The organism is Muribaculum intestinale (genome assembly GCF_002201515.1).
GTDB lineage: Bacteria > Bacteroidota > Bacteroidia > Bacteroidales > Muribaculaceae > Muribaculum > Muribaculum intestinale.
This window is the reverse complement of record NZ_CP021421.1, coordinates 458,755-516,425: the sequence shown is the minus strand read 5'-3', so window position 1 is coordinate 516,425 and position 57,671 is coordinate 458,755. Positions and strand designations below refer to the sequence as shown.

51 protein-coding genes, 3 tRNA genes and 1 pseudogene (2 of these 55 only partly in view) are annotated in these 57,671 nt (G+C 47.2%); 25 read left to right on the top strand and 30 right to left on the bottom strand.

The window, feature by feature from the left end; translation table 11 throughout:
• The 9 genes from ADH68_RS02270 to ADH68_RS02230 form a co-directional block, all read right to left on the bottom strand.
• Window positions 1-83 carry the 5' end (the start) of a glycoside hydrolase family 31 protein gene (locus ADH68_RS02270; RefSeq protein ID WP_084273919.1) on the bottom strand. 2,584 nt of this gene lie to the left of the window's left edge, so the window shows 83 of its 2,667 coding nt (coding positions 1-83); its start codon is at window positions 81-83; the stop codon falls past the left edge of the window.
• 57 nt (window positions 84-140) lie between these two features.
• Window positions 141-2,777 carry an endonuclease/exonuclease/phosphatase family protein gene (locus ADH68_RS02265; RefSeq protein WP_068959980.1) on the bottom strand — a complete coding sequence of 879 codons (2,637 nt, stop codon included), beginning with the start codon at window positions 2,775-2,777 and terminating at the stop codon, window positions 141-143.
• Between the two features lie 101 nt (window positions 2,778-2,878).
• Window positions 2,879-4,507: a T9SS type A sorting domain-containing protein gene (locus ADH68_RS02260; RefSeq protein WP_099421466.1), complete on the bottom strand. Its 1,629-nt coding sequence runs from the start codon at window positions 4,505-4,507 to the stop codon at window positions 2,879-2,881.
• Window positions 4,508-5,003: 496 nt separating this feature from the next.
• Entirely contained in the window at window positions 5,004-6,794 is a 1,791-nt protein-coding gene (locus ADH68_RS02255; RefSeq protein WP_068959982.1) for a RagB/SusD family nutrient uptake outer membrane protein, read from the bottom strand.
• Between the two features lie 10 nt (window positions 6,795-6,804).
• Window positions 6,805-7,077, bottom strand: a complete 273-nt coding sequence (locus ADH68_RS02250; RefSeq protein ID WP_084273921.1) for a TonB-dependent receptor — start codon at window positions 7,075-7,077, stop codon at window positions 6,805-6,807.
• Between the two features lie 9 nt (window positions 7,078-7,086).
• Window positions 7,087-10,356, bottom strand: a complete 3,270-nt coding sequence (locus tag ADH68_RS02245; protein ID WP_084273922.1) for a TonB-dependent receptor — start codon at window positions 10,354-10,356, stop codon at window positions 7,087-7,089.
• Window positions 10,357-10,392: 36 nt separating this feature from the next.
• Window positions 10,393-10,809, bottom strand: coding sequence for a hypothetical protein (locus ADH68_RS02240; RefSeq protein ID WP_068959983.1), 417 nt, complete (start codon window positions 10,807-10,809; stop codon window positions 10,393-10,395).
• A gap of 47 nt (window positions 10,810-10,856) precedes the next feature.
• Window positions 10,857-11,867, bottom strand: coding sequence for a FecR family protein (locus ADH68_RS02235; RefSeq protein ID WP_068959984.1), 1,011 nt, complete (start codon window positions 11,865-11,867; stop codon window positions 10,857-10,859).
• A gap of 27 nt (window positions 11,868-11,894) precedes the next feature.
• Window positions 11,895-12,473: an RNA polymerase sigma-70 factor gene (locus ADH68_RS02230; protein WP_068959985.1), complete on the bottom strand. Its 579-nt coding sequence runs from the start codon at window positions 12,471-12,473 to the stop codon at window positions 11,895-11,897.
• A gap of 269 nt (window positions 12,474-12,742) precedes the next feature.
• Here ADH68_RS02230 and ADH68_RS02225 point away from each other — a divergent pair, with 269 nt between their 5' ends.
• The gene (locus ADH68_RS02225; RefSeq protein WP_068961975.1) at window positions 12,743-13,303 is read left to right on the top strand and encodes a beta-class carbonic anhydrase; all 561 of its coding nucleotides are present in this window, start codon (window positions 12,743-12,745) and stop codon (window positions 13,301-13,303) included.
• 1,336 nt (window positions 13,304-14,639) lie between these two features.
• Here ADH68_RS02225 and ADH68_RS02220 read toward each other — a convergent pair.
• Window positions 14,640-14,712 (bottom strand) — tRNA-Thr (locus tag ADH68_RS02220).
• 594 nt (window positions 14,713-15,306) lie between these two features.
• Between ADH68_RS02220 and ADH68_RS02210 the strand changes: the two genes are divergently transcribed.
• The 7 genes from ADH68_RS02210 to ADH68_RS02180 all read left to right on the top strand — a co-directional run bounded on the left by ADH68_RS02210 (window position 15,307) and on the right by ADH68_RS02180 (window position 21,811).
• Entirely contained in the window at window positions 15,307-16,191 is an 885-nt protein-coding gene (locus ADH68_RS02210) for a prephenate dehydratase (protein ID WP_068959986.1), read from the top strand.
• A 12-nt stretch (window positions 16,192-16,203) separates the two neighbouring features.
• Window positions 16,204-17,394, top strand: a complete 1,191-nt coding sequence (locus ADH68_RS02205; RefSeq protein ID WP_394364978.1) for a pyridoxal phosphate-dependent aminotransferase — start codon at window positions 16,204-16,206, stop codon at window positions 17,392-17,394.
• A 1-nt stretch (window position 17,395) separates the two neighbouring features.
• Entirely contained in the window at window positions 17,396-18,475 is a 1,080-nt protein-coding gene (locus ADH68_RS02200; protein WP_068959988.1) for a bifunctional 3-deoxy-7-phosphoheptulonate synthase/chorismate mutase type II, read from the top strand.
• 31 nt (window positions 18,476-18,506) lie between these two features.
• Window positions 18,507-19,280 (top strand): prephenate dehydrogenase, encoded by a 774-nt coding sequence (locus ADH68_RS02195; RefSeq protein ID WP_068959989.1) that lies wholly within the window; start codon window positions 18,507-18,509, stop codon window positions 19,278-19,280.
• 18 nt (window positions 19,281-19,298) lie between these two features.
• Window positions 19,299-19,985: a DUF2461 domain-containing protein gene (locus ADH68_RS02190; protein ID WP_068959990.1), complete on the top strand. Its 687-nt coding sequence runs from the start codon at window positions 19,299-19,301 to the stop codon at window positions 19,983-19,985.
• A 232-nt stretch (window positions 19,986-20,217) separates the two neighbouring features.
• Window positions 20,218-20,304: transfer RNA gene (locus tag ADH68_RS02185), tRNA-Ser, on the top strand.
• Window positions 20,305-20,710: 406 nt separating this feature from the next.
• Entirely contained in the window at window positions 20,711-21,811 is a 1,101-nt protein-coding gene (locus ADH68_RS02180; RefSeq protein ID WP_068959991.1) for a site-specific integrase, read from the top strand.
• A 142-nt stretch (window positions 21,812-21,953) separates the two neighbouring features.
• Here ADH68_RS02180 and ADH68_RS02175 read toward each other — a convergent pair whose 3' ends face one another.
• The 6 genes from ADH68_RS02175 to ADH68_RS02155 all read right to left on the bottom strand — a co-directional run bounded on the left by ADH68_RS02175 (window position 21,954) and on the right by ADH68_RS02155 (window position 29,728).
• Complete coding sequence (locus tag ADH68_RS02175) at window positions 21,954-23,276, bottom strand: sigma-54-dependent transcriptional regulator (RefSeq protein WP_027201744.1); 1,323 nt, start codon at window positions 23,274-23,276, stop codon at window positions 21,954-21,956.
• Window positions 23,269-25,578, bottom strand: coding sequence for a hybrid sensor histidine kinase/response regulator (locus tag ADH68_RS02170; protein ID WP_027201743.1), 2,310 nt, complete (start codon window positions 25,576-25,578; stop codon window positions 23,269-23,271). Before ADH68_RS02170 ends, ADH68_RS02175 begins: the two co-directional genes overlap by 8 nt.
• 39 nt (window positions 25,579-25,617) lie before the next feature.
• Entirely contained in the window at window positions 25,618-25,764 is a 147-nt protein-coding gene (locus tag ADH68_RS13865; RefSeq protein ID WP_157517392.1) for a hypothetical protein, read from the bottom strand.
• Between the two features lie 120 nt (window positions 25,765-25,884).
• A complete protein-coding gene (locus ADH68_RS02165; RefSeq protein WP_034502598.1) occupies window positions 25,885-28,176 on the bottom strand; it encodes a TonB-dependent receptor domain-containing protein in 2,292 nt (763 codons plus the stop codon).
• 28 nt (window positions 28,177-28,204) lie between these two features.
• Entirely contained in the window at window positions 28,205-29,053 is an 849-nt protein-coding gene (locus tag ADH68_RS02160) for a hypothetical protein (protein WP_068959992.1), read from the bottom strand.
• A 105-nt stretch (window positions 29,054-29,158) separates the two neighbouring features.
• Entirely contained in the window at window positions 29,159-29,728 is a 570-nt protein-coding gene (locus tag ADH68_RS02155; protein WP_027201740.1) for a Crp/Fnr family transcriptional regulator, read from the bottom strand.
• A 299-nt stretch (window positions 29,729-30,027) separates the two neighbouring features.
• On the opposite strand from ADH68_RS02155, the gene istA (ADH68_RS02150) reads away from it, so the two are divergent.
• Window positions 30,028-31,629: an IS21 family transposase gene (istA, locus tag ADH68_RS02150; protein WP_068959738.1), complete on the top strand. Its 1,602-nt coding sequence runs from the start codon at window positions 30,028-30,030 to the stop codon at window positions 31,627-31,629.
• A 37-nt stretch (window positions 31,630-31,666) separates the two neighbouring features.
• Window positions 31,667-32,449: an IS21-like element helper ATPase IstB gene (istB, locus tag ADH68_RS02145; RefSeq protein ID WP_068961956.1), complete on the top strand. Its 783-nt coding sequence runs from the start codon at window positions 31,667-31,669 to the stop codon at window positions 32,447-32,449.
• A gap of 65 nt (window positions 32,450-32,514) precedes the next feature.
• Here istB (ADH68_RS02145) and ADH68_RS02140 read toward each other — a convergent pair whose 3' ends face one another.
• Window positions 32,515-33,081, bottom strand: a complete 567-nt coding sequence (locus tag ADH68_RS02140; RefSeq protein ID WP_084273923.1) for a HipA N-terminal domain-containing protein — start codon at window positions 33,079-33,081, stop codon at window positions 32,515-32,517.
• A complete protein-coding gene (locus ADH68_RS02135) occupies window positions 33,068-33,412 on the bottom strand; it encodes a helix-turn-helix domain-containing protein (RefSeq protein ID WP_068959993.1) in 345 nt (114 codons plus the stop codon). Before ADH68_RS02135 ends, ADH68_RS02140 begins: the two co-directional genes overlap by 14 nt.
• A 147-nt stretch (window positions 33,413-33,559) precedes the next feature.
• On the opposite strand from ADH68_RS02135, the gene ADH68_RS02130 reads away from it, so the two are divergent.
• On the top strand, window positions 33,560-34,069 hold the full coding sequence (locus tag ADH68_RS02130; protein ID WP_084273924.1) for a hypothetical protein: 510 nt from the start codon (window positions 33,560-33,562) through the stop codon (window positions 34,067-34,069).
• Between the two features lie 121 nt (window positions 34,070-34,190).
• Here the strand turns inward: ADH68_RS02130 and ADH68_RS02125 are convergent, their stop codons facing one another.
• Genes ADH68_RS02125 through ADH68_RS13860 form a run of 3 tightly spaced genes read right to left on the bottom strand, consistent with a single transcriptional unit; the run spans window position 34,191 to window position 36,155 of the window.
• Window positions 34,191-35,459: a PcfJ domain-containing protein gene (locus tag ADH68_RS02125; RefSeq protein ID WP_068959994.1), complete on the bottom strand. Its 1,269-nt coding sequence runs from the start codon at window positions 35,457-35,459 to the stop codon at window positions 34,191-34,193.
• 12 nt (window positions 35,460-35,471) lie between these two features.
• Entirely contained in the window at window positions 35,472-35,930 is a 459-nt protein-coding gene (locus tag ADH68_RS02120) for a Cas9 inhibitor AcrIIA9 family protein (protein ID WP_084273925.1), read from the bottom strand.
• A 12-nt stretch (window positions 35,931-35,942) separates the two neighbouring features.
• The gene (locus ADH68_RS13860; RefSeq protein ID WP_133165748.1) at window positions 35,943-36,155 is read right to left on the bottom strand and encodes a hypothetical protein; all 213 of its coding nucleotides are present in this window, start codon (window positions 36,153-36,155) and stop codon (window positions 35,943-35,945) included.
• Window positions 36,156-36,450: 295 nt separating this feature from the next.
• Here ADH68_RS13860 and ADH68_RS02110 point away from each other — a divergent pair, with 295 nt between their 5' ends.
• The 4 genes from ADH68_RS02110 (at window position 36,451) to ADH68_RS02095 (ending at window position 39,052) form a co-directional block, all read left to right on the top strand.
• Window positions 36,451-36,645: a hypothetical protein gene (locus tag ADH68_RS02110; RefSeq protein ID WP_068959997.1), complete on the top strand. Its 195-nt coding sequence runs from the start codon at window positions 36,451-36,453 to the stop codon at window positions 36,643-36,645.
• Between the two features lie 445 nt (window positions 36,646-37,090).
• Window positions 37,091-37,624, top strand: a complete 534-nt coding sequence (locus ADH68_RS02105) for a hypothetical protein (RefSeq protein WP_198161556.1) — start codon at window positions 37,091-37,093, stop codon at window positions 37,622-37,624.
• Window positions 37,584-38,291 carry a hypothetical protein gene (locus tag ADH68_RS02100; protein ID WP_068959998.1) on the top strand — a complete coding sequence of 236 codons (708 nt, stop codon included), beginning with the start codon at window positions 37,584-37,586 and terminating at the stop codon, window positions 38,289-38,291. The genes ADH68_RS02105 and ADH68_RS02100 overlap by 41 nt, the downstream gene beginning before the upstream one ends.
• Window positions 38,288-39,052: a metallophosphoesterase gene (locus tag ADH68_RS02095; protein ID WP_068959999.1), complete on the top strand. Its 765-nt coding sequence runs from the start codon at window positions 38,288-38,290 to the stop codon at window positions 39,050-39,052. The genes ADH68_RS02100 and ADH68_RS02095 overlap by 4 nt, the downstream gene beginning before the upstream one ends.
• Window positions 39,053-39,529: 477 nt before the next feature.
• Here the strand turns inward: ADH68_RS02095 and istB (ADH68_RS02090) are convergent, their stop codons facing one another.
• Window positions 39,530-40,312 (bottom strand): IS21-like element helper ATPase IstB, encoded by a 783-nt coding sequence (gene istB / locus ADH68_RS02090; RefSeq protein WP_068961956.1) that lies wholly within the window; start codon window positions 40,310-40,312, stop codon window positions 39,530-39,532.
• A 37-nt stretch (window positions 40,313-40,349) separates the two neighbouring features.
• Window positions 40,350-41,951, bottom strand: coding sequence for an IS21 family transposase (gene istA / locus ADH68_RS02085; protein ID WP_068959738.1), 1,602 nt, complete (start codon window positions 41,949-41,951; stop codon window positions 40,350-40,352).
• A gap of 237 nt (window positions 41,952-42,188) precedes the next feature.
• Here istA (ADH68_RS02085) and ADH68_RS02080 point away from each other — a divergent pair, with 237 nt between their 5' ends.
• The 9 genes and pseudogenes from ADH68_RS02080 (at window position 42,189) to ADH68_RS02035 (ending at window position 48,947) form a co-directional block, all read left to right on the top strand.
• The gene (locus ADH68_RS02080) at window positions 42,189-43,163 is read left to right on the top strand and encodes a tyrosine-type recombinase/integrase (protein ID WP_068960000.1); all 975 of its coding nucleotides are present in this window, start codon (window positions 42,189-42,191) and stop codon (window positions 43,161-43,163) included.
• A complete protein-coding gene (locus ADH68_RS02075) occupies window positions 43,147-44,193 on the top strand; it encodes a tyrosine-type recombinase/integrase (protein WP_068960001.1) in 1,047 nt (348 codons plus the stop codon). The genes ADH68_RS02080 and ADH68_RS02075 overlap by 17 nt, the downstream gene beginning before the upstream one ends.
• A 111-nt stretch (window positions 44,194-44,304) precedes the next feature.
• Window positions 44,305-44,772: pseudogene (locus ADH68_RS02070) on the top strand (toprim domain-containing protein); the annotation flags it as partial.
• Between the two features lie 206 nt (window positions 44,773-44,978).
• Window positions 44,979-46,382 carry a coiled-coil domain-containing protein gene (locus ADH68_RS02065; protein ID WP_068960002.1) on the top strand — a complete coding sequence of 468 codons (1,404 nt, stop codon included), beginning with the start codon at window positions 44,979-44,981 and terminating at the stop codon, window positions 46,380-46,382.
• Window positions 46,383-46,684: 302 nt separating this feature from the next.
• Window positions 46,685-46,954: a zinc ribbon domain-containing protein gene (locus ADH68_RS02055; protein WP_068961978.1), complete on the top strand. Its 270-nt coding sequence runs from the start codon at window positions 46,685-46,687 to the stop codon at window positions 46,952-46,954.
• 7 nt (window positions 46,955-46,961) lie between these two features.
• The gene (locus ADH68_RS02050) at window positions 46,962-47,252 is read left to right on the top strand and encodes a YciI family protein (protein ID WP_068960003.1); all 291 of its coding nucleotides are present in this window, start codon (window positions 46,962-46,964) and stop codon (window positions 47,250-47,252) included.
• The gene (locus ADH68_RS02045) at window positions 47,249-47,800 is read left to right on the top strand and encodes a GNAT family N-acetyltransferase (RefSeq protein ID WP_008774220.1); all 552 of its coding nucleotides are present in this window, start codon (window positions 47,249-47,251) and stop codon (window positions 47,798-47,800) included. The genes ADH68_RS02050 and ADH68_RS02045 overlap by 4 nt, the downstream gene beginning before the upstream one ends.
• Window positions 47,767-47,967 (top strand): 4-oxalocrotonate tautomerase DmpI, encoded by a 201-nt coding sequence (gene dmpI / locus ADH68_RS02040; RefSeq protein WP_068960004.1) that lies wholly within the window; start codon window positions 47,767-47,769, stop codon window positions 47,965-47,967. Before ADH68_RS02045 ends, dmpI begins: the two co-directional genes overlap by 34 nt.
• Window positions 47,964-48,947: a GNAT family N-acetyltransferase gene (locus ADH68_RS02035; protein ID WP_084273927.1), complete on the top strand. Its 984-nt coding sequence runs from the start codon at window positions 47,964-47,966 to the stop codon at window positions 48,945-48,947. Before dmpI ends, ADH68_RS02035 begins: the two co-directional genes overlap by 4 nt.
• A gap of 102 nt (window positions 48,948-49,049) precedes the next feature.
• Here ADH68_RS02035 and ADH68_RS02030 read toward each other — a convergent pair whose 3' ends face one another.
• The 5 genes from ADH68_RS02030 to ADH68_RS02010 all read right to left on the bottom strand — a co-directional run bounded on the left by ADH68_RS02030 (window position 49,050) and on the right by ADH68_RS02010 (window position 53,319).
• Window positions 49,050-49,952, bottom strand: coding sequence for an IS982 family transposase (locus tag ADH68_RS02030; RefSeq protein WP_068960005.1), 903 nt, complete (start codon window positions 49,950-49,952; stop codon window positions 49,050-49,052).
• Window positions 49,953-50,029: 77 nt separating this feature from the next.
• The gene (gene tnpC, locus ADH68_RS02025; RefSeq protein WP_068960006.1) at window positions 50,030-51,481 is read right to left on the bottom strand and encodes an IS66 family transposase; all 1,452 of its coding nucleotides are present in this window, start codon (window positions 51,479-51,481) and stop codon (window positions 50,030-50,032) included.
• Between the two features lie 186 nt (window positions 51,482-51,667).
• Window positions 51,668-52,639, bottom strand: coding sequence for an ISAon1 family transposase (locus ADH68_RS02020; RefSeq protein WP_232321436.1), 972 nt, complete (start codon window positions 52,637-52,639; stop codon window positions 51,668-51,670).
• On the bottom strand, window positions 52,608-52,979 hold the full coding sequence (locus ADH68_RS02015; RefSeq protein ID WP_068960007.1) for an ISAon1 family transposase N-terminal region protein: 372 nt from the start codon (window positions 52,977-52,979) through the stop codon (window positions 52,608-52,610). Before ADH68_RS02015 ends, ADH68_RS02020 begins: the two co-directional genes overlap by 32 nt.
• 255 nt (window positions 52,980-53,234) lie before the next feature.
• Window positions 53,235-53,319, bottom strand: a tRNA-Ser gene (locus ADH68_RS02010).
• A 271-nt stretch (window positions 53,320-53,590) separates the two neighbouring features.
• Here ADH68_RS02010 and ADH68_RS02005 point away from each other — a divergent pair.
• The gene (locus ADH68_RS02005) at window positions 53,591-54,139 is read left to right on the top strand and encodes an outer membrane beta-barrel protein (RefSeq protein WP_068960008.1); all 549 of its coding nucleotides are present in this window, start codon (window positions 53,591-53,593) and stop codon (window positions 54,137-54,139) included.
• Window positions 54,140-54,502: 363 nt separating this feature from the next.
• On the opposite strand, the gene ADH68_RS02000 is transcribed toward ADH68_RS02005, so the two are convergent.
• Window positions 54,503-55,006, bottom strand: coding sequence for an RNA polymerase sigma factor (locus ADH68_RS02000; RefSeq protein ID WP_068961980.1), 504 nt, complete (start codon window positions 55,004-55,006; stop codon window positions 54,503-54,505).
• A 567-nt stretch (window positions 55,007-55,573) separates the two neighbouring features.
• On the bottom strand, window positions 55,574-57,671 hold the 3' portion of the coding sequence (locus ADH68_RS01995; protein ID WP_068960009.1) for a S41 family peptidase. The gene runs 1,184 nt beyond the window's last position; the window shows 2,098 of its 3,282 coding nt (coding positions 1,185-3,282); the start codon falls outside the window, past its right edge; the stop codon is at window positions 55,574-55,576.

The following is a 57,671-nucleotide window of genomic DNA, read 5'->3' as shown; positions in this document are numbered from 1 at the left end:
ACGTCGGTGGCCGACGCAGTCTGCGTATATACCGGCGAAAGCGCGATTGCCGCAGAGATAATGAATGATTTAGGATTAAGCATAAATTCTATGGTTAGACTTGTTGGTTTCGTCTTGTTGGTTTCGTTATGAAAGTTGACCTATTTCATTATTTTAAACGAGTGGCCAAGACACATTATTATATACAGCCCATCGTTTACTGACGATAAATCGAGAGTTAAGTCAGTATTTTCAGTATCGGTTGACGTAACGAGTCGTCCCGATAGGTCGACAGTCTTTACCTGTCCGAGCGGGCGGTCTGCGCTTATCCGCACTATCCCGTCGCGCATCACCAGCATCTCGGGCTTGTTGACGGTATGCCCGGCTTCGATATCATCAATTGCGGAATATTTTTCTCTGAATTCCACTGCTCCGGGCATGGACTTGCTGTTACGGTCGAGTCTGAGCTGGTCGGTTTTCAGCTGTGAGCCGATGCTGCCGTCAAAATCGATATCTACTGAGAATTCTTTTTCAAGATTTCGCATCAGTATCGATAATGTAGCCATGTCTTCGCCTCCGAATTTTGTTGAGATTAGTGGAACAAACGGGGTGGGGTATGAGTCGTCGCAAAGTATATCGGGTATGAATTTGTTGTCATCAATTTTTCCTGCCATCATTGCCTCGATTGCTTTGATGCCTTCATAGGCGTTTGGTGCCGTGTGAGACTTTGTGTCCGCAGCAAAACTTATTGTTGACGGGGCTGTAAATATATTGAGTGTTTCCTTTGTAAGACGTTCGGCATCGACTGTCACGTCGGCCTTCGCATTGGTGCCGTTGGTGGTATTGGCTGCTACAATACTATTGACAATCTTCGTCATACCTCCGTCGACAGTCAAAGCTGAGGCCAGAAAGTTGGCCGGAGAGGTACATGTGGCGTGATTGCCAGTGATTGTCACATGACCGAGATTGATTTTGGAGTCACTGACTTTTGTGAGTTTTGAGTCGGATGGACGGTTGGCGAGTTTTGCGTGCAGTCCTGTGCCTCCATATGTCTTGAGCACGTTTGGAAGACCACCCTTGGCATTGATGGTATTGCCGGCAAAGGTTGTGTTGACCGTGGTTATGGTCACATTGGGCATTTCGTCGTTAATGTATAAGGCTCCAGAGCATGCCGAATTGTTATTGGTAAATGATGAATTGACAATAAGAGCCTCGGCCTCGGTAAACCATATGCGTGATGCCTCGGGGCTACCGAATGTCACGTACATGGCACCTCCTGATTTTGTTGCGGTATTGCCGTCGAATGTGCATCCGTCAATATGCAGCAGGCTGTATACTCCTACGGCAGCCGCGCCACCGTATATTGCGCTGTTGCCACGAAAGATACAGTTGGAAAGGGTGATATTATTGGATGCGCAGTATTTTGGATTGGATGTGTCGTATATTGTAAGAGCACCACCGTATTCCTGTGCGCTGTTGTCCTCAAGCACAACGTTCTCCATTTTCAGGTCAGCGCCTCTGAAATGTACGGCGCCGTCAAGCGATGTGCTGGATGATTTGTAGCCAATGATATTGAAATTTCTAATGGTCAGCGATATCTGTCCGGGCACATATACCGGCGGGTGTTCAAGTCCGTTTCCATCGATTATCGACATGCCGTCGGTATTTGAGAATCCGTTTGTGTATCCTCCGATTATTGTTACTGTGTGATTGGGCTGTACTGATTCACGGTATGTGCCCTCGGCAACATATATTGTATCGTCAAGATCAGCTATTGCAGTCGCTTCCGAAATGGTACAGAATGGAGCGGTTATAGAGCCGTCGCCTCCAGCGCCGGCATTGCAGTCGACAAATATCGATTTTGCATGAGTAGGCGATAGCTCAGCATCGACATAGATTGGGAAATGGTCGCTTGAGGGATAATTTATGCCGTTGTGTGAGAATTCCTCGGTCACGATGTGGCGCTCGAGAATGTTCATGCCGCGGTAGAATTGGAAGTCAATCTCGCTCCCGGAATATGTCACGTCGGATACCGGATGATAGGCATTATATGTCCAGGTGCATTGGCGGTTGGTCACCGGCAGGGAGTAGTTTTTGTCGGCAGGAACGTCGACTGCAGCGTCATGGAATGTGGCGTTGTAGGCTTTCAGACCTTTCTGTGCATGGGCAGCATTGCGTGCGGAGTTATAGTCGGCAACAACCATTACGGGCAAATCTCCGGCCAGTTCCTTGATTCTTGACGAGATTAGCTGGGAACCGTATGGACCGTCGAGACTCCAGCCATTATTTGTGTGGGTTGTGGCATAGATGAATTCCTCTCCGGTAGACTTGACCTTCAGACGTATCCAGCCGATGACACGAGGATGACTCTCGATAGCGGTATCCCATCCATATGAGAATTTGTCGGGTGTGGGGCTAATGAAAAAAGAGCCTTGTGCGATAGCCTCGTATTTTGATTTTTTATATGCGGTTGCCACATATTCACGACGTGCAGTGCCGTCGCGATCCCAGGCAACGAGTTCATAATCAGTAAGCCATGCCCTAAGGTCGTCAAGTTGAGTTCGTCCGGTAAGAGGATTGCGATAGGAGCGTCCGCTCCCTGTCACTTCCTGGAATCCTACGACATCGAAATCGTAGTTGAGTATAATGTCGCGGCATATCGGTCCACGCAGGCCCCAGTCTTTACCTTCTGTATCGGAATCGGAGTTGAATCGTATATTGTATGTTGCGAGCCGATGGGTAGCCCCAGTTGATGTAATTGCAAAAGAGGCAAGTAGGATTGGGATGAATCGCTTCATGGGTGTGAGATTTTGTGTCATAAATCGCAGGAGAGCCGGTATGAATCGTATATTACTCTCCTGCGATTGTGAAAATATGGGATAATTGTTACGATAAATGCTTATCTGGCAATCTTGACGGAAGCATCGCCAAGGCGTACTATATATATTCCGGAAGCAACGTCTGTAATTGACAGGATACTGTCGTCGATACGTTGTGTTTTGACGATACGTCCTGACATGTCGTACACTGTAGCCATACCTTCAGCACCTTTGACGGTGAAGTTCCCGTTGCCTTTTGACGTAATGATAATTTGCGAGCCTCCGGTTGTGTAGACCGATGTAATGCCGGATGATGCGGGATTGGCATTTGGATCATAGGCTCCGCGATAGGTGGTAGTGGCGCGCTTGTTGCCGAAGAGATCGACCGACAGGTCTACATTGGCCCATCTGAAGTTTTCAGGCATTTCATAGCTCTGATAGTTTTCGAGGGCGTCAGCAAGATTCACGTCACCATAGGCGGCTACCGGTTCGAGGAAATAGCGTCCGTCTTTTTCTGTGATTTTATTCGAACCGAATACTTCCGACATTGCCGGTGCCAGCCAGTTGTCGGTAGACTGCTGTGTGCGCACTGTACAATTATTGGCGGCATAGGTGCTGAATATACTTCCTGTAATTGAGTTGTCGCCTCCCGAGAGTATGTCGGACATGTCCTTGGAGTTCCATCCTTGAACGAAAATCGCATTGTTGGCTTTGTCATCGTTGGATGTTGCCTTTGTGTCGGTAATCATCAGATTTCCCTGAATATAGAAAGGAGCATAACCGTTGAATGATATAAGATTGCCTTTGCATTCAGATGCTGTGGTCTTGAAATTACATAGTGTATTGAATGCGAAGAAATTAGTGATATAATTGTTTGAAGCGGTTGCGTTGGCGCATCTCAGGAAACCACCGTTCTGCTTGATTGTCAGGCCTCCGCCATCGACAAAGCAGTTAACCATTGCAAGTGTCGCGCCTTTGTCCTGCATTGACATTCCACCTCCATAGCATGCCGCTGCTTTGGCTTCGGGACTCTCGATTGTGTTGTTGACCATTACACATCCCTCAAGCACTATGTCTGTGACTTCGGTCTCTGATCCGCGGCCATTGAGTATACACTGAAACCAATTGTTCTTTGAAACATCGGTATTGATATTCTTATTATTAGTCCATACACAGTGTTTTGCATGGAACTTTGAGCCTGATGCCGGCACTACAACGCCGCCACACCACGAGGTGTTGCTGTCGAATACGACATCTTCCATAAGTACTTTTGCACGTGTGCAATTGAAGGCGGTGCCGCTATATGTAGTGGTCTGCTGTCCGACGGCACCTGTGATAGTGATACCTTTGAATGTTGTAGGCTCATATGAGGGATTGTCGCCTCCCGATACTTTTATAAAGGGCCCGGTCCCGTTTTTCCCTTGAGCATTGAATATTGTTTTGTTGACCCATGGATTGTATCCGGAAGTATCGGTATCTGTGGCTGTGGCAGGAAAGCCGCCGATTACTGATATGCCAACTACAGGGCGAATCTGAGTGCCGGTATATGTGCCTTCAAGAAGATACACAATATCTCCGGGCTCGACATTCTCGATTACGTCGGCAATACTTTCGGCCGGGAAGGCGTTGGTCCAGGAGTCGCCGCTCTCATCACCGGCGCCGGCGGGTGAGCAGAACCATTCGGTAGCATTGGCATTCAGTGTTGCCATGAGGCATGCTGATGCGAATAAAGTAAATTTTTTCATGATGTCGGTAAAAAATAATGATGATTGGTTTGGTGTATGATTGATGAATGCGGGTCGCCAATTCCATTTTGGCAAAAGATGTCGGCGACCCTTTCTGATAGTCGTGACAGTTAGAGCTTGTTTAATAATAAATGTTGCCGCCAGGGTCGTATAGCTTGAGTCGATTTTCGACATGTGACGAAGGAGTGTACTTTATGTACATGACTGAGGAACAAGGCGAAAAGCGGCCAAGATATACGAGACAAAAGGTAGCTTTATAACCATTCAATCTCTTGCCTGCTTTAAAGCAAATGTAAAAATATATCAACAATATGGAACAAATTACATCACTTCGGTCATTCGCCGGCATATTTCCGCCCGTTCTTCGGTCGTTATGGAGCCCCATAACTCCCTCATCACAAGCGGAAATCTGCTCGCCGACTGACCGCCCTGACGGTAACATTTATTATTAAACAAGCTCTTAGAATGAGAGTCCGTCGTTCCATCCTGGATTCTGCGAGAGGGCACCGTTGGATAGTGAGCGCTCATTGGTTGGGATGCCGTAGAGATAGTCGCGATTCTCATTCCATGTGCGTTTGAATGCATCGCTGCCAAACCTCACGGCATATCCCTTGTCGCCTTCTGACAGAAAGATGTCTTTGTCAATTTCCAGGAATTTAAGTCCTATGCCTGATGGCTTTTTCCCGGTGTATATACATACATTGGCCTTTCCGTCGCCTGTCATGTCATATTTTCCGGGGCCAGGGAAGTACATGCCATAGAATGGCTTTTCGTATACTTTGCCTTCACGCCAGCGCAGAATATCATTGTAGTGTACAAGTTCGAGTGAAAGTTCGATAAGACGTTCACGTCGTATCTCAAGTATGACTCCGGTATTGGCCGAACGAGTAACGTTGGGGTAGCCCCATTCTTCGCTCATCATGTAAGGGTCGGGTGTGGAGTTGGCGTCGGCAACGCTCAGATGTGGCATACCCACGCGATCGCGCAGTCGGTTGACAGATATGTCAATGTCATCCTGTGTAATTGTGCCGAGTTCGGCAAGAGCTTCGGCATAGTTAAGATAGACTTCTGCGAGGCGGAATATCGGCATTGAAGCACGGCTTTGGCGGAATGCGTCATAATCATCGCTCATGACATATTTGATAAACTGATAGCAGCCTTCGGTATAGTTAAGTGCGATGGCCTGTACTTTGTCCTGTCCCATCTGCTTGTAGCCGGGACATAGAATTGACTGGGCCATGCGTGGATCGCGGTTCTTGCATTCGTCGATATACCCCATAGTCTGCCATCCGTTCTTGTCAGTGAAACGGCTTCCGTCGGTCATGAGGAACAGATTGGCAAATCGCTTTGTCATTGATGCGAACCGAGTCTTTGACTCGTCGTTGGCATTGTGGCGTCCGCCTACCTGATCACCATATATTCTTGCCCATATTACCTCTTCGGCACGGGGTTCGATAGTGGCGAAGAGATTGCGGTAAGGCTCACCGGTGTCTGTATAGAGTCTGTAGCCACCTTCGTCTATCAGTTTCCTTGATGCGTCTGCACAGATTTCAAGCAGGCGGTCGCCTGACAGGGATGTGGCATTGAAGGTTGTGCCTGCATGGTATTTGCGGAAAGTACCTTCAAATAGTGTGGCTCGGGACTTCAGTGCAAGAGCTGTCCATGCGCATATTTCAGTAGTCTTTTTGCCATATGGGAGGAGAAGGTCGAAAGCCCGGTCGCAGTCATCTATGATATGGCCAATGATTACATCGCGGCTGTCGCGCGGCTTACATAGCAACTCGGTATCCGCGCTGCCGATAGGTTGATCATACCATGGTACTTCGCCGAATTTGGTGAGCATATTGTAGTAGAAAAACGCACGGAAGAAGTAGGCTACACCGTCGTAACGGTTGCGTACATATGTGTCGGTACATTTTGAAGAGTTCTGCAGGTAGTAGTTTATATTACGGAGTGTGCCCCAGTTCCAACCTACATCACCGGCGGCAGATGGGAGCGGTCGTGTACCTGCTATTTCGCGTGGCAGGGTCTCATGCTGTATGAGTTCGCCGGATTCCATAAACCATCTGAAGTCACCTACGTTTGGTTCAAGAGTGTAGAATGAATTGGTATATTGGGCAAGTTCGGCCTCTGATCGGAAGTATGTCTCCGGTGACATTCGGTCCTCCGGAATCTGATTCATATCCGTACATGAGGATAAGGCGATAGCAATCGCCGGGATAATGCATAGATACTTATATATAGATTTCATAATTGCATGTTTAAAATACTATGTTTACACCTAATGTAAGTGACTTGGAAAATCCGTAGGTAAGGGCGTCGTTGCTCTTTTTACCGGAGTTGGTGGCCGTCTCCGGATCAATGGTCTTGCAATACTTCTTGAAAGGCGACCAGTAAAAGAGATTTTCGCCGGAGAAGTATACACGTAGTTCGCGGAATGTATGCCTGAGTACCGGAAGAGTATACCCTATGGTGAGATTTTTCAGACGCAGATAGCTCACATCCTGTAGGTAGCGGGTGTTTGCATTGCCCATCGGATTTTTTTAGCCATAGGCTGCGTAAGCGCATGGACGGGGGAAGTAGGCATCACGGTTGTCCTCGCTCCATACGTTTTCAAGAAATCCCTCTGGTATGTATGCGTTGTATGGACGGCAGTATGGTCCCCAAAAGCTACGGGCCTCGTTGCCCGGATACCAGTCACACTTGCCTACACCTTGGAAGAATACAGAGATGTCGATACCTTTCCATTCCACTGACCCGCGGATGTTGTAGTTGTAGCGAGGGGTGGTGTTGCCTATAATCTTTCGGTCGCCGGGATTGTCGACAGTGTTGTCGCCCGGGGTAATCTGGCCGTCGCCGTTGCGGTCTACGACACGCGGGTCGCCGGCACGTACACCTCGCCATGAGTCGGGGCCGAAGCTGTAGTAGTCGGAATATACATATGTAGAGCCGTCGACTTTCGACATATATTCCAAAGCCTCTTCGTTTGTCTGGAACAGGCCGTCTATTTCATATCCCCAGATTTCTCCTATCTCTTCTCCGGCGTAATGTTTTGACAAAAGGCGTCCGGGATTGTCGAATTTTGTTATCTTGGAGCGGGCGTCGCCAATTCCGGCACCGATGCTGTAGTGGAAGTTGGAGCCGAGCAGATGGAAATCATCATTCCATGCAAGCCCGATTTCAAATCCTCGTGTGCGCAGGTCGGCGCAATTGGCCTTAGGCACTGAGGCTCCGTACACGGCGGGTAGCTGGGAGCCAGAGGTAAGCATGTCCTTTGTGTCGCGGATAAATATATCGCCTGTAAGGTTGAGTCGTGAGTTAAGGAAGCTGAGGTCAATGCCGGCGTTGTATGTGGTGACTTTCTCCCAGGTGAGATCGGATGCCGGCGGAGCTGATACCGAGGCATAGTTTACGTATGTCGTGCCGTCGAATGTGATGTCGTCCATCAGTTGATTTGTGGTCAGTTTCTGGATATAATCATAGTATCCTACCTGCTGGTTGCCGAGTGTGCCTACTGACAGTCGTATTTTACCGCTGTTCCACCAGTTAGACATGTCTTTCATGAACTTCTCTTCGGTGAAGCGCCATCCGAGCGATGCGGATGGGAAGAAACCCCAGCGGTGATTGCTTGAGAATCGCGATGACCCGTCGTAACGGCCGGAAAGTTCGAGAAGATAGCGTCCGGCATAGTCGTAGTTTATGCGGGCGAAATATCCGTAGGTGACAGAGTTCTGGATTTCGTCCTTGAAGTCCTTTACCTCACCTGTGGCGATATTCAGGGTGTTCAGGTCAGGGCTCATGAGATCCTGGCGCTCGCCCTTGAAATAGAGATGTCGGTATATTTCGCCATTGAACCCTCCGGTAACGGTTATGTGGTTTTCGCCAAAGGTGGGATTATAGGTGGCATAGGCGTTGATTGTCTGGGTTATATTTTGGGTCATGCCTCGTGTAAACATGTCCCAGCACATTGAGTCGTCGGAGCCTGTAATCCAGTTTATGGTTCCGATTGTATTGCTGTAGGGTACATTTACGCGGCGCATCTCACGGTTGAGCGACCTGAAAAGGTAGGAGTAATCGGCTACGATTGACAAATCCTTTATTGGAGTGACTGTGAGCTGGTTCTTTACAAGATATTCCCGGTTCTGGTCTTTGTTTTTGTGTTTGCCGTAATTCATCAGAGCGTTGTATCCGTCGCCTACCTTGGCTGTACCTCTGGTGATGATTCCGGATATATCCCACAGCGATGTGCCGTCGGGATTTGTTGAGGGGAATGAAGAAAGAGCATGGTTGCCCGAGCGGTAGAAGAAATCGTTAAGGTCGCTCGACCCTGAACGTTCGTAGGTGGATTCGAAAAAAGAAGTATTGAAACTGTATTTTAGCCAGTCGGTAATCTTGATGTCGAGTTTGGCACGCATGGAGTATGATTTAAACTCGTCGTTCTGTACCTTGAGATTGCCGTCATGTATATAGGCGCGTCCACTTATGTAGTAGTTTATGCGTTTGCTGCCGCCGGTAATCGATATGTTGTAGTCCTGCATCGGACGGCTTTTGCGGTAATAGTGGTCATACCAGTCGTTGTTGGCGTAATAACGGTAGTGGTTGTCGGCTGTAGGTATTGCCCATGGACGCTCGGCCGACTCTGTCTTTTGGTCAAGTCTCATCCATAGTTCGGCATAGTCATACTCATCGTATGTGGTGTAGTCGACACCCTTCTGTTGATTCATGAAAAGGTCGTTGATATATGTTGACCAATATCCCGATGATATGAAATCGGTAGATACAGTCGACTGCATCCATCCCGCTTTCAGGTCGAACGATATTTTGGGAGCTGCGTCCTCTTGTCCGCTCTTGGTTGTTACGAGTATCACTCCGGCCGATGCTTTGGCTCCGTATACCGCCGCTGCCGATGCATCTTTGAGAATAGATACGCTTTCGATATCATTTGCATTGATACGGGCGAGATTCATCTCTACTCCGTCGACAAGTATGAGGGGCGAGCCTCCGTTGATTGATGTTACACCACGAATGTTGATTGATGCGCTTGCATCGGGACCTCCCGATCCCATCTTGAGGTTGAGCGAGGGATCAGCACCTTGCAGCGCTGTGGCGGCATTGCCAGTGGGTCGTCCATTGATATCCTTGGCCTTCACTACAGTGACAGCTCCTGTCAGATTGACTTTTTTCTGCTGTCCGTAGCCTACCACTACTACCTCGTCGAGTGCTGTGGCACCCTCGTGCAGTATAATGTCATATTGTCCGGCATGGGATACGGTAAGTTCTTTAGGCTCGTAGCCGATATACGACACCTCAATGTCCGCGTCTTTTCTTACTCCTTTGATAGAGAATCGACCGTTGATGTCGGTTGCCACTGCTATGGAGGAGCCTTTGACCTTGACGGTAGCCCCGATTAGGGGTTCGTCGGATGCGTCGCTGACCACGCCGGTTATCTCAATGGTCTGTGCGGACGAGTCGGTCATCAGCTCCTCGAGACTGACCGGCTGTGACTCATGGTATACAACCACGGCATTGTTATGTTCGATTTTATATCGCAGGTTGCTCCCCTCAAACAGCTTGTCGAGAGTAGCTTTGTTGCTTGCGTCTTTTACCGAGAGGGTTACGTGTCTGTTGAGTCCGGGAAGATCTGATTTGTATAGGAAGTGAAGGTCAGACACCTTCTCGATTTCTTTCATGGCTCTCTTCAGCGGTATGGCCGAAATGGATACTGTAATATCTGCCCAAAGCGACGCGCATGACATCATGGCAGTAACGGCAATAGCCGCACGCCTTAAGTTATGATTGTTGTGTAAGTGCATGGCTGGTGTGGATTTTGTTGATGATTAGTGAGAAAATTATTCCACTACGGTGATTGTGCGGCCTATTTCTATTTTGCGCCAGTCCCAATGTGGGTATTCGAGACGTCCGAAGAAATACAGTGTCACCCGTCCGGGAGTTGTTAGGGTAATAGGGGAGGAGGTGTTGACGTTGTCGTCGGAGAACTCCTGGAAGTCGGCTTTCATCTCAGAGTCGGTAAACCACCATGATGTGTACCACCAATAGGATGTGTCGCGCAGGTCGCCGATGCCGGGTGATGTACGGTTGATTGAGCATGTGACAATGTCGCCAACATGGTATATTTCCTTTTCCGGAGTGATTGTGATATGACTGAATGTTGGTTCGGATATCTTGTCGTCATCGTCGCTGCATGCTGTCAGGCATACGGTCATAAGCATGATGACCAGCAAGTTGAGATACTTGTTTTTTGACATGGGGATTGGTTTATGAGGTTAGTAAGATTATGTTGGTATTCTCTTTATCAAGGCTGTCTGTAGAAGCATATTGTCGAATCTGACTCCAGTATGTATTTGGCATCTGCCGCAGTGGCGATTATTCCAAGGGTTTCTTCAAGAGATTTTCGACCGAGGCTGCCTGACAGACGCACGTCGCGCAACGATGGTGTTATGATGTTGATGGTCACGCCGTAGTAGCGCGACACTGAGCGCAGTATGTCATCAAGGCGGTCGTCGTTGAATCGGCTGCATCCGGAAATCCATTCGGTATAGTCGTCAGCGTAGACCATGGTCGATTGCAGATTACGGGTATGTTTGTCGTAGCTTACCTTGTTCCCGGGTTTCATTTTTATCGACTGGTTGGGTGTGCTTGCGGTAATTACTCCGTCGCTTAATACCACAGTTATATTGTCTTCATCTGGATAGCCTTTGACATTGAACGACGTGCCGCGGCACTCTATTCGCAAACCGTCGCATGTCACTACGAATGGATGCTCAGGGTCGGTAGCAATGTCAAAGGCGGCTTCTCCTGATAGGGTGAGAGAGCGTTCCTTCAGTGTGTCGTCGTAGTGGTACTTTACTTCGGTTTTGTTGTTAAGAGTGAGCGACGAGCCGTCAGGCAGGATTATATGGGAGCGTTCGCCGGCATTGGTGCTTACGGTAAGTGGTATGGAATATCTTGGAGCATCGTTCCGTAGCAGAAGTATTCCGGTAATGGCAGCAATTATGATTATTGATGCGGCTACGGCAAGAGGCCAGATATTATGTCTCTTGTCGGAATGAGAGTCTTCCATTAGGCTATTTGACTCGATATCATTGGTGTGGTCAGCATCATATAGACTGTATATGCCTGCATTAAGGCGTTCTCTAAGCTGTGGCTCGATTGTGGAATCGCTGTTTTCAATGCGTGCTGCCAGCCAGTGGTTAAGCTCTTCGTTTTCCTCAATCCACGAGTCGATTCTTGCCCGCTCTGACAGAGTGGCTCTGTTGTCGAGATACTTCTCTACAAGCGTCTGTATGTCATCTTTATCTTCCATTGTCGGTATTGTGTTGGACGGTGATATTTAGATATGGCATGATAGCATTGTCGCGATTATTATGAAATCACATATTATGCCGTAACGTCGTTTGAGCTCCTGGCGCATGAATTTCAGTGCAAGTGTGAGGTGTGTCTCGACTGTGCTTACCGAGATGCCGAGGGCTTGGGAAATCTGTCGGTTGGTAAGATATTGTATTCGGCTCATCTTGAATACTTTCTGCCTTACCGGCGGCAGCTCGTCAATAAGTGTTGACACATATTGGTTGAGAAAAGCTGAATCGATTGCATCTTGTGTCGTGTGGTCTTCGTGAGATACATCTCTGAGATAGTTGTAGTAGATGTATTCGATGGTCTCGTGTTTCAGATAGTTAAGCAAAGTGTTGCGCGCAATCGAAAACATGTAGCTTTTCAGACTTTCGCTGTCGGAGACGGTATCGAATTTTTCCCAGAGTTTCATGAATACAATCTGAGTAATCTCTTCAGCCATGTATGCGTTACCGTGGGTTATTTTCAACACAAAGTTGTAAATACGTCCGCAGTACATGGTGTGCATGCGCTCGAATCGGGCATGTCTGTTGCTTTTATCTTTATTACGGTGTCCCATGGCTGGTATCAGGGGATGTAGAAAAGAAAGGAATAAGGTTTGTAAAACAAATTGATTGGTTGGTTGCAAACCGCGGCTGTGTTTCGCGTTGCTGTCAGGTTTTACAACCAAAGGTATGCCGGGCCACTAATCATTCGCCGTATTTTAGCGAAAATTAACAAAAGGAATATGAAAAAATGTTATACAAATTGGGGTGCGGGAGGGTAGGCCGGAAACAAAAAATATAGTAATTTTGGGGCACTGAATTACACAAAACTCATTTATCCATGATAATAGAAGAAATGCTGCGCCATAATGCGCAGTTTATACAGGAGGATGGCGCGCGCCGATTTGCCACATCCAAATATCCTGACAAGGGAATTGCCATTGTCACATGTATGGATACTCGCCTGGTCGAACTGCTCCCGGCGGCTCTCGGCATCCGTGGCGGCGATGTCAAGATGATAAAGAATGCAGGCGGCACAATCACCAACCCGTTTGACTCGACCATGCGCTCGCTGCTGGTGGCCGTATATGAGCTTGGTGTTACAGAGATAATGGTCATAGCCCATACCGACTGCGGTGTGCAGGGTATGAATCCCCATCATATGCTCGATGCTATGCGCTCACGCGGGGTCGATGACGAACATATCTCGCTGATGAAACATTGCGGTATTGACCTGGAGGCATGGCTACACGGCTTTGACGATACCGAGCTCGCCGTGCGCGAGACCGTCGATCTTATCCGCAATCATCCCCTGATGGCTGCGGACGTGACCGTAGGCGGCTACATCATCAATACCGACACCGGCGCGCTCACCCCTATCTGCCGTGCCTCCTCCGCCCGCTGACCCTACTGTCAGTGGCCGATGATGTAGAGCCTACGCTGTCTTCTGTCGGGTGTTTGCAACCACTTGTCTGCTTAATGGCTTTCGTACATCTGCTATTGACAGTTGATGTGTTAACCTCAAATTCTTGAACATTAAAAAGAGCTTACCTCAGACCTTGGTCTGAAATAAGCTCTTTTTTAGCCGATAGACTTTGTGTTTTATCAATCAGTAATGTAGTTATTTTACGAAAAAATGAAGTTGCTGCTTCATCGTGATAGGTTTATTGGTCGCAATAACTGAATTTCAAAATATTTCAATAACTTAGCGAATACTTAAAAATTACAATCATGCTTGGAATAATTATTTGGGCGATACTCATTATTTTCATAGTTATTTGCGTATGCCCGGGTTTCATAACCGCTTTTATAGTATGCTCTGCGATAGTTCTATGTGGATATTGTCTGATGTGTTGGATAATAGGTGGTTGTAAACTACCAAGCAAAAGCCGAAGAAACGACGAAAAAACTTATATTGATGCTATTGCGAAACAAGAACGAGAGAACGCAATTGACGAATGGGAACGCAAATGGAGACGCAAACACCAATGCAGAAAATAGCTGTTAAATATTTTATTAGCAGAATATCCGGTAGCAGAAAGAACTAAGAGCCGGAGTCAGTTGAACCCGAGCATTGCCTGCAAATATCTAACATATATTGAACATCCGAATATGTTTGAAGTTGTGAATCTATGAATCTATGAATCTATGTGAAGCAACATCATATAATATGACAGACGTGTGGTTGCAGATTTTTATTTCTTAAAAAGACCCCCGAACCGTAGTAGCGGGCAACGGTTAAGGTTGTGAAGTAATGCAGCTGCTTTCCAGCTTATTTAACCAGTTGCGGCGAGCCGTTCAACTATGAGAATTGAAATAGTTTAAAGGTGGGCAAATGGGCGGTTAAATTTACTCCGTCGCTAATGCCTAGGGTACAAAAGCATTAATGCGGTTTAACAACCGTGTCCCCGAATCGGCTTAACACCCGCAAAAGATAGCACAAATTTTGCAAACTTGTAAAAGGTAAACGAAAAGCCCCGACTCTTTAACCGTCACGGTCTTACATCGGGGTAAAAGTTTAATCATGTATGTTCAAAATTGTTTTAACGGCTGCTATTATCGCCACCGCAATTACCTCGGTATGCGTAGCAGTTTAGGATATGGCAAATCTCAACAACATTGAGTACGTATTAAAATTAATGGCTTTTTGTGTTGAGATAGTTTTATTTTTGAAAAATTTGGCTATGTTATATAATAAAAAAGCCAAATTAACCGGTTGTTTTTTTAGTTTCTTACGTTTGAGCCACAACGGGGGTTCGAACCCCGGACCTTTTCGTTACGAATGAAATGCTCTACCGACTGAGCTATTGTGGCAATGTAGGTTGTCTATTTTGTGTGTGCAAAGGTACGTAAAATCTTTTAGAGTATTGCAACTCCGAGGTTAACTTTTTTGTAACGCACAAAAAGGTTGCGCAAAGATATGTTCATATGCATGCAATGTGATATGCTGATGCAAGTAAGTGTGCCCAATGAGTTGCACACAGGTATATATGCAATGAAGTTGTGTCCTTGGGCTGAGCGTATGGCGATGTCACGGGGAGATACGCAGTGAGCAGTCTCCAATCGTAGAGATATACGTCTGTCGTGCGCAAGGGCGCTGTGAGTGGGGAATTGGGATATTTTAGTAATATTTGAGGATTTTTGAGCATTTTGTTTGGAGAAATGAAAGTTTTATCGCAAAAATATTGCGTGATTGAAAAGTTTGCTATAAATTTGTCGAGTCAAAGCAAACTAATTATGATGACTCGATTTTACGCATACTATTTTTCTTACTTCTATTTCAACGGAAATTGAAGCGGGTAGTGGCATGCGCAAAATCTTAATGATAAGCAAATAATAAAACATCACCATAGAAATTCCCGCTCCTCAACGACGAGGCGAGCGGGAATTTTGTTATATAACCGACATATGATTACCTCCGACAGACTACATATTGCGGGCCGCCGCCCCAAGCGTATCACAATACAGGGGGTGGCGGGGTGTTACCACGACGCTGCCGCCCGCGGCTATTTCGCCGGCGAGGAGATCGACACCATCCAGTGCGACAGTTTTCAGGAGATGTTCGACACTCTCGCCGCCGATGCTTCGCTGCTTGGCATAATGGCTATCGAGAACACCATAGCAGGCTCTCTACTCCAGAACCACGAGTTGCTCAGGGCGTCCAACATGCAGATTGTCGGTGAATACAAGATGCGCATATCCCACACTCTTGCCGCTCTCCCCGGACAGACCATCGACGAGCTCACCGAGGTCAACTCCCATCCGATGGCATTGCTGCAGTGCGAGCAGTTTCTGTTGCGTCATCCCAACATGAAGATGATCGAGACATTCGACACTGCCGGCAGCGCCAAGGAGATTGCCGAAAAAGGCCTTACCGGACATGCAGCCGTGTGTGGCGAGTATGCCGCCAATCTTTATGGACTTAACATACTTGAGCGGAGCATTGAGACAAACAAGCGCAATTTCACCCGCTTTCTCATACTGGCCGATCCGCTGATTGCCGGAGAGGAGCGCCCGTCCGAGAGGTTTATCGACAAATCGTCGGTTGTGTTCACCCTTCCCCACGACAAGGGCGCTCTGTCCAAGGTGCTGACCATCCTGTCGTTCTACGATATCAATCTCACCAAAATCCAGTCGATGCCCATACTCGGACGCGAGTGGGAATACCGTTTCTATATCGACCTTGAGTTTGACAGTTATTCGCGCTATCGCCAGGCCGTCGACGCCGTGCGTCCGCTTACCAACGACCTGCGTATCCTCGGCGAATACAACGCTTGCAAAAACGAGGTGTGAATCCAACAAATACTGCATAAAACCGAAACAATGAAAGATATACAACCCGCCGGCCGTGTGTCGGAAATACAGGAATACTACTTCTCGCGCAAGCTGCGCGAAGTGGCTCGCCTCAATGCCGAGGGACGCGACATAATATCGCTTGGCATAGGGGGCCCCGACCGTATGCCGTCGGCCGAGGTAATCGACACCCTTTGCGAAGAGGCCCGCAAGCCTGGCGCACACAGCTACCAGCCTTATGTCGGCATTCCCGAGCTGCGGCGTGCGATGAGCCGTTTCTACTCGCGTCATTATGGTGTGGAGCTGAATCCAGACACTGAGATTCAGCCGCTTATTGGCTCGAAAGAGGGCATACTGCATGTGTCGCTCGCTTTTCTCAATCCAGGCGACGGAGTGCTTGTGCCCAACCCCGGCTATCCTACCTATACCTCGGTGAGCCGCCTTGTCGGCGCCGAGATTTTCAACTACGACCTCACGGAAGATGGTGGCTGGATGCCCGACTTCGAGGCTCTGGAGCGCTTGCCGCTCGACCGCATTAAACTCATGTGGATCAATTACCCACATATGCCTACCGGCACTCCCGCGTCAGTTGGCCTCTTTGAGAAGATTGTCGACTTCGGCCGCCGCCATGGCATAGTGATTGCCCACGACAACCCCTACAGCTTTATCCTCAACGACAATCCACTGAGCCTGTTGCAGGTGGATGGAGCCAGGGATGTGGCCATCGAGATGAACTCGATGAGCAAGAGCCACAACATGGCCGGATGGCGCGTAGGCATGCTCGCTTCCAATCCACAGTTTATCCAGTGGGTGCTCAAGGTCAAGAGCAATATCGACTCCGGACAGTTCCGCCCGCTTATGCTTGCCGCGGTCAAGGGACTTGATGCCCCTGATGAGTGGTATGCCGGACTCAACGAGACCTACGCTCGCCGGCGGCTCATTGCCGAACGGATTATGAAGGCGCTCGGTTGCGAGTTTGACCCGCATCAGCGCGGACTATTCCTCTGGGGGCGTATCCCTCAAGGTGAGGCGTCGTCGGAAACGCTTGCCGACCGTGTGCTCTACGGCTCAAGGGTATTCATCACTCCGGGATTCATATTCGGCTCAAACGGCGACCGCTATGTGCGCATTTCCCTATGCGCTACCGAGGAGAAGCTCGCCGAGGCCCTGAAACGTATCGAAGAAACATATAAAACAGCATAAAATGACTGACTTACAATCTATTCTGCCTGAAGAAAAAGGGGGCATGCACCCCATTATTATCGCCGGCCCATGCAGCGCCGAGACTGAAGAACAGGTGCTTTCGACAGCACGCGAACTTGCCCGCAACGGGGTGAAGATATTCCGCGCCGGCATATGGAAACCGCGCACCAAGCCCGGTGGTTTCGAGGGAGTGGGCCGTGAAGGCCTCCCGTGGCTCGCCAAAGTGAAGGAGGAGACCGGAATGCTGACGGCTACCGAGGTGGCCACACGTCAGCATGTAGAGGACGCGCTCGCCGCCGGAGTCGACATATTGTGGATAGGCGCCCGCACCTCGGCAAATCCTTTTGCCATGCAGGAGATTGCCGATGCTCTGCAGGAGGCCGGCAAGGATGTTCCCGTACTGGTGAAGAATCCTGTAAATCCCGACCTTGAGCTATGGATAGGCGCGCTCCAGCGCCTGTACAATGCCGGTATACACCGTCTGGGCGCCATCCACCGCGGATTCAGCGCATATGGCAAACATCTCTACCGCAACATGCCGCAATGGCACATCCCCATCGAGTTGCGCCGCCGATTCCCAAATCTTACCCTCGTGTGCGACCCGAGCCATATAGGCGGAAAACGCGAACTGGTGGCACCTCTCTCGCAACAGGCCCTCGACATGGGATTCGACGGACTCATAATCGAGAGCCACTGCGACCCCGACTGCGCCTGGAGCGACAAGGCCCAGCAGGTCACTCCCGAAGTACTCAATTTCATACTTAACACACTCGTGCTACGCGACGCTACCGTGACTACCGAAAGCCTGACCCTGCTCCGACAGCAGATTGACGAGCTTGACAACGAGCTCCTTGAAGTGCTCAACAAGCGCATGCGCGTGTCGCGCGAAATTGGTCAGTATAAGAAGGAACACCGCATGCCTGTGCTTCAGATTGGCCGCCACGACGAAATCATGCAGAGCCGCGCACGTCTGGCCGAGGAGATGGGCATGTCGGGCGAATTCATGCGCAACGTCCTGTCTGCTATTCACGAGGAATCCGTGCGCCAGCAGATTGAAATATTCAACGACCGTACACGTTGACAGTGTATATCGGCCGCATAAATTTAATGAAATGAAGATACTGATAATAGGTGCTGGAAAGATGGGGTCGTTCTTTTGCGACATCCTTTCCGGCAAACATGAGGTGGCAATTATCGACACCGACCCACGACGGCTGTTATTTACATTCAACTGCCGGCGTTTCAGCAGTTTTGACGAGGTCGACGAGTTCGCTCCCGACATGGTGATTAATGCCGCTACGGTGAAATATACTATAGATGCCTTCAAGGCCGTGCTCCCTCACGTGCCCAAAGGATGTATTCTCAGCGATATAGCCTCGGTAAAGACCGGCCTGCCTGAGTTCTACGCCGCATGTGGCCATCCGTTCGTGTCGACTCATCCGATGTTTGGACCAACATTTGCCTCGCTAAGCAATCTCGGCAATGAGAACGCAATTATCATAAGCGAGAGCGACCACCTCGGAAAAGTGTTTTTCAAAGATTTGTACAACGAGCTGCATCTCCACATCGAGGAGTACACATTCAGCGAACATGACGAGACGATTGCCTATTCACTGTCAATCCCCTTTGCCTCTACACTGGTGTTTGCCGGATGCATGAAGCATCAGTCGGCTCCCGGCACTACTTTCAAGCGCCACAAATCGATTGCCGACGGACTCATGAGCGAGGATGATTACCTGCTGAGTGAGATCCTTTTCAATCCCAACACCCCGCGCCAGCTTGAGAAGATACGCGAGCAGCTGTCTGAACTACAGTCGATTGTCGAACGTCGCGATTCAACTGCAATGGCCGAGTATCTTGCCCGCGTGCGCCGCAATCTCGCATGATAATATAAAGGAAATGGCATGGAAGATATACTAAACTTCTTGCGCTCATTGAGGGCGCATAACGACAGAGACTGGTTCAACGCCAACAAGGATTGGTATCAGCGGGTCAAGAAGCATGTTGAGTCTCTCGCTTATGATTTGATTGCCGTTGTGGCCGAGGGCGACCCGTCGGCCTCGGGTCTCACAGCCGCCGACTGCACCTACCGCATATACCGCGACACGCGTTTTTCATCCGACAAGACGCCATATAAGACTCATATCGGGATATTCATCAATCCGCCTGCCGGAAAGAAGTCGATGCGCTGCGGCTATTACCTCCATATCGAACCCGACAACTGTTTTGTGGCAGCTGGCACAGTATGCCTACCATCGCCACTTGTGAGGGAGATACGCCGCAGCATATATGACGAAATCGATGAATACCGCTCGATTGTCGAGTCGGATGAATTCCGTGCTCAGTATCATACCATTGGTGAAAATATGCTAAAGACAGCTCCAAAAGGCTTTCCGAAGGATTGGGAGTACATCAATTATGTGCGTCCTAAGGATTTCTGTTGCTCTTCCAAGCAGCTTTCTGAGGAGTTTATGCTCCGTCCCGATTTGCCCGAGGCCCTGCGTCCTGCCATCCGTCAGGCCCGACGCTTCAACGATTTCATCAACTATACGATAGATGAATATATAGAGCATAACCGGGCGGCAAGGTAATGCCTTGGTTTAAAGTGCGGTACGTTATAGATGTGCTATGAACGACCGTAAAATTTTATGGTTTCAGCAAATAATTCGTTCGTAACATTTGGTTGGCAAAAAAAAAAACAGTAATTTTGTGGCGCTTTTGAGGAATACATCTTGTCGGGAGCGACATAAGGATAGTCTGCATTGTTACCCAATCCGGTGCTCGCAGAGATATCCATCAGAAGCATCTACAATTATCGACTAAGGAAAGATGCCGGAGTGGTCGATCGGGACGGTCTCGAAAACCGTTGTACCCTTACGGGTACCCAGGGTTCGAATCCCTGTCTTTCCGCGAATGTACCCACGTACATCACCAGAAAAAGCCTGTAACTATCAAAGTTACAGGCTTTTATCTTACCAACCCCATTGTTAAGAATTGTTAATTGCGACAGTAAAACGACTCGAAAACGACCCTTTCAGACCCTATGACGTTGCATATCCGTTGCAAAAATCGTTGCAGAAACCGAAAATGCAACAGTAAAACTGCCAATTGCAACAGTGCCCCTCATAAGTATCTGAAAAGTCGCAATTTAGTCGGACACAAGTCTTCGCCAACCTGATTTTTAACCCGTAATTTTGCACATGGTACTATGTACCCGGAACCCGGGGACATTATCAAAGAGCAGAGACAATGAACCCTCTTCCGTTGCACTTTGAACTGTACCCAGCAAGTTGCACAATTCTCAAATCCAAAAGGTATGGTAAGAACCAATTACAAGACCTCCTTTTTCCTCAGGAAGAACGTGGTCAACAAGAACGGAGAGTCGGGAATTTTCCTCCGTCTCACCGTCAACAAGGAAGCAGCACAGATTTCTACCAAGGCGACCTGTGCAGTCGGCGACTGGGACACTGAGGCCGGCAAGATGAGAGGAAAGACAAAGAAGGCGAATCAGCTCAACGATTTCCTCGCAGAGATAAGAGCCGCCATCCTTTTCCATATTCAGGAAATGGAGCGACGTGACGAGATAGTGACCCTCGAAAAGGTCAAGAACGCCTATCTCGGTATCTCGGCCCGCGCCGAGACTCTGATGGAGATTTTCAAGAAATGGCTGGACAACGCTGAAAAACTCGTAGATGTAAGTAAGAGCCGAGAGACCTACCGCAAATACGAGCGCGGCTACCGTCGCCTTCAGGAATTCATGAAGGAGACCTACAACATCACCGACATTGCCCTGCGTGAACTCTCCTACGAATTTATCGTGGACTACGAGAGTTATCTCCGCCGGGTGTCAAAGTGCGGTGTGAACACTACCGCCAAGTTCATTCAGACTCTCCGCATGATTGTTCTTTACGCCAAGAACAACGGCATGATATTCAAGGATCCGTTTCTCAACTACAAGGTCAAGAAGGAGGAAGTGGACCGTGGCTACCTGACCACTGACGAGCTTGACCGTATCGCCTCAAAGGTGATTCCCATTCCTCGTCTCGACCATGTGAGAGACATGTTTCTGTTCGCTTGCTTCACCGGGCTGGCATACATTGATGTGGCCAATCTCATGGAGAGCGACATCAAGGAGGCTTTTGACGGGTCAAAATGGATTATGACCCATCGCCAGAAAACCGGCGTTGCCGTCAACGTGCCACTTCTTGATTATCCCCTCGCGATAATCGAGAAGTACAAGGGCCAATGCACAGACGGGCATGTCCTTCCTGTCATATCGAATCAGCGCACCAACAGTTATCTGAAAGAACTCGCCACCGTGTGCGGCATCGACAAGAACATTACGTTTCACCTTGCAAGACATATCAAATTTTCTTTCTTGCTAAAATTCAAGCACTTGCAAATTTTTGCAGCTTGACAGGTAACGATTTAGAAAACAGCGAAATTCTGTGTTTCACTTCGTTTTGCAGTAATTCAAAAGAACGCTTTTCCTAAATGCAAAGGTAATATTATTTTTTGAATAATAAACCTTTGCAGATAGTCAAATTCAATAAAATCGGCTATGGTTGCTTGAATTTATATTTAAGTCCATACTCTTCAAGTTTACTGTATAGTGCCGACCTGCTTATTCCCAACAGTTCGGCGGCAAGGCTCCGATTGCCGTTCGCTTGTTTCAACGCACGCATTATCCGTTCCTTATCCTCTGCATCATTGCGCAGGGCGAAACTGACGGGTGAGGTCGGTTTCGTCACGGCAAGTTCCAGATGCTCTTTCGTTACAACACCTTCTTGCGCCTGCAATACCGCACCCATGATTTTCTGCCGAAGTTCCCGCACGTTGCCCGGCCATGTGTGGATCAGCAATGCTTTACGGGCTTCGGGACTGAATCCGCCCACATTACACTCCAGTTCCTTGTTGGCAATCTCACGGAAGAACTCTGCCAACGGCATAATGTCTTCCTGACAGTCACGCAACGACGGCACGCTTATCACGAAGTCGTGCAGACGGTAGAGTAAATCCTGCCGGAAACGCTTTTCACTCACTGCCGCCTCCAGATCCTCGTTGGTGGCGGCGATGATGCGGACATTGAAACTTCTGTCCGAATTGTCACCGACCGGGCGATAACGTCTCTCTTGTATGGCACGGAGCAACATCTGTTGGGTTTCCAACGCGAGGTTGCCCACCTCGTCCAGAAACAACGTGCCACCTTCCGCTTCATGGAAATACCCTTTCTTGGTGCTGTCTGCACCTGTAAACGCTCCCTTGACGTGTCCGAAGAATGCCGACGGCGCAAGTTCTTTTGAGAGTGAACCGCAGTCAACCGCCACGAAGGGTTTGCCCGCACGTTTGCTCTTGTCGTGTAGGTAATGGGCGATATGCTCCTTGCCCGTGCCGTTCTCTCCGAATATCATCACACTCATATCGGTAGCGGCTACCAACCTTATGCGATGCATGATTTTCTGAAAGGCGGAACCTTCACGGACGAACACGGGCATACGGCGGTGTCCCATCTGACGCTCCTTCTGTATGGAACGGAGAAGTGGAATGAGTTTGTCCTCTATCAGTTTTTTAGGTATATAGTCTATCGAACCGAGTTTCATGCTCTCCACGGCAGTATGTACTTCGGCATAGTCGGTCATGATGATGAACGGCTGCATCTTTCCTTCCTTGCGCATCCAACGCAGCATGTCTATACCGTTGCCGTCAGGCAGGCGCAGGTCGGCAACTACTATGTCATTATCCGTTGCCTGTTGCAGATGTTTCTTCGCTGTCGATAGGTGGTAAGCTTTCACGGTATGGTAGCCCTCCCGTGCCAGCAGGTTGCAGACATATTCGCAATACACGATGTTGTCCTCCACCACGATTATTCTGGTCTTATCCATTTTCGTATTTTCTCCTTTCCTCTTTTGCCAGCCGGATTATTTCCGCGCCCTTATTCAATACTGCGGTAACAGCATGGCTTAACTCACTTTCTTCCGGTATAGCCTTTCCATGAAGCAATCCGTAAAGTTCCCTCAGCGGTTGGTCGGCACGGAGTACCTCCCACGAGCTACGCAAGTGGTGTGTCAAGGCATCAAGTTCTTGCAGGTCGTTTCGCGTTGCCGCATCCTGCATCAAGCGCATTTCCTTTTCAGTTTCCGTTATCAGTTTCTCCAGCATGACGGCCTCATTGCCGTATGACAGCAAGGTGGATAAGTCCGGCTTTCCGTCCAGAGTTTCTTTTATGCCGCACTTGTCCGAGACCTCCATCAGCTCCGATATGGAGAACGGCTTGAACAGGCATCCGGCAAAGCCTTTTGCCAAAAGTTCCTCCGCATCGCAACTGCCCGAAGCGGTTGCCACGACCACGGGGATTATCTGTGAATTGCCCACGTTGGACGAACGCAGAAGTTCCAGCAACTCGAAACCGTTTATACCGGGCATATTCAAATCTGTCAGCAGCAGATTATATTCTTTCCGGCGTAGCATCTCCATCAGTTCCGCCGCATCGGTGCAAGTATCGCAGTGTATTCCCTCTTGGGCGTACATCTCTTTCTGCATCAGGAGCAACACCTCGTCATTGTCGATGGCGATGACATTGAGGTTTCTGTCTTTTCTGTGAATATACGTCTGTATTACTTGCTCCGGCACATCATCAGCTTTTTGCATCGGTATTTCCACCATGAAACGGCTTCCTTTCCCTTTTTCACTGTTCAGTCTGATTTTTCCATGAAGCATCGTCACGATATTATGAACGATGGCAAGTCCAAGTCCGAAACCGTCCTTTGCGGCGGCATTTGAGAGGCGTTCAAATGCGTCGAACACATGGTGCTGTTCCTCTTCGGTCATGCCCGTACCGGTGTCCTCGACGGTCAGTGTCAACACTCCGTTGGTATAGTCGGAAGTCAGTGACACACCACCTTTCTCTGTGAACTTGATGGCGTTTGACAGCAGGTTGTTACCGATTTGAACTATTCGCTCTTTGTCGGTCAATACAACAGCATCATTCCCGTTCTTCATGGTCAAGGACAGTCCCTTGTTCATGGCAACGGACATGAACTCCGTTTCAAGGATGTGCGTGATTGCTGAAATTCTGCAAGGTTGCATTTTGGGCTGTTCCTTGCCGTTATCCAAGCGGAAGAAGTCCAGCAGAGTGTTGAGCATAGCCCGCATACGGTCGGAGGATTGTTGTATGCTTTGAAGGAAATGCACATTGTTCCCATTGCTGCACTCTTTTTGCAACAGTTCGGCATAGCCTGTTATTGCCGTCAGCGGTGTACGCAACTCGTGGGTAATAGTATATACCGCTTTCTTTCGGGAGGTTATGAGTACCTCATTTTGTTGCACGGACTGTTCCAATTGCCCTATCAAATCCGTTGTCTGGCGTTTGTATCGTTTGATGCTCTTTGCATCATGGTGTATGATGATATAAGAAATGACCAACAGCAAAAGGACAAATCCCATCAAGCCGCCTATCTGCATAAATGATTTTTCACGCATGGCGGTTATCTCGGCTTCCCTGCTTTGTAAATCAGATTGTACCTTCTTTTCGATTTGGCAAATCAATCCTCGCAGTTGTCTGTTAAGTTCGGCATTACGAGCCGCAAGACTGTCGGCTTGTTCCGACAACCGACGGCTTTGTGCTTTCTGTTCGCTGACCATGTTTCTATCGGGAGAACGAAGCGTAGTCGTTGTTGTCAATGGCTTCGTTTTCTCTTTTTTACCGAATATGCCCAAGAATCCTTTGCGCTTCGGTTTCTTGGGCTGTTCCTGCACAATCTTCTGCACAATCACCGGTTCTTGGCTGGCTATCTTCCTGTTGATGGATTGTTGCTCATCCATTAACCGGACAATCTGGAATATCTGCCGTTCCTTATACTCCAAAAGACTGCGCACGCTGTCAACACGCTCAATTTTGTGAGTTACATTGAAACTGCATAATATACTGTCCAATGCAATACGTTGGGCATGGTAATTCTCCAAATCTGTTTCGTCCCAATCCAATATAGTTTCTCCCAACAAAGAGAACTCTATCAGTCGGATATGAATACGGTTTACATCCTTCCTGAATTCATTTATACGTCGATTGCCAACCTCCAATGCTTCCACTTCCTGCCATTCATGATGCCAAGTGTAGGCAATACATCCGATTAACAATGCAATAAGTGTATAGCCGAAAGCGACCGCTTTCTGAAGATGTTTCACTGTATGTTTACATCTATGATATTGACAGAAAAAAATTAATTATTTTGTTTTTCCAATTTTTGCAAATCCATTTGCATAGTTTCCTATAATATTGTGATTATCATCACAAATATATCCATTGAAGTAATATCCTATGAGTATTTTATTTTCGGTGAAAATATAGCCATTGGAATAGTTTCCAATCATTTTACCCTGGGTGTTAAATACATATCCATTTCGATAGGTAATCAGAGAAGTTTTATATGAGCATGAGTATAAGCATAAAACACTCAGAGTTAGCAACAATGTCCTCATATCATTTTTGAATTAGTATCTGAATCTTGATGTATCTATTCCTTTTATCTCCTTTTTCTTATATCCGCCAAAACAATAACTGAAATGCAAAGTAAATGAACGTGAATAAAATCCGCTGTTCATATCCAAGTGTTGCCCCTTAAAGCGGACTTTTGTTGCAGGCATTCCTGTATCAAATATGTCATTGCAACGGGCTGATAAACTCAATTTGTCATTTGCAAAATTCCATTTTAATCCGGCAGTGAGATTAAAAATAGATTCTATATCAAATGTCCCTTGTATGACAGGAGTCTGTACATTCCCTATCAACTCGAAAGATAAATTCTTGTTTACTTTAAACGTGTTATCCAATGTGCCGCTAAATACCCATTTCCTCCGATTGAAAGGAATGTCGAAAAAATCATCACAGCGTTGGTGCATTTGCATTCCGACTAAGGAGAATCGGGAATCCAGCCAGTTTCCTGCTTTAAAGGGTACTATGATATTTGCTCCCCATAGCTGCATATAGTTCCAGTTTGTATTTTTATAGATCAGTGCCAGCCTGTCGGTAGATTGATAGGCGGCTTGTGTGAAATAATCCGATGTATGCGTGAAAAACAGACTGAAAATATACTTCTTCATGAAGATATAACTTCCATTCAGATTATAATTCGTCATCGGCTTCAAATTCGGTGTACCCCACAATTCTGTATATCCATTAAGATAACTGACGGAAGACTGCATATCCCAATAACTTGGATAGGTTTTATCCGTAGATAATGACAATTGAAACAGATGTTCCGGTGTTTTAAAATAGGTCAATGATGCTTGTGGAAAGACTGCCCATTTATGATAATTGCCAATCGTATAATACTCTCCTGTAGCAGAAACGGATAAAGATGTACCTGTTGCATAGTTTTTGCTCAACGACACATAAAAACTGGCAGTTTGTTCTCTCAGATTGGAATATGTATTTTGTGTTTGAATGTCACCTGTCACTTTATCGTAAGTTTGGAAATCAAGATCTTTGGCAAATCGATAGGAAACTCCATAACCCAAATTCCATCCTTTGGATAAAGAGTGTTTCCCGTCTACATAAATAGAATAGCGGTCTATCTTTTGTCCGCCAACCATAGAGAAACTACTCTGATTTCCATTTTGATAATCAGTATGTAAACATTGATTATTATTGGAAGTATAATAGGTATAGTCACCTCCTATTTCAAGACCGAATCCTGAATGATATTGCAATGTGACATTGTGCATTTGATTGTCAATATATTTATCAACATTACCGGTTTGGTAATTGCCTGATGTCCGGCTGTTATTATATTGGTCAGGGGTATAACTACCTGTGTAGGCAATATTGATATTGTTTTTATCGTTGAAATTATATTCAAAAGCGGCTCTAAGGTCATGCTTCCAATACTTGCTGCGCAACTGTTCATTTTGTGTGATAGAATGGAGTTCTTCTTTTAGCGTATGCTTGGAATCAAGGTCTATGTACTCCATTTTTTTTACGTTATTTACTCCATACATTACATCAAAAGCCATTTTAGGAGTTGACAACCGAAAGTTCCCGTTCATTCCCCCGTCATTGAAGTATTGGTTTTTATAGTCAGCACTTATCTCACCCTGAAAAGAGTAGTCGTTTGAACGCTTTAAAACAACATTAATAGCCGCGCCCCGTACATGATATTCAGGAGGCGCACTGTACATCACTTCCACTTTTTCCACACGATTAACCGGAGTATTGCGCAAAATCGTTTCAAGTTGTCCGGCATCCATTGTTGTTGGTTTGCCATTTAGAATAATCGTCAGTTTCCCGGCTCCTGCCAAAGTCAGTATTCCTCTCTCTTCTTGTACTCCCGGTATCTTTGTCAATGCTTCATAAGCATTGTTTACAAGTTGATTTTGGGTAAGGACAGCAAGATTATACCCTAAAAGTCCATTCTTCACTTTAACAAAAGGACGTTCTGCCTTTATAATAATTTCATCCAAAGCATAGTCTTTAGGTTGAAGTTGAATAGTTCCGACATCATTTCCCTTACCTGCCATTTGTTTGGTTTCATATAAAATGTGTTGTATTATCAAACGGTATTCTTCCTGTTGGCTATTAAAAACGAATATACCGTCAGTATTAGAGATGGATGCGGCTATATAGGTCGAATCCATCGCTTGCAGAATAATAGTCGCTCCGTCTATCGGTAGTTGTTCGGCATCTATTATTTTACCGCTAATCATTTGCCCATAAACAGTCGTTTGGGAGCAAACGAACGATAGGAAGAAAAATGTAAGTACTTTAATTTTGCGTAACTGCATCATACGAATTCAGTTGATTACAAGAAATCTATCAATCCAATATGTATTTCGGAATGGATACAAAGCTTATTATTCCTCTTATTCGATAGTCTGTATCAGGAACGGTCAATATCATAGTCATATCTATGGGAGCAGGTGATTTGGTCAAAGCATTGTTTATAAGCCTTTCCCAATCGACGCCTAAGTAGGCTTGAATGACTTGTAGCACGTACGAAGAACTGGCTTCTTCGCCATACAGTTCTATTTGGAAATCATAGAACTTCGACGCAGTAGTTCCAGCATCAGCGGGATTGTGTTTGTTTAAGCGTAAGTTGGGAATAGCGTATTTAGTGGGTGCCGCACCTGTGTCGGCATTCTGCGTGATGAAGAACTCGTAACCGCTGTCTTTTAGTATAGGCTTGTTATATATGTTATCTTGGTCGAACAGATAGTAGTCCTGAGCTTGATTGTTCACTAAAAAGAGTGTGGTGCCTGCCGGCAATATCGGGTAGTTGCTGTCATTGATAACGTATGCAAGGTAGCAATCTGTTACTTTCACTTCAATAGTTTCTTTATCTCCTGTCATATTGTCTATAATGGACAGCATGGTACTTCCTTTCTGTTTTCCGAACAAAGAGACAACACCTCCCGGCTTGTCTGCATATAACTTGCCATTATAAGTGGCTTGCAAAATATTTTCATCTTCTATCGCCAAACTAATATCCCCACTACCATTTGTTATGTAGATGCTGTTAGTTTCTTGTCCTAATCTTACCTCATAGTAAGTATCTCCAAGACAGAACGGAGTAATCGCTTCATTTTCGTTATTATCATCACTGCAACTTGTCAGTGACCATATGCTTAGCAGCAATGCTATATGCCAGAATTTAAGTTGGTTCATATTACTTTTTTTGGTTGTTATAATCAGTGCAAAGTTACGGGCATTAAACGAAACAACTCTCAAACTAAGTTGAGAGTTGCACAGAAGGGTATTTTTTCGGAGATGCTATTTCTCTCCAAAAGTAATCTCCTTGCGAATACGGCTAAGATATGTTGGCGTTATTTGCAGATAAGATGCCAATTCTTTAAGTGTGATGTTTTGCAGTATATCAGGGCAACACCTTAATAAATGGATATAATGTTCCTTTGCAGACAGACGATACATATTCAGAAAACTATCGTATGCCTGAATGAAAAATCCGTCCGATATAGCACTATGCAGCTTAGGTTCTTTCTCGAATAGTTCATCCACAATGTTTCGGTTACATACATAAACTTCAGAATCCTTTGCCGCTATAATATCTGCTGCAACAGGAGTATTCATCACCAGACTTGAATAATCACCTATCGGAGTATCACAAAATGAAAATCCGGTAATATGAATATTACCCTCTGAGTCTATCACAGAATACTTGAAATATCCGTGTTTAATGAATCCCCATACACATTTTGTGGTTTCTCCACGATGAAGAAAATATTCACCTTTTTTGTATGAGCGTAACTTACCCTCTTTGGTGCATAGTTCGCGCCAAAAGTTCAAATCAATTTTATCTATATAGAGATTGAATTTATCCATATAATAGTCTGTATGATATCTATTTGCAAAGGTAAGTAGATGTTGAAAATTAGTTTATATCAATTTTTTTGCGTATCTTTGTGTAAACACATAAAGACACATCGCTATCGCAAAAATCAAAGTTATACAACTGACAGACCAACAACGTCTGCAATTAGAGGAAGGCTTTCGCCAAGGCAAGAGCTGCATCTAACATTTGAAAAGGGACCCAGGTAGAGCAATTGAAAAGGGACCCACCCCATGGGTAAGTTCAACCGGATATCGTTGATTAGAAAGAACGACATCAACGATTCCACAAAATGCTACACATGGAGGAAAAAACATCCATTATTCTGTCTCATCGCCGCGAGGGGATGAGCATCCGCGAGATAGCGCGCCGCAACGGCATGAGCCGCAAGACCGTGCGCAAGTATCTGCGCGAGTTCGAGAGAGAGGCCGGCCCGTCACCGACAGAGCGGGAGGTTGACGATTATCTGCTGACCAGGCCGAAGTATGACAGCAGCGGACGCGTCAGGCGTGTTGTGACCGATGATGTCCGCCGTCGCATCGATGGTTTTATCGCCCGCAACCGGGAGAACGTCGCTGCCGGATTGCACAAGCAGCAGATGCGCAAGCTCGATATGTGGCGACGTCTTCAGGACGATGGCGTGCGTATCGCCTATTCCACAGTATGTCAGTATGTCCGTGCGCTGGAGGCAGCGCCGAAGTCGCAAGAAAAGCCTGCAAAGGCATATATCCGTCAGGACTATGAGCCTGGATTCCGTTGCGAGTTCGACTGGGGCGTGCTTACCCTGTGGATCGGTGGAGTCAGGACTCGCCTTCACATGGCGGTATTCACCCTCGACCACAGCAATATGCGCAAGGCATATCTGTTTTCGCGCGAAGATACCCTGGCTCTTATGGAAGCCCACCGCAACTGCTTCCGGGAGTTGGGGGGCACCCCGCGCGTGATGGCCTATGACAACATGCGTACCGCCGTAAAGAAGTTCCTCGGGCGCGACCGCGAGCACACGGATGCGCTGCTGCGCATGGAGGTACACTACTGTTTCACACCCCATTTCTGCAACCCTCGCTCGGGATGGGAAAAAGGCAAGGTGGAACGTTCGGTGGAATATATCCGGCGTCGTGCATTCTCGTTCGAGGTCCGGTTTGACTCCCTGGATGCCGCGCAGACGCATCTGGCGGCAGTCTGCGACAGGCTCAACACAGAGGCGTCCAACATGTCGGCGGAAGAAAAACGCCTGCGCATACAGGCCGATCTGGCGGCGCTACGTCCGTTGGACCACGGTGACATCGGCTGCTTCGAGCAGCGGCTGTACCGCGTCGGAAAGTATTCAACGATAACCGTTGACGGAGTGCACTACTCTGTGCCCGACCGTCTGGTGGGCTCGCAGGTGGCGGTAAAGCTGTATTCCGAGCGCATCGTGGTGCTTTACGGACGCGACAAGGTGGCCAATCATGCCCGAAGCCGACGCTCCGGCGACTGGGTCATCGACCTGATGCATTATCTGGGTACATTCCTGCGCAAACCGGCCGCTCTGGGGCGGTCTGTGGCTCTGCAACAGGTACATCCGTCGGTGGCGGCGCTTTACCGCGAACACTTCCGCGAGTCTCCGCGAAGCTTCATAGAACTGCTTGTGTTCACCCGCGACAACAATCTGGCATACACTGACATCGTCCGTGCCGCCACAAGTCTTTCGTCCCGCGGGCTCCAGCGCCTCTCATCTGAACAGATACAGGCTCAGATGATCTCGGCGGAAGGACATATGCAGTCAACCGCCGATATCGCGGCAACGAACGTTCCCGACCCGCAACAGGCTGAAATAGAAAGTTCGGCAAGCCATACCCTTGACATGCTTTCATCATTTATGGAATATACCCGCGCATCGCAGGCAGACTGAATACCCCCCCAAAAAACAACCAATACACTGAATGACAATGACAGACATACATGAAACAGACCGTGACGGACTTCGGGAGCTCATTCGCTCATGCGCTTTCGACCTTAAACTCCCGCTTGTGCGGCGCGACATCGACCTGCTTATACAGCAGAGCGCCGACGAACAATGGAACCTATGGCGGTTTACAGCCGAACTGCTCCGGCGCGAAAAAGAGAACCGCTCTGAAAACCAGCGCCGTCACCGCATCAAAAACGCAGGGTTCCCGCAACTTCGCTATCTTAACGAAATCGACACCGACGCTCTGCCCGCCGATGCCCGGAAAGCGCTCCCGACACTCGAGACACTCGACTTCATCAAAAACGGACGCAACCTCATTCTATACGGCAATCCCGGAACAGGCAAGACTCATCTGGCGACAGCTCTCGGTATCGCCGCATGTAATGCCGGACACTCGGTGCTGTTCACATCCGTGCCAAGACTGCTCACGCAGATACGCGAGTGCCGCAACGCTTTGACACTCCGGTCGCTGGAAAACAAGTTCGAGAGATACGACATGGTCATCTGTGATGAGTTCGGATACGTCTCCTGCGACAAGGCCGGCGCAGAGATGCTCTTTAACCATCTCTCCCTCCGCACCGACAAGAAGACGACCGTCGTCACAACCAATCTCGCCTTCAACCGCTGGAACGAGATTATTGACGACAAAGTACTGGTCACCGCAATGGTAGACCGCCTGACCCACAAGGCTATACTGCTTAACATGACAGGCAAATCATACCGCATGAAAGAAACTCAGGAAATGATGACTCAACAAATATAATTATCTTTGCATCCCCATCCCGGGTGGTCCCCTTTTCAAATGCTATCCGGGTCCCTTTTCAAATGTTAGATACACTTGGGGTCATACGTGTGCCGGAACTTCACAAGCCAGTGGCCGTCACTGTCGGAAAACACCGCTTTCGGTCTTGCCCCGCCACTGTTGCCGCTGTTGAAAAGCAGAAGTTCGGCATCATCGTCCTGTCGTTCCCGAAGCACCTCAAGAGCCTTTTGCTGGAGCATATCAAAATCGTCGGTCTCTTCACCTGTAACAATATTAGAAACAGGTGCATACGTCAACGCGCCCATGCCACCACTGCCGACAATGCTAAGTCGATCGAGTGCCGACAGGTCGGAATCATTTATACCTTCGCGTAGCAGAGCCTTATGGAGCAGATAGCGCCCGTAACCATCCGGGAGGCTGTCCTCGAAAATGCCGAAATCACCGTTGAATGGTGTCGGCTTGGCTATGAACATACCCGGTTTCAGCGGCAACTCTAACGGGGAGATGCTGAAACCGTCAGCAAGCCATTCCCTGTCATATTCAAAGACACAAAGACGGTTGTCAGGTGTAAGTGACATCGTGCCGACATTGCGGTCGTGGTATTTCACGGAAAGACGGTCAATCTTCTTCATCGGTGCGGGTTTTGCGGTTGTATGCTTTCTTCTTGCCGGTATTCTTACGTATCTGCGTGAGTTCCTCCATTGTGGAATACTTTGGGGCGGCGAATATGTCGCGCACGTCTTGCAGATAATCCATCGAGATAGCAAGGAGTATCAGATTCTTCAGGGATATGAGGCCTTTCTGCTCGAAGCGTGTTATATTGGCGAGAGCCACGCCTGACTTACCGGCCACGGTTTCCCGTGTCAGACCACGCTCCACACGCCTCTTGCGGAAGTCATCTGCCATCTTGCGGGCCACATCTTCCGCATCAGGCAGTGCAAAACCGTCTAATACTGACAACATATTATCTGAATAATTCACATCTGCGCAAATACTGATTAAATATTATCAATTACAAAGATAGCTATTATTCCTGACATGAACAAATCTGCATGAGAATATTTCAGTTGCAGGACATACAAAACCGAGGATAAATCGTTAATTTTGTGTATGGCAAAGAAGAAACGACAAGGACATTACTGCCGGATATGCGGTGAGTATAAAGCCAATGAGAAATTCAGTGGCAAGGGACACGCACAGCATATCTGCAAGGCGTGTATGTCAAAGAAAAATAAAGGGGGCGAAATCGATACTGAAATTCCGGTTGCTGACGAAGATTTTGATGATGAACTGTTCGGAGACATGGAGTATGATATGTTCAATCCCGACATTGACATTATGCCTTCGGTAGAGCCGGAACATAAGAAATACGATAAACTCAACAAGGAGGAGAAGGCTGCACTGAAAGAACTATGGGCTGACATAGTAATCCGCTATTGGGAGGATGAACGACTTATCCCATTCGGTGAGCCATACTCAAAAATCAAAAGGGAACTTCTGGAGATATTCGCTGAACAGGGAGAGATAGCCCTGAAGGATGACAACAACCTGAAAGTCTTTCTTCACGACACAATGATAGCAACAATCAATAAGGTTCTGAAAAGGAATGCGAGCATATAGTAGAGAAGTTTTTAAGCATAAATACAGCCCAAACGCCGCCTTTGGGCGGCCGAAATTTTTGGCAAAATGAAGGTGACGGAGGTCTTATGCTCCGCCACCTTCATCGCTGATATGGCACTGGCTATGCTCTTTTGCGCTCTGCTATCATCTTCTTGTTGGCGTTGATGATACCGGCTATCTGCTCGGTGTACTCGCATATTCCGTTGGCAAATGCCCGGCATTGGATTATGTGGTAGTCGTCAAGCGAGATTTCGATGGTGGCTATCTGCTTGTTGCCGATGTAGGCGGTGAGGGTCAGCGTATTCTCTTTGAGAAAATATTTGGCTGTACCGCAACAAATAGATTGACTTTCTCCGATTTTATAGTAATCGTCGATGGTGTCGATTGAGTGAATTTCAATCTCTCCGTCAGTCATCGCCATTCCGAAATAGCGGGATTTGAGTTCCTCAAACTTGGCTTTGTCCTCAATGGCTTGCTGACGCTCTTTCTCTCTCTGCTCCTTGATGCGCTGGCGGTTAACCTTTGCCACATATATGTCGTGGGCGTTTTTGAGGTCTTGGGGTGCTATCAGCGAGGGTGAATTGATGTCTCTCCCCATACGTTCCAGCATCTTGATGTAGTCGAACCACATTCCAACATCCTTGAACTTGTATCCGTTGCGCTTGGCTATCTTGATTGTGTTCCAATACCTGTCAACATCTGCGAGGTGGTGGCAAAGGTGGCGAAGCAACTCTATCTCGTTGGATTTCATCAGTGTCTCGGCTTTCGGATTGGATAGCAACTGCTGAAAGAGTGTCACGGGGTGGATATGATACGTTGAGTTCTTGAACCCGTTGCGCTTGATGGTGTCAGTGACTTTGATGCGGGGATATACCCATTCATCTGCTATACGCCAGAATGCTTCGTTGTCTCGCCTTATCTCGAATGGAGAGCAAAAGGCGAAGGTGTCAAAGTAATAACCGCCCAATGTACGTTGCAGTCCAATGACAATTTTCCTGCCCTGCGGGTCTATCCAGTATTGACCGATTTCAAGATAGGCGGGCTTGGCTTTCGCTCCCTTGCGCATTTCGGATAGCAACATCCACATCCTGACCACCTGATACTCTTCCTTCGTTGTGATTACCACAAAGTAGGATTTCTGCTTGATTACACGCTCCTTTGTGTCCTTAATTTCAAGTTGTGCACCACACTCGGGGCAGAAACATCTTCCGTCACGGGTCTCGATAAACTCGGCTCCGCAGTCCATACAAGTGCATTTACCGCCTTTGAGCCTGTAAGCGAAATGTTCGTGGGTATTTCTGAACGCCCATTCCATCTGGGGAGTGGTGAGCGGGCGTAGTTGCCCACTCAGTTCCACTAACCTTGATTGTATTTTGTTCTTCGGTTTCATCGCCTTTCAGTTTTAGAGTTCATCAAATAGGTTGGGGATTGAGTCAATCTCTGCTCCGGCTTTGGGAGCGGTGGCGGTCGGCTTGGGTTGTGCCTTCGGCTGAGATTGTCTGCGGAGTTCTCGGAGTTGTTCCTGCTTGAACTGCTCCATAGCCTGCTCTTTGAGTTCGGCTTTATCTTCCTCGGTAAGTTCCGGCTTGGATACCACGATGTTGCAGTTGATGGGAGTTCCGCCATCCTCGATATTCGCCTCATCAAAGTAGTCCATGAGGATATTTTCTACAGTTTTGTCATCTACCACGCACAGACCGCTCTTTTGGATAGTCCTGCAAAGGTGATTTACTGCACCTTCCATACTCTTGGATGGGTTCGCCATCTTGATAGCGAATGTGGGTTCTGCGATGCAACGCTCTTGGAGCATCTGCTGCATAACTGCGATTGCAGCGTTGTTGGATTTCATTGAATTTGCCATATCAGTGTTGTATTAAAGTGTGAATAGCCAATAGATTATCAGTATTGCGGTTATGAAGGATATAACCCAGCCCGCACCTCGGATTACAGGTCTGACTATCGCCCACACCAGAGTTCCGATTATTGCTCCGATGATGATTGCCACCACCTTAGCAACCCTTTTTATTTGGTTGAACCTGAGGCTTTGAGCTTCGCCTTGACCTTTTATGTGGCTGTTTGTTTTCATCGTTGCGACTTTTTTTATTTGTATATCACCATCGGTTTTCGCTTGCTTGACACCTACAAGGCGTGTGGTGAACAGAGGGGATGTTCGCCTTTGGCGGAAAAATACAAGCCACAGGTCTGGAGATTTTTCAGTCAAAAGGCATTAGAATATCCCCGGCACCACACGTTCCCCACTGGCAAGCAAGTTGAAAATCGTTGTTGATTAGACAATAACAGGAGCCACGACTCCGGCACGGTGAAAACACACGGTCACATAATCGCAATGAAATCCCGTATCTAATCGTTAATTTTGTATCATGGAAATCAAAAAAGGCAATAAAGTAATCATCACTGGAAAGAATATCTGTTTTGTTGCAGGTATTCTCTCATTGGTCGCAGGAATATATTGGCTGGTCAGAGCATTGTTTTATGATGACACCAATCTCATTGCCATGCTGTCAAGTATGTGTATTGCACTCTACTTGATAACCTACGCTGGAAGACGTTCCTGAAATCGGCACCGCCCAGTCCCGGAAAGGCGAGTCTGTGATATGCCGACAACGCAGGAAGTCGGCACATCACTGTCTCAGCTCGTGGACTGCTATCTAAGCGGTAAGTGAGGGAGCGGTCGTAAAAGTCTTTATTAGCAACGGCGAAAAAGAACACGGATGAACGGCATATAGTCTTAGAGGTAAAAGCAGCGTCCCCGATGCTTACCTCGGAGGCGTTGCAGGTTATCGGTGTTCCGCCGGTGCCAATAGGCTGGAGGCGGTCAATGGGTGTCAGTGCCCGCGCACCGTCACCTTTTGACGGCATCCCGCCGCCAACCCTGAAGACCGCTCCCTCTCTCATCGCTTTCGATATGGGAATTAATCAATAAGGTTGTTCTAAATAATTTGGCCAAGTCAAAATATATTACTAAATTTGCAATTCGCGAATTGCAAATATCTTATACAAATGACTAAATCTCATAATGGTATGCGTCCGCAGGATATAGTGATCCTACTTAAAAAAGTAACCCTTATAGGTCGGGATATGACCAATGCGCAGGTCGCAAAGGATCTTGGCATTAGTGCTTCGGAAGTATCTGAAGCATTGGAACGCTGTAGGATTGCCAGACTTATGGATAATGCCAAACAAAGGGTTAATATCCTTGCACTCAAAGAGTTTCTTATACATGGGCTGAAATATGTCTTTCCGGTTCAGCCTCAGTCCAAAGTAAGGGGTGTTGCCACTGCCATTTCCGCCTTACCGATGAGTGATAAGATAGTATCCGAAAAAGAAGCATACGTATGGCCGGACGCAAAAGGCAATCTGCGCGGAGAGTCGATTGTACCTTTATACCGTACTGTTCCGATGGCTGTTCAAAATGATTCCATGCTTCATAGTCTGCTTGCCATTGCCGATGTTTTCAGAATCGGCAGGACGAGAGAAGTAGAGATAGCCAAAGATGAACTCAATTCAATACTCGCGACTTATGATGTCAGGTAATATCAGAAGGCTAAAAGTAATCGCAGAAGGACTCGGTGAACTGTGCAAAGATGTTGTGTTTGTCGGTGGCTCGGTTGCAGAACTGTATGCCGATGATCCGGCTGCTACCGACATCCGTCCAACTATGGATGTCGATTGTGTTATAGAGCTTGCCACCTACGGCAGTCTTCAGGATTTTGAGCAGATGCTTAGAGACCGCAAGTTTGTAAATGATATAGAATCAGGCGTAATATGCCGTTGGAAATACAATGGCGAGATTGTGGATATTATGCCGGACAGAGACAGCATACTCGGCTTTACAAACAGATGGTATCATCCCGGATTTAAGCATCGTGAAGAAGTAATAGTCGATAATCTGACCATCTATATTCTTCCGCCACTCTATTATGTCGCGACTAAAATTGAAGCCGTCAGAGGTCGCGGAGGGGAAGATCTAAGATTTTCTCATGATTTTGAAGATCTGGTATATGTGCTGAATAACAGACAGGATATTGCCGAACTGTTCGACAATGAGAATAACAGTGACCTAACCGACTACCTTTCGTCATGGACGAAAGAGATGCTTTCACGTCAGAACTGTAGAGAGGAAATTGAGTGTATGCTGCCGTATGGAGATTACGACCGCGTGGACTACATAATAGAAATTCTAAACCACTTCTCAAGATGAAGATACAGTACGCGTCCGATTTACATCTGGAATTTGGAGCCAACACATCAATACTAAGAAAACATCCAATGGAACCTGTCGGCGACATACTTATACTAGCAGGAGATATTGGTTATCTCGGAGATGACGGATTGATGAAACACCCTTTCTGGGATTGGGCTTCCGAAAATTTCAAAGAGGTGATTGCAATTCCAGGAAATCATGAACTGTACCGAGGATTTGATATAAATGAACTGACTGAGGACTGGGAACACCGTATAAGAACCAATGTCCGATATGTCTATAATAAGTTAATTCACCTTGACGAAACAACAGACTTGATTGCCTCTACTCTATGGGCAAAAATCCCGCCGGAAAATGGATTGCTAACCCAGCGAAATGTAAGTGATTTTCATTGTATCCCTGATGGCGTAAATCCTCTTGGCTGGGAGCGTTTCAATGAAGAACATGAAAAATGCCGAAACTTTATTGAACGAAAGGTTCGCGAAAGTAATGCCGACAAAATTATGGTCGTGACACATCATGTGCCTTCATTCGCCCTTATGGCAGAAGAGTTTAAGGGTAGCCCCATAAATGGTGCCTTTACCTCTGAGTTAGGCAATATGATAGCAGACAGTCGTATTGATTACTGGATCTACGGTCATTCTCATCGCAATATTTTAAAGAAGATTGGAAATACGATGTGCGTATGCAATCAGTTCGGATATGTCCGGGCATTAGAGCATCTTTATTTCCGAAAGAATGCTGTTATAACCCTCTGAGATTTAGATTTGCAATTCGCGAATTGCAAATCTTTAGTACAACGACACTAATTGATAAGTCATTGGCTGCTACTCGCTCGACGAAAATAATCGGTGCCTTTACAATTTTTACAGTGATATATATGTAAATCACTGTGAATAGCGCCATTATTTAAATGGGCGGGGTTATAACCACTGGAACGTTGAAAGGGGCAATTAATACCCCATGTAGGCTCGTTATCTAAATATAACCTAAAGGGTATAATTGGACGTTGCGTAATATATTTTATACCCTTTATGGTGTAGTTTGAAATATATTTACTATCTTTGCACCCAAAAGGGTATATTTATGACTCAGTTGGCAAAATATGTGAAGGAGATGCGTAAGCAATTCGGGCTTACACAGGTTGATCTGTCCCAGAAGTGTATCTAACATTTGAAAAGGGACCCGGATAGCATTTGAAAAGGGGACCACCCGGGATGGGGATGCAAAGATAATTATATTTGTTGAGTCATCATTTCCTGAGTTTCTTTCATGCGGTATGATTTGCCTGTCATGTTAAGCAGTATAGCCTTGTGGGTCAGGCGGTCTACCATTGCGGTGACCAGTACTTTGTCGTCAATAATCTCGTTCCAGCGGTTGAAGGCGAGATTGGTTGTGACGACGGTCGTCTTCTTGTCGGTGCGGAGGGAGAGATGGTTAAAGAGCATCTCTGCGCCGGCCTTGTCGCAGGAGACGTATCCGAACTCATCACAGATGACCATGTCGTATCTCTCGAACTTGTTTTCCAGCGACCGGAGTGTCAAAGCGTTGCGGCACTCGCGTATCTGCGTGAGCAGTCTTGGCACGGATGTGAACAGCACCGAGTGTCCGGCATTACATGCGGCGATACCGAGAGCTGTCGCCAGATGAGTCTTGCCTGTTCCGGGATTGCCGTATAGAATGAGGTTGCGTCCGTTTTTGATGAAGTCGAGTGTCTCGAGTGTCGGGAGCGCTTTCCGGGCATCGGCGGGCAGAGCGTCGGTGTCGATTTCGTTAAGATAGCGAAGTTGCGGGAACCCTGCGTTTTTGATGCGGTGACGGCGCTGGTTTTCAGAGCGGTTCTCTTTTTCGCGCCGGAGCAGTTCGGCTGTAAACCGCCATAGGTTCCATTGTTCGTCGGCGCTCTGCTGTATAAGCAGGTCGATGTCGCGCCGCACAAGCGGGAGTTTAAGGTCGAAAGCGCATGAGCGAATGAGCTCCCGAAGTCCGTCACGGTCTGTTTCATGTATGTCTGTCATTGTCATTCAGTGTATTGGTTGTTTTTTGGGGGGGTATTCAGTCTGCCTGCGATGCGCGGGTATATTCCATAAATGATGAAAGCATGTCAAGGGTATGGCTTGCCGAACTTTCTATTTCAGCCTGTTGCGGGTCGGGAACGTTCGTTGCCGCGATATCGGCGGTTGACTGCATATGTCCTTCCGCCGAGATCATCTGAGCCTGTATCTGTTCAGATGAGAGGCGCTGGAGCCCGCGGGACGAAAGACTTGTGGCGGCACGGACGATGTCAGTGTATGCCAGATTGTTGTCGCGGGTGAACACAAGCAGTTCTATGAAGCTTCGCGGAGACTCGCGGAAGTGTTCGCGGTAAAGCGCCGCCACCGACGGATGTACCTGTTGCAGAGCCACAGACCGCCCCAGAGCGGCCGGTTTGCGCAGGAATGTACCCAGATAATGCATCAGGTCGATGACCCAGTCGCCGGAGCGTCGGCTTCGGGCATGATTGGCCACCTTGTCGCGTCCGTAAAGCACCACGATGCGCTCGGAATACAGCTTTACCGCCACCTGCGAGCCCACCAGACGGTCGGGCACAGAGTAGTGCACTCCGTCAACGGTTATCGTTGAATACTTTCCGACGCGGTACAGCCGCTGCTCGAAGCAGCCGATGTCACCGTGGTCCAACGGACGTAGCGCCGCCAGATCGGCCTGTATGCGCAGGCGTTTTTCTTCCGCCGACATGTTGGACGCCTCTGTGTTGAGCCTGTCGCAGACTGCCGCCAGATGCGTCTGCGCGGCATCCAGGGAGTCAAACCGGACCTCGAACGAGAATGCACGACGCCGGATATATTCCACCGAACGTTCCACCTTGCCTTTTTCCCATCCCGAGCGAGGGTTGCAGAAATGGGGTGTGAAACAGTAGTGTACCTCCATGCGCAGCAGCGCATCCGTGTGCTCGCGGTCGCGCCCGAGGAACTTCTTTACGGCGGTACGCATGTTGTCATAGGCCATCACGCGCGGGGTGCCCCCCAACTCCCGGAAGCAGTTGCGGTGGGCTTCCATAAGAGCCAGGGTATCTTCGCGCGAAAACAGATATGCCTTGCGCATATTGCTGTGGTCGAGGGTGAATACCGCCATGTGAAGGCGAGTCCTGACTCCACCGATCCACAGGGTAAGCACGCCCCAGTCGAACTCGCAACGGAATCCAGGCTCATAGTCCTGACGGATATATGCCTTTGCAGGCTTTTCTTGCGACTTCGGCGCTGCCTCCAGCGCACGGACATACTGACATACTGTGGAATAGGCGATACGCACGCCATCGTCCTGAAGACGTCGCCACATATCGAGCTTGCGCATCTGCTGCTTGTGCAATCCGGCAGCGACGTTCTCCCGGTTGCGGGCGATAAAACCATCGATGCGACGGCGGACATCATCGGTCACAACACGCCTGACGCGTCCGCTGCTGTCATACTTCGGCCTGGTCAGCAGATAATCGTCAACCTCCCGCTCTGTCGGTGACGGGCCGGCCTCTCTCTCGAACTCGCGCAGATACTTGCGCACGGTCTTGCGGCTCATGCCGTTGCGGCGCGCTATCTCGCGGATGCTCATCCCCTCGCGGCGATGAGACAGAATAATGGATGTTTTTTCCTCCATGTGTAGCATTTTGTGGAATCGTTGATGTCGTTCTTTCTAATCAACGATATCCGGTTGAACTTACCCATGGGGTGGGTCCCTTTTCAATTGCTCTACCTGGGTCCCTTTTCAAATGTTAGATGCAATCGTCCGTATTGGGCCATTCATCACCTTCCTCGTTGAACCCATATCTGAGCGCGGATTTTCTCCATCTGAAAGAATGCGCTCTCAGCATAGAGCAGTTCCCAGTAAGAAAGGAGGTATTCCATGACTGAATTTGTTTCGGGGATAGCTCCGTTGATAAAGCGGTTTATCGCTTTCAGAGTCGCTTCTGAACACTGGAATGTCACCTCTTATGAAGTCTGCATGCGTCTGTTCGATCGATATTGCCACCACCGATATCCGGGCGAAAGCATTCTGACTCAACAAATGGTTGATGGATGGTGCGCCAAACGGGATACTGAAAGTGGAAAATCGTGCCAGACAAGGGCCTATCCGATAATAGCTTTCGTAAAATATCTCAAATCAAGAGGGTTGACCAACGTAAATCCACCGAAGCTTCCCAAAAAGATGCGTTCGACATACGTCCCTCATGCTTTTTCAGAAGATGAACTACGAAGATTTTTCAATGGATGCGACACTCTGTCCGGCCCTTTGACCAAACAAAACAGAATCCGCAATATATCTATACCGGTATTCTTCAGACTACTATACAGTTCTGGAGTGCGAACTACGGAGGCTCGTCTGCTCAGATGTGAGGATGTCGACCTTGAAACTGGAGTACTCAATATCAGGCTATCTAAGGGATATGACCAGCACTTTGTCGTCCTACACGATAGTATGCTTCAGCTTATGCGGGAATACGACAAGGCGATAGCTGACATATTCCCTGAACGGACTTATTTCTTTCCCGCAAGAAATAACTCTTTTCATGATAATTCATGGGTATCTGACAATTTTCGGAAAATCTGGAAAAATGTAAGTCCATGTCATGCTGTTCCCTACGCGCTGAGACATCATTATGCCACAACCAATATAAACAACTGGATTAACCGCGGCATGGATTTTAACTCAAAGTTGTTATATCTGTCCAAGAGCATGGGGCACAGTGTGATAGAGAGCACTGCCTATTACTACTCCCTCGTGCCCGGACTCTCCGATATTATAGAAGAGAGGACACAAGAATCCTTCGATAACATTGTCCCTGATTTAACCGATGTCAACCATGAAGAAACCGAATAAAGAGGCCGTTGCATTCTCGCGCCATATCAATGACTGGTTGACTGTCTATGTGCCAACCGTCCAATCAAGCAGCGCCCATACAGTGAAGAACCATCATGACGCACTGTCTCTGTTCCTACATTTTATAACTCAGGTAAAAGGTCTTGATGCCAGGACTTTCTCTTTCAAGCTTCTTGAACGTCAGGTCATAGAAGAATGGATACTTTGGCTGAAGAATGACAGAAAAAACTCTTCCGAAACGTGCAACAACCGCCTTGCATCCATCAGGGCATTTATCAAATACCTATCCGAGAAAGATGTCAGCCTGACATATCTGGCCTGCGAGTCTGCTCAAATACCAAGACAGAGGTCAGTCCGTAAGAAAGTCGAGGGATTGAGTAAGAATGCGGTGAAAGCATTGTTGAATGCACCTGATACGAATACTTCAACTGGACGCCGTGATCTCGTGTTTCTCATATTGATGTATGGCACTGCCGCACGAATAGACGAGGTGCTGTCTATGAAGATACAACATCTTCATCTTCATGCCTCCAAGCCATACGCTACGATAATAGGAAAGGGGAATAAGGTCAGAACCCTCTATCTGCTTCCAAAAGTTGTGGCGCATCTTGAAAAATATATAGTGGAGTTCCATCCAACGCAACTAGATCCGGATTCCTATGTATTTTATTCACGGATAAAAGGGACTAGCACCAAGATGACTCAACCTGCTATTGCAAAACGACTTCATAAATATGCGGCAGTAGCTAATGGAGAATGCCCGGAAGTCCCATTGAACCTGCACGCCCATCAAATAAGACATGCGAAAGCCTCTCATTGGCTTGAAGATGGCATGAATATCGTACAGATATCTTTTCTCCTTGGACATGCTGATGTCAAAACTACTATGGTTTATCTTGATATTACAACCGAGCAGGAAGAAAAGGCTCTTGCCACAATTGAGAACGAAAAAGACAGAGAAATACCTAAAAAATGGAAGAAGGCTCCTCAATCTTTTGCTGAACTCTGCGGTCTCCGTGTCATAAAATGAGAAAATAAAATCCAAACCTATATATAGAACTGACTACACAATATAGGTTTTACGGAAGAGGTTTGGATTTTATTCTTGTTTGGATAACGCACTTTATCCAAACGTTTGGATAAATTGCGCAACCGCTATTTCAAGGGCTGTATTGCCCCTAAGGAAATCTCCCACATCAGACAGGCGGGAAAAGCGAGGGAAACGTGTTATGTGTTCGAGGGATTTATGGACTACCTCTCCTTTCTGACATTGAGACAGGAGAGCTGCCCGAATTATCCGGAGTTGGAGGGACAGGACTACATTGTATTGAACTCCGTATCGAATGTGAGCAAGGCTCTCTATCCGTTGGGTAGCTACGAGCGCATACATTGTTTCTTTGACAATGACCGTGCAGGGATGGAAGCACTCCGGCAAATTCGTATGGAATACGGCAGGGATTTATACATCCGTGACGCTTCGCAGACCTACAGCGGATGCAAGGACTTGAACGAATACCTACAAAAACAGGCTGAAAGAAACAGGCAAATCCAGTCCGTAAGAGAGACGCACACCCAGCCACCGAAAAAGAAGAACGGCTTTCGGTTATAGCCCACTATAACTACACGCTCCACTTTCGTAGTTGTGGGCTCTCCCGAGGGGATTAGGGCTTTGCCCTAATAACCCACTCAGGGCGTTCACCCCTGAGAACCCCGAGCAAAGAGTGACCCTCTCTTTGCAATCACCGCTTATGGGTTGCACCCCTAAGAACCCCACTGCGGAAGCGAACAAAGCAATCTAATGTAAACAAAAAAACTATGGCAACAAAATCAAGCATACATATCAAGCCTTGCAACATCGCATCGAGCGAGGCACACAACCGAAGGACTGCCGAGTATATACGAAACATCGGGATGTCCAAAATCTATGTTGTGTCCGAACTTTCTGCCGACAACGAACAATGGATAAACCCGAACTTCGGCACTCCCGAACTGCAAACGCACTACGACAATATCAAACGGATGGTCAAGGAAAAGACCGGACGTGCCATGCAGGAAAAAGAGCGGGAACGCAAAGGAAAAAATGGTAAAATAATCAAGGTGGCAGGATGTTCCCCCATTCGTGAGGGTGTACTGCTCATCAGACCGGAAACCACACTGGCTGATGTGCGTGAATTTGGCGAAGAGTGCCAAAGACGCTGGGGCATCACGCCACTCCAAATATTCCTGCATAAGGACGAAGGACATTGGCTGGGTGAAAAACCTGACGCAGAAGACAAAGAGAGTTTTCAAGTGGGTGAAAAATGGTTTAAGCCGAATTATCATGCCCATATTGTTTTTGACTGGATGAACCACGATACAGGAAAGAGCCGTAAACTCAATGACGAGGATATGGCAAAAATGCAGACTTTGGCATCAGACATTCTAATGATGGAACGTGGGCAATCAAAAAATGTTACTGGTAAGGAGCATTTGGAACGAAATGACTTCATCATTGAGAAGCAGAAAGCCGAACTACAACGTATAGAGGAAACCAAGCGACACAAGGAACAACAAGTAAGCCTTGCCGAGCAGGAACTCAAACAAGTAAAATCGGAAATACGCACCGACAAACTCAAAAGTGTAGCTACCGATGCAGCCACAGCCATAGCAAGCGGTGTCGGTTCTCTTTTCGGAAGCGGAAAATTGAAAGATTTGGAACAAACCAATGAGAATTTACGTCATGAAATTGCCAAGCGTGACAAGGGTATTGATGAATTAAAAGCCAAGATGCAACAAATGCAGGAACAGCACGGCAAGCAGATTCGGAACCTACAAGGAATACATAATCAAGAGCTTGAAACCAAAGACAAGGAAATATCCCGATTGAACACCATTCTTGAAAAAGCGTTCAACTGGTTCCCTTTACTCAAAGAGATGTTGAGAATGGAAAAACTCTGCTATGCCATCGGATTTACCAAAGATATGATAAACAGTCTTTTGACAAAAAAGGAAGCAATCAGATGCAATGGGAAAATCTATTCCGAAGAGCATAGACGAAAGTTTGACATAAAGAACGATATTTTCAAGATTGAGAAAAGTTCGGTTGATAATAATAAATTGGTGCTTACAATAAACAGGCAACCAATAGGCGAATGGTTCAAAGAGCAATGGGAGAAACTTCGGCAAGGTTTACGACAATCAGCGGAAGAGCCAAGAAAAAGTAGAGGATTCAAGTTATAATTCCGCTCTATATAATGCAAAATATCAATAAAATAACTAATTTTGCATTCGGATAGGGGCAACTTTTTCCAAGACATAAGAAAAAGAAGCGTTATGCTCATCAAGTATTTGGAAACGTAGGAAATTTTCAAATTGCATACTCAGATGGCATAGTGGTTCTCACGCATATAGCGTGGGCTGCTATTACTACATCTGTATGCAAGGTTTCCTACGACCTCCGAATAAAGAAGTGGCATTGCAGTCCGCGCTTTTGTATTTTAATAACCTGCCCTGTTGGACTGATGGGCAAAAAGAAAAACGATATGGAACAAAAATTCTGTCAAAGCTGTGGTATGCCGCTAACAAACGAAATCCTCGGTACGAATACCGATGGCACACTCAATGAAGATTATTACATCTACTGCTACAAAGATGGCAAGTTTGCGCAGGATATGACTATGGAGCAGATGATTGACCACTGCGCCCAATTCACTGATGAGATAAACAAGCAGTCAGGACAGAACTTGACACAGGAACAGGCTAAAGACATGATGCGTCAATTCTTCCCTCACCTTAAACGCTGGAAAAAATAGACTCGTTATGTTTATTGCAATTCTCACATACAAAAAGCCGCTGGACGAAGTTGACCAATTTCTTCAGGCGCACCGTGAATATCTCGCCAACCACTATGCCGACGGAGATTTCATCGCATCAGGCCCGCAGAATCCGCGTGTCGGTGGCGTGATAATGATGAAAGCAGAAAGCCGTGAAGCGGTCGATGCTATCATCGCCGAAGATCCGTTTCACATAAACGGCATTGCCGATTATCAGATTGTGGAGTTTACTCCGACGATGTTTATAACGGAGGAGTTAAAGTCGATGTTACTATGATTGAAACTGAGCGACTTATTCTGCGCCCTTGGCTGAAGGATGATATACTTCCATTTTCTGCAATCAACAGTGACGAGGAGGTTATGGAATATCTGCCCAAATGTCTTTCTTTGGAAGAAACGGTGCAGTTTTATAATCGTATAGTTGCCGAGCATGATAGGTTTGGCTACGGACTTTATGCGGTGGAAACAAAAAGCGATGGCCTCTTTATCGGTTATGTCGGATTCCATCATTTTGATTTTGATGCGGGGTTTTCTCCCGGGGTTGAGATTGGTTGGAGACTTGCTAAAGAATATTGGAATCAAGGTTACGCTACCGAAGCCGCAAAAGCCTGTCTTGATTATGCGCGGATAAATCATTTGTTCAATGAAATTTATTCATTCACGACGGTAGGCAACCATCGCTCGGAACGAGTGATGCAGAAAATCGGAATGAGTCGAGTGTGCTTTTTCACTCATCCCTCATTGCCTGAAGGTCATAAATTGAAGCCTCATGTACTTTATAAATTGGAATTATGCCCTACATATCAGTTGAAAGCGGAGCATTAACCTCCGAACAAAAGAAAGAACTTATCGAGCGATTGACAGCGACTGCCTCCAAGATAACCAATATTCCGGCACAGTTCTTCACGGTCACAATCAAGGAATTGCCGGATGAGAACTTTGGTATAGGCGGCAAGTCAATAGATGAAATCAAACGCAACCACAAGCCATGAGCCTTATCCTCAGACCATATCAGCCCACGGATGCCAACGTAATCGCCACTTGGCTTAAAAGCGAATATCTTATGCGCCAATGGTGCGCTGACCGATATGAGAGGTTTCCTGTCACGCCGGAAAATATGAACTCATATCATCAGCAATACATTGACGGACATAACTCTATTGCTCTGACTATGGTTGACGGTGAAGAGATTGTCGGGTATATTACTCTACGCACTCCGGCAGATGATTTATCCGAACAACGTCTTGGTTTTGTTATTGTTGATGACTCAAAGCGTGGCAAAGGATTGGGAAAAACTCTTGTCAGCATGGCGGTTGATTATGCATTCTGCAAACTCGAAGCCACAAAAGTGTCATTGGGCGTGTTTGAAAACAATCCGGCTGCAATACGTTGTTATAAATCGGTTGGATTCCATCGTGTTGGCAGGCAAGAAACTGAGAGTTACAGATGTCTTGGTGAAACATGGAATTGTATTGAAATGGAATACCAGAATAATATTACAATACGCATAATTAAATCCGACGAAGCAATGCTCTTGACCGAATTCCTTTATGAAGCCATATATCAGCCGGAAGGAACTCAGAAAGTGCCTCGCACTGTATTGCAACAACCCATGATATGGGCGTATGTAAAAGATTTCGGCAAATTGCCGGATGATATATGTCTGGTGGCTGTTGTTGACGGTCTGATTGTCGGGGCGACATGGTCGAGGCTCGGCTGTTCATACGGCAAGGTTGATGACTCAACGCCTGAATTGGCAATCTCCGTTTATCCCGAATACCGAGGCAAAGGCATCGGCACAAGGCTTCTTTCTTCCTTATTGGATGCTATTCATAAAATAGGATATGGAAAAGTCTCATTGTCGGTCGATAAATCCAATTATGCCGTAGGCATGTATCTTAAAGCCGGTTTTGAGATATTGGAAGAAAGAGAAGATGATTATCTAATGGTTAAGCGTTGGAAAAATGAGTGAAATTCGACATATTTCATACGACAGTACCTACCTAAACAAGCAGATGGCACTCGCGGTCTATCTTCCTGATGAATATAAATAACGTGAGTTCGATATAAGCAATCAGAACAAAGTTAGCTGGTTATCTGTCACAAACTCCAAAGAGATAGACGGTTTCTTTGGGAAAAAGCAGTAAGCAGCGATAGCACTCAAGGCATTGGTGATAAAATTAGCGAAAGACCGATGCCTTGAGTGTTCTATCTGAGCGATATTTTTAAGTTCATCGTTAACAGATTCAACAAGAGCTCTTTTGCGAAGCATAATTTTGTCTGCTACTGACATCAGCGAGTTCTTCATGTTGTTTTTAACCTTGGTAACGAGCTGGATCCCGTTCATGAACAGGAAATCAAACAGTCGCTTGCCGATATATCCTTTATCACCACAGAGTTTGCCTTTGACATTCTCAATGAACGATTCCGAGTAAAGAGGCTCACGGTCATCCACATTGCCTGGAGTGAACATAAAGTTCAGGATTTCCCCCTTATCATTTATGATCAGATGCAGCTTGAACCCGAAGAACCATCCCATCGAACACTTGCCCCTTTCAGCTATACTTTTGAATGTCTTGTGTATAAGTATACGCTGATGCTTGCAGACTCTCAATGGTGTTGAGTCAACATACGCAATGCCGGTACAAGTCCCCAGCAACACCTCTTTGATGAATACGGTCAGAGGCAATAGTATGGATTTCTGCAACTCAACAAATCTATTGTATGATACAGTTTTGGGAAACAGATGAGTAAGATGTCTGCAGACATATTGAGTGTAGAAATGCTTGAGACATCTGAAGCCCTTGCAGTGGAATAGAATCAGTATCGTTATGACCTCTGCATCTGAAAGCCTTCCAGGCTTATTGCGATGTACTTTGCCATCGCTGATCTGATGTTTTTTGAGCTCGGGAGAAAAATACTTGCAGAAGTCATCGGCAAGACAGAAAATTTCAGTAATTTTGTTCTCGGTAATCATAGCGGTAAAATATTTGTAAATGTGGCCCAAGCCGAAATTCCGTAACTATTCAGCGGACGCGCCGATGTAGTCGCCGTTTAGAAAAGGGCGAGGATTGCGTTGTAGGGCGAGTTGCCGTGCTTCTTGGTTGTCTCGACGATTGAATGCAGATCCATAAAGGCATCGGCACCGAGGTCTGAACGGAAGCAACCGGAGTTTTTGAGTTTGATTTTCAACTTTCTTATTCCACGTTCTGAGGAGTTGTTGTCCGGCGGTATTGCCGGGTCTCGTAGAAAGTTGAAGATGTAGTCACGGCATTTCAGCAAGCCGTTCTTGAAAGTGGTAAACTTTTCGTTGAGCCTTGATAAATTTTCATCAATGAGATTGTCAAGGCGGTCAAGCCATGACTGAGGGTCAATCGACTCCGTCGGCTTCTGATTCCGTTCATGTATCGCTTCCTGAAAGAGGCTTTCCACCGATCCGGACCACTGCTGCTCCTTGTCAAGTTCGTTGAGATACTGGCATTCGCGAAGCAGATGCGCCAGGCACACCTGATGATTTAGAAAATGAAGTGCGAAGTATGCGCTGTGACGGTCGGTCACTGCTGTCATGCGTTCGAGTGAATCGCCAAAACGGTCTTCAAGTTCCCGCCCTTTGCGGCTTTTGCCATGGAACACAAGTGTAAAATACACTGTCTGCGCTATCCACGCCCAGTCAAGACGTTTGTTGCAGTAGCAACCCGATTCATCAAAACCAACTACAGGTGACTGCATTATATACTCCTTGATTTTCTCAATGGCAGGTTCGGCCGACCGTCTGGCCTCGTTGATCCAGTTGACCATTGACCCCTGGCTGATTTCAAGACCGAACACTTCTTTGAAAAAAGCTGCTATACGATTATATGGGAGGAACTGAACCGTTGACAGGTATACGACAAAACCTTTTACAGAAGCGTCATACACAACGGCGTTGGAACGGCGACGTCGGGAGTGGGCTTTTACACGCTTGCCACAAGTACGGCATATCGTGACGTAATGTCTGACCTCCGTTATCAATGGCTTTAGTTCAGGCAACGAGATTATCTGTGTGATGTAATCCAGTTCGGTATCACATCCATCCAGTGAATCTCCGCATTCATCACACATGCCGGGTTTCTCATCCACGATATTGTCGACAGAGTCGTTCAATTCGAGGGTGTTTCCTTCATGGCCTGGCTGACCTCCGGGTTTCCTGCCTGACGGTTTACGCAGGGACTTTGTACGACGGACAATCTCGTCTCTCATCTGCTCTTTTGACGGAGGTGTGCTGCTGTTGCCGGAGTTCTTCGGGGGCTCCTCATATTTTGAAAGGCGTTTGCGAAGTTCCTCAAGTTCTTTATCCTTCTTTTTGAGCATCCGCTCAAGAGATTGAATTTTCCTGAGTTGAGCCTGTCCGTTCCGGTTAATCTGACATATTGTCGCATGCTGAGAGTCGATGGTTTTCTGCATCGACTCAATCTGGGCGGATAATCCGCGCAGCACTTCTGTTATGTCATTAACCGGCTGTTTCACAGATACAAAGATACAAAACTTATTTGACTTTACCAAATAAAATTGCAGCTAATTACTATAAAATCAGCAGGTTGAATTTACTTATAATGGTGATGTCTATTCCACATTATCGCCTTAGCGTGTCCGCTGAATAGTTACGAAATTCCAGTGCATATGTTAAATTGAGTAGACCGAAGTGTTAAATATTCAAGCGTACAGTTTGACCAGGCGGAAGATGAAGAAATCGCGGTCTCGGACACCGCGCATTTGCGAGCGGAAGATCTTGACTTTAGAGTTGAAAGCCTCGGCGGAGGCATTGGTCGCACGTCGCCGGAAGTAGTTCAGGATGGTCGGTGCGTGGTTCTTGAATGTCTTGATGACAGAGCGGAAGTTATTGTTGCCCAATGCCATTACCTTTTCATACCACTTGTTCATCCGCCCCATGGCTTTTGTTGGTGAGATTTTAGCATTGAAAATCCTGCGCAGCTCCATCGCAAGAGTATAGGCACTTTTTAGAATCGGATGGTACTTGAACAGGATATTGACGCGATGACGCTGAATGTCTGTCCATTTGTTCTGCGACATCATCAGGGTGTGCTTACTGCGGGCGAGTATCTGCCGCATGGTCTCACCGTTGGAGTATGTTACCGGCGTAGTGGACTTGTCGCGAATATTTTCCTCGGCAATGAGCTGACGGCGTATGTCGATACGGATTTCGTCAACGGCCTCATTATAGACCTGTTGTACATGAAAACGGTCATTGACCACATGGGCGTTATAGAATACTTCACCTGCTATCAGCATCATTGACGGCGACAGATTGCAGGTAACCTCTTTTACTTTGCGCCTGACTGACTTACTCATGGCTGCTATGAGTATGGATATAATCTCGTCGCTCTTCGTGCCGGGGATGGCCGCAGCCAGCGTGCCCTTGCCGCCGTGGCCGTCCTTGTTGGTCAGGACGGTCCATACCTCGCCGTTGCTCAGGCATGTCTCGTCAAGGCTCATGTACGGACCAATATTGGCGGCATTGAAATAGAAGCCACAGCAAAGTTCCCGGTCACACCAGTCGGCATAACCGCTTATCCTGTTGCGGTATAAATCCGCGAAATACTTGCCGTTGACGCAGTACATCTGCGCTATGTGCTTAATCGACAGTGCCGTCGTCTCCACCTTCATCTTTTAAAAAAGACACGAACTCTGCGCTGAGTCGTGTGCCTTCCTCGTTGGGGAGTTCGAGGTTGTATGAGGATATCTCATTGGTCCGCTTGTCCCACCACTTATTCTTGCGCATGTGAAGATATACGGGGCGACCTCGAAGCGGATAGTCCTGTATTGTAACGTATTCCGTATAACCTCGCGCGACTATGTTCGGATTACGGTAGTCCTCGTCAGAGAGTTTCTTTTTCTCATCAAGCCATATGTCATATGCCTGTTCTGTACGTTCGAAGCGCACCATCTCAAACAGTTCGTCCAGCCCCTGGGGCAAGAACATCCAGAATGCTTCCGATGTTTTCATACCGCAAATTTAACAATTTTCTGAAAATTACATGCACCGGAATTTCGGCTTGACCCCTAATTATTGCTTTCAGGCTAATCAAAATGGAGACATATCCTTATAAGTGGAACAATGTGTCCATTAGCCGGATTTATAATGCGTAACTGTACAAACAGCAGAATAAAATCTTAAATAATACAAAAACACCCAACTTTACATTCTTGGGTGTAAAACTGGGTGTTTGCTTTGCAATTTGCTGATTTTCAGCGTTTATTGCGGAGAGAGAGGGATTCGAACCCCCGGAGGTGTGACCCTCAACGGTTTTCAAGACCGCCGCAATCGACCACTCTGCCATCTCTCCAAAGATGATTTGTGTATATCCGGTGTTGCTTTTTATTGCTTTTCCGAATGATGGTGCAAAGGTAGATGTTTTTTTTTAATTCTGCAATAGACAGGCCGATTTTTTTGTAAATTTATTGATGGAATTTATGATTTGTAGAGGCTAAATGTTAATAGATGAACAAATAACGACGTAGAGTGTAATAACAATAAATCATGTATGCTGCATGATTAACCGAATGTTTATCCTGTAATAACAACTCTTTTACTCCAAAATTCTAAATGTATCTATTATGAAGAAGCTACTTATTGCACTCGCAGCAGTGGTTATGTCGCTTTCAGCAAGCGCTCAGTCATGGTGGGTTGACGGTCAGTTAAGTGCCAACCAGAACAAGCATGGCGATTTTAAGAATATCAGCGTATCGGTTCTTCCTGAAGTTGGTTACAATGTTGGCCGGTGGGATATCGCAGCCCAGTTCGGTTTGGCTTACGCTCATCAGAAAGATGGCGACGGTGCATCAATCCATGGCGCATCATTAAAGTTTAACCCGTTTGTACGTTATACATTTGTCAATATTGGCAAGATTGGATTCTATGTAGATCTTGCAGGACAGTTCCAGACCGGTAAGTTTTTTGACGAGGACGTATCGGGCGAAGAGATTATCAACGGCACTCTCTGGGGTATCGGTCTGAAGCCAGGTGTGAAGTATGCTATCAATGACCATGTCGTTTTCTCGGCGGCTCTCGGCTTCCTCGGCTATAAGCGTTGCCATGATTATGAGTTTGCCGGTATGAGTTTCAATACGGGCAATATGAGTCTTGGTGTTACTTATGTGTTCTAAGTGAATCATTCTCAATACGAGAAGGCTCCGGCATTAATGTGTGTCGGAGCCTTTCGTATGTATAAGAAGGGCAGGGAATCGTCAGTGCCGTGCAGTATGTTGTAATCCCGCGTTGCTGGATGTCGGGTTACGGCCGGACTATTATTGACAATGAAGGCGGAGTTGGTCATTGTTCAAAAGAAAGACGCCCCATAAGGGCGTCTTGTGTGTGTCAATCATATGTTTCAGTTGTAGTATTCTACTTTAGAGCAAGATTTGAGTCGGTTTTGGCTTAACTTCCGATTAGAGGAGCGAGGAACTGTAAAAAAAGTCATAGGTGTCGAGATCGCCTTTCAGCGTGGGTGATTGGCCTATGGCACAATCTTAACGATAGTCCTTCAGTGTCTGCTGTAGGCGCTGGCGGGCGAAGAATATGCGGCTCTTTACGGTGCCGAGCGGAAGATTCATCTTCTCGGCAATCTCGTTGTATTTGTAGCCTGCTACATGCATAGAGAAGGGGATGCGGTAATCGTCGGAAAACGCATTGATGGCTTCTGTTATTTCTTTGGCTGCAACCGATCCTTCGGGAGTCTCAAATCCGGAATCCTGCGGGAGGTTCAGGTGATAGAGATCCTCGGTCTGGTCGATTATTGTGGCCGAGCGTACTACCTTTCGGTAATTGTTGATAAAGATGTTGCGCATGATTGTGAACACCCAGCCCTTGAAGTTGACATTGTCGACATATTTGTCCTGATTGTCGAGAGCCTTGAGGGTGGTGTCCTGAAGGAGATCATAAGCGTCATCGCGGTTTGCCGTTAGGATATAGGCAAAGTTCAGAAGATTTTTCTGGAGACCTAAGAGTTTGGTTTGGAAATTAGACGAACCCATAACTAAGTATTTTTTGTGTGTGACTTTTTTTGTTTGTTTGGATGGTGTCATTCGCTTCACAGATGTGTTACAGAATGATTACGATGCAAATGTAGATATAATTTCTGAACTGACAATATGTTTTGAAAGAAAAATTTGCTTAATTTGATTTTTAACATTTGCAGATTGATATAATGCTTAAAATTAAGGTATTGAGTATTTTGTGGATTTGCGCGTAGGTGTCAATTGAATTACAATTGTTGTACAAATCAGTTAAATATACTATTTGTTAACTTAAAATTTAGTTAATTGTACCTGTGGCTTGATTTTGTGTGACAACAATTGTCGTTCTTTTGTGTAATATAACTGTTGTGGGAATGGTGTAGTATTGTGATTGATGTGTTACGGTATTGTAATATGTGCGGATGCTTTGTCGCACTTCCGATATGGAATTTTCCGGAGTATGGATGGTGTTTTACCAGTGTGGGGATTGTCATGTATCCCGTGTCCTGACAGATATACCATGCGCCCGGCTTCTGATGAAAGTAAAGCCGGGCGCATGGTAATATTTGTTAGATGGATTATATGCTATTGACGGGTGGAGTCAATCTGGCGCAAAAGTTCTTCGACGGCAGTCTGAAGCTGGGTGTCTACGCCTTTCACTACAGTAGCGGGGTCGTTGGCAACCTTTATGTCCGGTTCGAGCTGAGAGTTTTCCAGATAGTTGCCTTCGGCAGTACGATATCCTATTACCGGAATGCCGAATATGAGCGACGGGTCCTGAAGTGTCTCCCAGTTTACGGAAGTCATGGTGCCGGGCACCGGCATGCCTACGAGTTTGCCCATGCCTTTGTGCTTGTATACCCACGGTGTGCCGTGGGCGTTGCTGTAGTTGGCCTCACATTGGACCATGATGCTGGGTTTGTTCCATCGGCGCGAGGGCATGTCGCACACATCAGTGCCTCGAATTACCTGTGTCAGGTATTTATCGCCGCTGAAGAGCATTTCTATATCCTCGTGGAGACGGCCTCCGCCGTTCCATCGGGTATCGATTACAATCCCCTCCTTGTCCACATATTTTCCGAGCAGGTCGGTGTAGATACGACGGAAGCTGGCGTCGTCCATCGAGCGTAGGTGCACGTATCCCAGACGTCCGCCCGACATACGCTCGGTGTCAGCCTCGCGCTGCTTTACCCAGCGGCGGTAGAGTAGGTCGTTGAGACGCCCCTGTGTGATGGGGAGCACTACTTCGTCCACACTGTTGCCATTTCCGTTGTACAGTGTGACAAGTGTCTTCTTGCCGGCGATGTCGGCAAGCAACGATGTGTAGTCGGTAGAATCGTTGAGAGCCACACCGTTGATTTTTTCAATAATGGTGCCTTTTTTTATTACGGTGTTGGCATGGTCAAACGGACCTCCCTCGATGACTTCGGCCACTCGCAGACCGTCGCCATAGTAGTCCCAGTCAAAGAACAGTCCGAGAGAGGCCGTACGCTCGCCGGATGCCGAGGGATAGTAGCGGCCGCCGGTATGCGACACGTTAAGCTCGCCGAGCAGTTCCGACAGGAGATCGGCGAAGTCGTAGTTGTTGTTGATATGGGGCAGGAACTTACGGTAGGCTTCGGTCATGGCTTCCCAGTCGACACCGTGCATGTTTTTCTCGTAGAAGCGAGCTGCTTCCTCCTGCTTTACATAGTTGAACATGTATTCGCGTTCGGCCTTGGGGTCGATTTTCATTGTGGCCGAATATTTGATGGGCTTTATTGTCTCCGAGGACACGCTCATTTTGCCGAGGCCGTCGGAGCCGAGCAGGTACAAGGTGTTGCCATCCTTGTCGGTCTGTATTGAGCGGTGACGGTAGCCGAGTTTCTTGACCATTGATGTTTCGTGTTTTCGCAGGTCGGTTTTCCAGAGGTCGTACCCGTCGTCGAATTCGGCGAAGAAGTATAGAGTCTCGCCATCGTCGGTGACGATGAAGTCGCCCAGCGACGATGACATGGGGGTGACGCGTACCATTCGGTCGCGCAGACCGTCGAACTCGACATTGATTGTCTTCTTGTCGGCCTTGGCGTCATCGTCATCGTTCTTATCGTCCTTTTTCTTCTTATCCTTCCCTTTTTTCTTTCCGGCGGCTGCTTTTTCTGCCTTGTCCTTGTCTTCTTTCTGCTGCTTTTCGAGTTCCTTGCGCAGTTCGTAGTCCTCCTTCGACAGACGGTATTTGTCGTAGGCGTCCTGGTTGAGGAACACGAGCATCACATCTTCCTGCGAGCCCCAGCTTGCGTGGCTGCGCATTCCGTAGCGGTCGGAGCCGAATGCGATGGCATTACCGTCGAGAGCCCATCGGGGATGTGTGTCGAAGTACGATGAGCGGGTGATGTTGGTTACTTTTGGGGTGCCCTCGGTATTTACGATGGCTACATCGGCATATGGCTCATGGCCGTTGCCGGTGAGCTCGAACGCAATCCATCGGCTGTCGGGCGACCATACATAGTAGAATCCTCCGTCGCGTTCCGGATTTGCCGAACCGTCGGTAAGCCGGCGCACCTTTCCGGTGGCCACATCCATTACCATCAGCTTGTTACGGTCCTCAATAAATGCAAGGCTCTTGCCGTCGGGCGAATACTGCGGATATGTGCGCTCGATGTTGTCGCTGAATAGCGGACGTTCGTCGATGGTAGTCGCGTTG

Bases quoted from the DNA above. Each gene is read 5' to 3' on its own strand.
- ADH68_RS02035 (WP_084273927.1), top strand. From the start codon at position 47,964: ATGAGCCTTATCCTCAGACCATATCAGCCCACGGATGCCAACGTAATC.
- istA (WP_068959738.1), top strand. From the start codon at position 30,028: ATGCTACACATGGAGGAAAAAACATCCATTATTCTGTCTCATCGCCGC.
- ADH68_RS02045 (WP_008774220.1), top strand. From the start codon at position 47,249: ATGATTGAAACTGAGCGACTTATTCTGCGCCCTTGGCTGAAGGATGAT.
- ADH68_RS02110 (WP_068959997.1), top strand. From the start codon at position 36,451: ATGGAAATCAAAAAAGGCAATAAAGTAATCATCACTGGAAAGAATATC.
- ADH68_RS02015 (WP_068960007.1), bottom strand. From the start codon at position 52,979: ATGAAAACATCGGAAGCATTCTGGATGTTCTTGCCCCAGGGGCTGGAC.
- ADH68_RS02065 (WP_068960002.1), top strand. From the start codon at position 44,979: ATGGCAACAAAATCAAGCATACATATCAAGCCTTGCAACATCGCATCG.
- ADH68_RS02160 (WP_068959992.1), bottom strand. From the start codon at position 29,053: ATGAACCAACTTAAATTCTGGCATATAGCATTGCTGCTAAGCATATGG.
- ADH68_RS02120 (WP_084273925.1), bottom strand. From the start codon at position 35,930: ATGGCAAATTCAATGAAATCCAACAACGCTGCAATCGCAGTTATGCAG.
- ADH68_RS02125 (WP_068959994.1), bottom strand. From the start codon at position 35,459: ATGAAACCGAAGAACAAAATACAATCAAGGTTAGTGGAACTGAGTGGG.
- ADH68_RS02240 (WP_068959983.1), bottom strand. From the start codon at position 10,809: ATGTCAAAAAACAAGTATCTCAACTTGCTGGTCATCATGCTTATGACC.
- ADH68_RS02265 (WP_068959980.1), bottom strand. From the start codon at position 2,777: ATGAAGCGATTCATCCCAATCCTACTTGCCTCTTTTGCAATTACATCA.
- ADH68_RS02075 (WP_068960001.1), top strand. From the start codon at position 43,147: ATGAAGAAACCGAATAAAGAGGCCGTTGCATTCTCGCGCCATATCAAT.
- ADH68_RS02165 (WP_034502598.1), bottom strand. From the start codon at position 28,176: ATGATGCAGTTACGCAAAATTAAAGTACTTACATTTTTCTTCCTATCG.
- ADH68_RS02195 (WP_068959989.1), top strand. From the start codon at position 18,507: ATGAAGATACTGATAATAGGTGCTGGAAAGATGGGGTCGTTCTTTTGC.
- ADH68_RS02180 (WP_068959991.1), top strand. From the start codon at position 20,711: ATGGTAAGAACCAATTACAAGACCTCCTTTTTCCTCAGGAAGAACGTG.
- ADH68_RS02250 (WP_084273921.1), bottom strand. From the start codon at position 7,077: ATGGGCAATGCAAACACCCGCTACCTACAGGATGTGAGCTATCTGCGT.
- ADH68_RS02095 (WP_068959999.1), top strand. From the start codon at position 38,288: ATGAAGATACAGTACGCGTCCGATTTACATCTGGAATTTGGAGCCAAC.
- ADH68_RS02055 (WP_068961978.1), top strand. From the start codon at position 46,685: ATGGAACAAAAATTCTGTCAAAGCTGTGGTATGCCGCTAACAAACGAA.
- ADH68_RS02080 (WP_068960000.1), top strand. From the start codon at position 42,189: ATGACTGAATTTGTTTCGGGGATAGCTCCGTTGATAAAGCGGTTTATC.
- ADH68_RS02200 (WP_068959988.1), top strand. From the start codon at position 17,396: ATGACTGACTTACAATCTATTCTGCCTGAAGAAAAAGGGGGCATGCAC.
- ADH68_RS02260 (WP_099421466.1), bottom strand. From the start codon at position 4,507: ATGGCAACACTGAATGCCAATGCTACCGAATGGTTCTGCTCACCCGCC.
- ADH68_RS02000 (WP_068961980.1), bottom strand. From the start codon at position 55,006: ATGGGTTCGTCTAATTTCCAAACCAAACTCTTAGGTCTCCAGAAAAAT.
- istB (WP_068961956.1), top strand. From the start codon at position 31,667: ATGACAGACATACATGAAACAGACCGTGACGGACTTCGGGAGCTCATT.
- ADH68_RS02135 (WP_068959993.1), bottom strand. From the start codon at position 33,412: ATGTTGTCAGTATTAGACGGTTTTGCACTGCCTGATGCGGAAGATGTG.
- ADH68_RS02100 (WP_068959998.1), top strand. From the start codon at position 37,584: ATGAACTCAATTCAATACTCGCGACTTATGATGTCAGGTAATATCAGA.
- ADH68_RS02190 (WP_068959990.1), top strand. From the start codon at position 19,299: ATGGAAGATATACTAAACTTCTTGCGCTCATTGAGGGCGCATAACGAC.
- ADH68_RS02130 (WP_084273924.1), top strand. From the start codon at position 33,560: ATGGCAAAGAAGAAACGACAAGGACATTACTGCCGGATATGCGGTGAG.
- ADH68_RS02235 (WP_068959984.1), bottom strand. From the start codon at position 11,867: ATGGAAGATAAAGATGACATACAGACGCTTGTAGAGAAGTATCTCGAC.
- ADH68_RS02255 (WP_068959982.1), bottom strand. From the start codon at position 6,794: ATGAAATCTATATATAAGTATCTATGCATTATCCCGGCGATTGCTATC.
- ADH68_RS02050 (WP_068960003.1), top strand. From the start codon at position 46,962: ATGTTTATTGCAATTCTCACATACAAAAAGCCGCTGGACGAAGTTGAC.
- ADH68_RS13865 (WP_157517392.1), bottom strand. From the start codon at position 25,764: ATGATTGGAAACTATTCCAATGGCTATATTTTCACCGAAAATAAAATA.
- ADH68_RS02105 (WP_198161556.1), top strand. From the start codon at position 37,091: ATGACTAAATCTCATAATGGTATGCGTCCGCAGGATATAGTGATCCTA.
- ADH68_RS02140 (WP_084273923.1), bottom strand. From the start codon at position 33,081: ATGAAGAAGATTGACCGTCTTTCCGTGAAATACCACGACCGCAATGTC.
- ADH68_RS02155 (WP_027201740.1), bottom strand. From the start codon at position 29,728: ATGGATAAATTCAATCTCTATATAGATAAAATTGATTTGAACTTTTGG.
- ADH68_RS02030 (WP_068960005.1), bottom strand. From the start codon at position 49,952: ATGATTACCGAGAACAAAATTACTGAAATTTTCTGTCTTGCCGATGAC.
- ADH68_RS13860 (WP_133165748.1), bottom strand. From the start codon at position 36,155: ATGAAAACAAACAGCCACATAAAAGGTCAAGGCGAAGCTCAAAGCCTC.
- ADH68_RS02230 (WP_068959985.1), bottom strand. From the start codon at position 12,473: ATGGGACACCGTAATAAAGATAAAAGCAACAGACATGCCCGATTCGAG.
- ADH68_RS02175 (WP_027201744.1), bottom strand. From the start codon at position 23,276: ATGGATAAGACCAGAATAATCGTGGTGGAGGACAACATCGTGTATTGC.
- ADH68_RS02245 (WP_084273922.1), bottom strand. From the start codon at position 10,356: ATGCACTTACACAACAATCATAACTTAAGGCGTGCGGCTATTGCCGTT.
- ADH68_RS02020 (WP_232321436.1), bottom strand. From the start codon at position 52,639: ATGAAGGTGGAGACGACGGCACTGTCGATTAAGCACATAGCGCAGATG.
- istA (WP_068959738.1), bottom strand. From the start codon at position 41,951: ATGCTACACATGGAGGAAAAAACATCCATTATTCTGTCTCATCGCCGC.
- dmpI (WP_068960004.1), top strand. From the start codon at position 47,767: ATGCCCTACATATCAGTTGAAAGCGGAGCATTAACCTCCGAACAAAAG.
- ADH68_RS02210 (WP_068959986.1), top strand. From the start codon at position 15,307: ATGATTACCTCCGACAGACTACATATTGCGGGCCGCCGCCCCAAGCGT.
- istB (WP_068961956.1), bottom strand. From the start codon at position 40,312: ATGACAGACATACATGAAACAGACCGTGACGGACTTCGGGAGCTCATT.
- ADH68_RS02005 (WP_068960008.1), top strand. From the start codon at position 53,591: ATGAAGAAGCTACTTATTGCACTCGCAGCAGTGGTTATGTCGCTTTCA.